Source organism: Brevundimonas sp. (assembly GCF_035561115.1).
Classification (GTDB): Bacteria; Pseudomonadota; Alphaproteobacteria; order Caulobacterales; family Caulobacteraceae; genus Brevundimonas.
This window is the reverse complement of the sequence record NZ_DATMYH010000010.1, coordinates 1-43,770: the sequence shown is the minus strand read 5'-3', so window position 1 is coordinate 43,770 and position 43,770 is coordinate 1. Positions and strand designations below refer to the sequence as shown.

The following is a 43,770-nucleotide window of genomic DNA, read 5'->3' as shown; positions in this document are numbered from 1 at the left end:
GAGCCACTCGGGATCGCCGTCGAGGCCGACGGGTATGCCCACGATCGGCGTACCCGGCGTGGCTTGCCCGAAGGCCGCGAGCAACAGGCCGATGGCGGCGATGGCGACAGGTCTGACGGTCATGGTCATCTCACGAGCCTGCTAATCCGCTTTCAGCACGTCGCCGCGCATCGGCGGTTCGCCGTCGATGACGCTGGCGATGGACAGTCGGGCGCGCACCGTCTCGACCCGGACCCGGCCGACGCGGGCCATCTCGACGTCCAGCACCTCGCCGGTGCCGGGATCGGTCAGGGTCCGGCCGGGCCGCCAGACGCTCAGCGTCAGGCCGGACTGGACGTTGCGGTCGGCCCCGGCGTTCAGATAGACGCCGTTGTCGGCGGCATCGACCACCAGGGCCGACCATTCCACCTGGCGCATTCCCCCGGCGATCTGATCCACCGCCTTCATGATGGCGTCCTGGCCGGCCTGGCCGATGGGGGTGGCGCGGAAGATCTCGCCGCCCAGGCGCCCGCCGCCCCAGCTTTCCACCAGTCCGGCCTCCGAGGTGCGCGACGAGGCGCGCCCCTGGGCGCTGGAGGTTGAGACGACCTGTCCCGTGGCGGCGTCGACCAGGCGCAGCGCGATCTCCATCACCGCGGTCTGGCTGCGGGTGCTGGCCCGGCCGCCCAGCAGGCCGCCCAGCGGACCGCCGCTGATGCTCAGCCCGCCGCCGCCCGCCGCCGCTTCATATTTGGTCACGGCTGCGCGCACGATGGCGCTGGGCGCGATCCCCCCGCCGACCCCCTCGACCACCAGAAAACGGCCGTCCTCGACCAGGGCCTGGGTCAGCATGGCGGTCATGCCCTCGGCGGTGACCGAACCGCCGACGGCGTCGGTAGCCTGAAACAGGTCCACCGCGATGGTCTTTCTCAGGCCGTCAAAGGCCGTGCGGGTCTGGGGTCGGGCCATGGCCGGGGCAGCGAGGCCCGCCACGGCGAGGGTGGCGCCGGACAACACCAGTCGACGGCTCAGGGTCAGGTCGGTCATGCTCATCGCACCGGGCGGATCGAGCCGTCGCCGATCGACAACGCCAGGCCCGCCAGACTGGCCAGCCCGATCAGACCCACTCGCGATGTCATGATGACAGTTCCAGTATCCGCTTGAATATCGGCGGTTTCTCAGGCTGGTCACGGTTGAGCCTGGCTGTCAATGCGGCTTGAATTAGTCAGGACCCGGAGCACGGCTTCAGCGACAGTCGTCGTCTGGAGACTCAGGCGGAACGCCAATCCCGGCTCGATGCGGAGCTCGTCAGGTTTGACCTGCATACCCTTCGGATCAGGGAACGCTCGCGATTGGATGACTGGCTGCATTGACAGCGAGGTCTCCCGGTGACCAGCGTTGTCCGACCGCAAACGGCGGCCGGCATGGCCTTGCGGGAAACCCGACATGACTTCGATATTCAGACTCATCGCCCTCATCGGCCTCGCCCTGGCGGTCTCGGGGGCGGCGATCAATCCGGGCGAGCCGATCCCCGGAGTCGATGTCAATCTGGGCAAGAATCCCGGTGGCTCGGTAATTGTGGTCGCGACCACGGACGGGGAAGGCCGCTTCTCGGCGCGCGTGAGGGTCGAGCGGGGCGAATACGTGGTCTCGACGGCCTGCTCACCCCGACAGACCTGCCCGCCAAACAGGCAGTTGACGCTCACTGTCGATGGGCGGTCTGTCAGGCCCGACGCCCGGGGCGCCTACCTGTTTCCGGTGGGCGGGAGCCTGGGCACGGTGATGCTCAGCGGACGAGTCGAGATCTTCGACCGATGGGGACGTCAGAACCAGACCCCCCGGTAACGCCGAATTCGCCGGGGTCAGCAACGGGTTGAGCCGGCCCCTCGCACAGGCCGCGAAGCAGACGTTCCGACGCCTCTTGAACCCTGAAGGTCGTGTTTCCGGCGAGGGGATGATGTCCGCTCATGGCGCTTCTCAGACTTTCGGCGCCGATAGCTGCTCCTGACTCAAAGCAGCGCTTCCAAACGTCCGGTGTCAGGGTGCTGTCAGCCTCGATGCAGCCAATTTGGTCAATAGCGCCCAACGGATGCTGCCCAAGTGACAACCGAAATGACCCTGGGTGTCATGCCGGTTCATCTATCTGCCGTCGCGAGGGTCTGATCGAATGGCGCTGATCGAGTCTGTGGGCGTCGCACGTCCGCCTGAGATGGGGCCGCGTCTCGTTGCGCCGGATGTGCGCGTTCTTACGTTCTGACCCACCTGAAGGAACATTCCGATGCTGCGACTATGAGTGCGCCTCCTGGCGCCTATCCCGCTGAAGACGGGGTGGCCGAAATGGGTGCGCGTTGGCTGGCGCACATTGACACCTTCGAAGGCATGATCGCCCGGGTGGGGCCCGTTCTCCTCGAAAAGGCCGATCTGCGACCCGGCGAGCGCGTGGTCGATATCGGCTGCGGTGGCGGGACGACGACGATCGCCGCCGGTCGGCTGGTCGGGCCCGATGGCGAGGCGCTCGGCCTGGACATCTCGGCGGCGCTGATCGCCCGCGCTATGGACCGGGCCTCCAGCGCCGGCGTCGTCAATGTCCGCTTCGAGTGTGCCGACGCCTCAGTCTATTCAGGCGACCACGTCAGGTTCGACCGCCTGATCTCCCGATTCGGCAGCATGTTCTTCCCTGACCCGTATGCGGCCTTCGCCAATCTGCACAGACTGATCCGGCCGGGCGGACGCATCGATCTCGCGGTCTGGGCGGAGCCGCGCGACAATCCCTGGATGTCGGCCATGATCGCCGTCGTTCGCCGCCATCTCGATCTTCCACGCCCGGAGCCGCACGCACCCGGCCCGTTTGCCTTCAAGAACCCCGCCTACCTCAGGGATATCCTCGAGAGCGCCGGTTTCGACAAGGTCGGCTTCGACGCCTGGAGCGGGGACCTGCCGTTCGCGGGGCCGGGAGCTTCATGCGCCGACGCGGTCACGTTTGCGCTGGAGGGCATGGCCTTCCGCGACAGGGCTGCGGCGCTCGATCCCCGGGCCCGGGACGCGCTCGCGCGTGACCTGGTAGATCTCTATAAAGGCCACGCGACCGCACAAGGCGTGATGATGCCCGCGCGGGTCTGGCTCGCGCAGGCGACAGCCTGATCAAGCCGGACGACAAAATCGTCGCCTGGTCTGGCTGAGTTGCTCGGGTTCGATCAGGCTGCGCCGGCCATCTGGGTGGCGGTCGATTGAACCGTTCGGTCCCGCTCAGGCTGCGGGTCCATCGCCGCGAATCTCCTCATGCGTCTGCCCATCCCGGATGTGATAGAGGCGTTTGAACGTGGGAATGATCTTCTCGTCATGGGTGACGATGATGATCGCGGTCCGGAAGCGGGCCGCCATGTCGTTCAGGATCTTGATCACCGCCAGCGCGCGCTCGCCGTCGAGCGGGGCGGTCGGCTCGTCGGCGAGGATGACCGGCGGCTCGCTCACCAGCGCGCGGGCGATGGCGACGCGTTGTTGTTCTCCGCCCGAAAGTTGCGATGGCATGGCCTTGGCGCGGTGGACGACATCGAGGGCCGTGAGCAGCTTCCTGGCGCGGGCGCGGGCCTCGGCGTTGGCGACGCCCGCCAGCATCGGCAGCAGGGCGACATTGTCGGTGACGTCAAGGAAGGGGATCAGATAGGGGGCCTGGAAAACGAAGCCGATCCGGTCCCGCCGCAGGGCGCGCAGGTCCGGAATTTTCCAGCCGTCGTCGTAGATGGTCTCCTCGCCGATCGTCATCCGGCCTGATGTCGGCTCGATCACCGCGCCCAGGCATTTGAGCAGGGTGCTCTTGCCTGATCCCGAAGGGCCGATCAGGCCGACGACCTCTCCGGGGGCCACGTACATGTCCACGCCCCGGAGCGCATGGACCGCCGTCTCGCCTTCACCATAGGTCTTGACGAGATTTTCGATGCGGATGCCGTCAACCACCGATCGCCTCCGCAGGATCGATCCGGAGCGCGGCGCGGATGGCGAGCAGGCTGGCGACCGCACAGATCACCATCACCGCCACGAGGCCCCGCACCGAGTCGCTCGACAGCAACAGCACATATTTGGGGAAGATCGGCGCCCAGACCGTCGCGGCGATCTTGCCGACGACAAATCCGATCAGACCCAGTCCGAGCGCCTGCTGCAGGATCATGAAGGAGATGGTCCGATTGCGCGTGCCGATCAGCTTCAGCACCGCGATCTCCCGGATCTTTCCCATGGTCAGCGTGTAGATGATGAAGGCGACGATCGCCGCGCTGACGATGGCCAGGATGACCAGGAACATGCCGATCTGGCGCGCTGAGGTGGCGATCAGTTTCTCGACCAGGATCAGTTCCATCTCGGCCCGGGTATAGACGGTCAGTCGTTGCCAGCGCCGGATGGCTTCGGCCGCCTGGTCCGGGCTGTAGCCCGGCTCGACCTGCACCAGGACCGCGTTCACATAGGGGTTGTTAGCCTGTGAAGCGGTCACGGCCTCGATCACGCCGGGATTGCCGGGCGGATTGAGCGCCGGGTTCTGGGCCGTGCGCGCGCGCTGGCTGACGATCGCGTCGCTGTCCTTCTGGAACTGGGCCTGCTGGGCGTCCTTCAGGGGGATGAACAGCATGGGATCGCCGCCTGACGACACCATGCGACTGGTCAGCCCCACAATCGTGTAGCGATTGCGCCGCACCTGCACGACGTCGCCGAGATCAAATCCGGTCTTCACATCAGCGACCGCCTCATAGTGACTGCGAACGATCTGCCGACCGGCGACCAGATGCGGCGGCTGGCCGGGCTCGCCGGGCGAAGCGGTGTCGATGCCGACCACCATGACCCGGACATCGCTCCCGGCATGGTCGATCTGCATGGTCAGGTAGGTGACGTTGGCCGCCCGCTCGACTCCGCGCATGGTGCGGATCGATCGGTCGACATCGTCAGGAATGCTTGACGGTTCAGCATAGGGACCGAGCGTGTCCTTCTGCACCACCCAGAGGTCCGCGCCGCTGTTGTCAAGCATCGCCTGTGCGTCATCAACCATCCCGCGATAGACCCCGGCCATGGTCAGGGTGACGCCGATGAGCAGCCCCAGACCGATACCTGTGAAGACGAATTTCCCCCAGTCATGAAGGATGTCACGCCCCGCCAGGCTGATCATCGCCGTCCCCCAGCGAGATGATCGACGACGCGGATGCGGGTGCGAGCGGTCAGGCCGCGCTGGCTGTAGGCCACCACCTGCTCGCCCGGTTCCAGGCCGCTCAACACCTGGACCGTACCCTCAAGATCGGTGGCGCCGGTCGTGACGGGCCGAAACCGCAGTCTGCCGTCGGCGACGACCCAGACGCCGGTCTCGCCTTCGACGCGATGAATGGCGGCGTTGGGTACGGTCGGCCTTTTCCCGGCGGGAGGCAGGGTCACGGTCACCTCCGCCAATTCTCCAACGGGCGGCAGCTCACCGGTTTCAAAGCCGATCTTGGCCAGCAATTCCTCGGTGACCGCGTCGGCCATGGGCTCGGTGCGAATGACCCGGCCTTCGAACGGGGCTCCGCTCCGCGATCGGAGCACCACCCGGGCCCGCAAACCCGGCGCGAGGCCGGTCGATTGGGTCTGGTCGAAGCGCGTGTTGATCCACAGGTTCGCGGGGTCGATAATTTCGACGACGGCCTGCCCGGCGACAACCGTGGTCCCCGGTTCTGCTACGCGGCGGACGACGAGACCATCGGCGGGGGCGACAAGGCGCAGATTGGACCTTTGGCGAACAAGCGCCGCGCTTTCTGCGCCGGCGCGCCCGCGGTCCTGCGAAGCGGCGGCGAGATTGGCTCGGGCTGCCGCGGCCCCGGCTTCCGCCACCTGCAATTCCTGGCGCCGCGTATCGACCGCCGCCTCGGAGATCCAGCCACCATCGAGCAGTTGTTCGGCTCGCCCCGCCTGAGTTCGAGCCAGCCGCGCCCGCGCATCGGCGTCGGCGAGTTGCGCCTGCGCCGTACGCTCCATCGCCGCCGCACGACCTTCTGCACCCTGTTGCGCCGTGATGCGCTCATCCAGGTCGATCGGATCGATTTCGGCCAGGGCCTGCCCCGCGACGACAGAGTCCCCCACATCCACCAGAAGACTGCGGACACGCCCCGCCGTGGTGGGGCCAACGCGATGCGTGTAGCGCGCCTCGACGGCGCCGATGCCGAACAGGGAGGGGGAGATCGCCCTTTCCTCGACCGTCACCAGTGTGACCGATACCGGCGCAAGCGGGCCGGAGCGCAGCGCCACATAGGCGAACGCCACGCCCAGCGACGCCAGGACGGCGATCAATATCCACGTCCGGCGATTGCCCGGCAGGGAAAATTTCATGTCCGCGCCCCGATGCCCCTGAGGTAGATGCCGAAAACCCGGCCGGCCATGGTCCGCATGTCTGCGAAATCTCCCGCTATCATGGCCTGCATCACGAGGCCCTGGATCGTGCCGACGAACAGCATCGCCGCGGCCTCGGTATCCAGATCGGCGGGCAGTGAGCCTTCGGTCTTGCCGCGCTCGACAAGCCCCATGACGCGGACCCGATAGCCGTCCATCAAAGCTCTCGCGCCCCGCTTCGCGGCCGTATCGCCCGTGCGCTGCAGCTCGCCGAACAGGATCCGGGGCACGCCCGGTCGGGCGGCGACGAACCCGACATGGGCCATGAACATCGCCTCAAGGGCGGAGAGGGGCGATTCCTCCTTCGCCAGGGCCCTGTCCAGGCGCTGGGTGAGTTGGTCAGCGGTCCAGACCATGACCGCACCCCAGACGGCGTCCTTGGTGGGAAAGTGTCGGAAGAGCGCGCCTTGGGACAGGCCCATATGCTCGGCGATCTGCCCGGTCGTGATCTCGGCCGGATTGTTCGTGGCGGCGAGGTCAACGACCGTCTCCACGGTCATATCGCGGCGCTGGGCGGCAGGGAGATTCTGGCGGGTCATAAAAAGAACGATACCTGAAAGTAAGTGAGCAGTCACTAACATATTGGCGGCCAGCGATCCGGCGCACCGCGCATGGGAAGACGCTGGGAGGTTCGATTGCGGATGAACGTCTGGTTGGCGCTTTGCAGGAGTCCGGGTGACGTGAACGCCGGAGGGGCACGTCCGATCGTTCGCGGTGGGTCTCGACCACGGCTCTCTCCAGACAGGTCCGGTAGACGGAGGCTTCAGCCGCTTCGCGCCCGATCCGAATGTCGTGTTTCGGACGCGGCGCCAATGTCCGGATATGGTGCAGAGCAGAACCCATAGGCGCTCTCGACACCTTGAGCGGGGCCGAACCTTGATACGGAACCGCGGATCTTGCGGCCTGGCGTCCGAGGTTCTGATTACATTCTCCGCGACCGCAATATGTACGGGTACGCGTGGGCGGATCCTAGAACCTCATGGCTTGGCTGAGCCGGGCCGCCGTCTTGTTCGCCACGAGCTTCAGGGGGTCATCGCTGAGATGAGCGTAAATCTCGGTCGTCCGCGCCTGCTTGTGACCGAGGACCTTCCCGACCAGGAATAGCGGCGCGCCGTCCGCAATGGCGAAGCTCGCGAAACTGTGCCTGAGATCATGCAGACGGACACTCGCCAGCGAACGAACCTCCCGCAGATCGCCCCCAAGATCGCTGACCCGTCGGTGCAGGATGATGTCGGCCTTGGCCTTCACCTTCGTCCAGAGATGGGGAAGGCCAACGAAATGACCGTCGCCCTTGAGCGCGGGCAGGACCCAAGGCGATCCCGCGCCCATCGCCGGCGTCACATCGCCGGAGTTGTGACCGCGCGAAGCCTCCGGCTTCCGGGTCTCGTCCCAGCGTCTCTTGAGCACCGCGATTGCGTCGTCGGCCAGCGGCACGACCTTGGCTCCTGTCTTGGACTCGGGAAGCCGCAGGCATCCCTTGGTCCAGTCGACGAAGTCCCACTGGAGCGTCAGGATCTCGGACTTTCGGCACCCCGTCAGCATCAGCAGGCGCACCGAGTCGGCCATGACACCATAACGCTCATCTTCGCGCTCGAACTCCGCCAAGGCTTCGGCCAGCGCTGCGATCTCGCGCTCGGAAAGGTATCGCTCCTTCCGGACCGTCTTGAACCGTTCTACGCCCCTGGTCGGATTCTTCTGGAGGTATTCCGCCTTGATCGCGAACTCGTACACTGCCCCCAAGGTGATTACGGCCATTGCGGCGACCCGCTTTCCGCCCCTCACCTTCGACCGGCGGCGATGACCCAGCATGACGTTCCTGGCCGTTTTGCCCTGTGAGATGTCGAGCTGCATGCGCGACACATCCATCGCGGTGATGTCGCGGGCCAGTTGTCGGCCAAGCAAAGGCTTGATGTGACAGTCGAACATGATGCGGTTCGTCTCCCAGCTGCTCTCCTTCTTGTTAGGCTTCAGCGCCGGCCCCTCCTCAAGATAGAGGTCTGTCAGGTCAGCGACGGTCAGCGCGTTTCGGTCCGCGACCTTCTGGGCCTGGGGGTCGATCCCATCCCGAACATCCTGAAGTTTCTCGATCGCTCGTTCACGGGCCTCGTCCAGCCCGTACCCGCCATCGGCCTTGCCAAGCGTGAGCTTCCGGAACCGCCCCCCCAGCCGATAGAAGAGAACATAGCTTCGTCCGCCGCCGGGCCTGACCCGAACGCCGAAGCCCGTGACCTGGGTATCCCAGACGCAGAACTCGGCCTCGGCAGGCTCCAGGTTTTCAATCAGTTTCTTGGTCAGTTTGGGCATCAAAAACGCTCAAAAAAGGTAGCGCATGGGTAGCAGAAAGCGCGATTTGCTACCCTTTTCCGTGGATTTCACATAGTATCGAATAATCACATTTTGACAATGTTTTCTGATAGTTGAAACCAGATGAGACCGCCTGAAACGTGATGAAATAGGAACATTACCCTAATGGCATGCAAGAGGTCAGCGGTTCGACTCCGCTAAGCTCCACCATCGAAGGCCCCGCGGGAAACCGCGGGGCCTTCGTCCCATCCGGGCCCTGTTGAAGTCCGGCCGATCCTGCCCCATCTGCATGACAAGGCCGACGCCTCGCCGATGACGGGGGGCGCAGACGGCTTCAGGCCTGCTTCGGGGGCATAGGACGATGACGACGCGAACCATCCTGTTCGACAGCCCCTTCCTGCTGGGCTTCGACCACACCCGGGCGATGATCGACCGGGCCGCTCGCGCCGCCGCGGACAGCTATCCCCCCTACAATGTCGAGCAGCGCGGCGAGCACGCCGTGCGGATCACCCTGGCCGTCGCGGGCTTCGGTCCCGACGACCTGGCCGTCACGCTCGAAGGCCGGCAGCTGATCATCGCGGGCAAGCGCGAACCGTCCGACAAGGCCGACCAGGCCTTCCTGCATCGCGGCATCGCCGGCCGCGGCTTCGTCCGCAGCTTCGTGCTGGCGGATGGGCTGGAGGTGGAGGACGCCCGGCTGGAGCACGGCCTGCTGCATGTCGACATGCGCCGGCCCGAAGACCTGCCGACAGTGCGGCGCATTCCCATTACGACGGGCTGAGCCCGCGTTTTTCCGGCCGCCGCTTTCGGAGCCGGACCCTTAAGCCCTCGACGGGCGTTAGTTCAGTACAAGGAGGCGGTCTCGATGACGCCGATGATGATGACCAAGGAAGATTTCAAAGGCCTGGGCGCGCCCGACCTGGTTTATGTGCGCGAGATCCGCGCTTCCGACGTACTGGCTGATGTGGTTCCGGAGCAGTCGAAGGGACTGAAGATCGATCCCGAGGCGACCCTGTTCGCCGTCCACGCCGCCGACGGAGAGCGGCTGGCCGTGATGATGGACCGCGAGACCGCCTTCGCCGCGGCTGTCGCCCACGAGCTGGAGCCCGTCTCGGTCCACTAGCGAAACGGCGAACGCCTAGGCGGCCGTGGCCGGGGCCTGATCCTTGACGAACAGGGCGCGGATCGCATCCGTGGTGCGGGCCTGCCGCAGTTGCTCGCGCATTTCCGGCGACCGAAGGGCGCGCGACACCGCCGCCAGCGCGCGCAGATGTTCGGCGCCGTCCCGGGGCGGGGCGAACAGGGCGAACAGCAGATCGACCGGACGATCGTCGACCGCGCCATAGGCCACGGGCGTATCCAGGCGCACGAACACCGCCGTCACCCGCTCGACGCCTTCGAGCCGCGCGTGCGGCACCGCGACGCCCGAACCGAGACCGGTCGAGCCCAGGGCCTCGCGCTCCAGCAGGGCCTCCATCACGCGGTTTTCGGGCATGCCCAGCGCCTGGGCGGCGGCCTCGGCCACCGTATGCAGGGCCTGACGTTTCGACGACGCACCGCTGCGCAGGACGACGCCGCCGTCCGCCAGCAAATCACCGATGTCCATGAGGAGTTCCCGACTCTGCCCATACATCCCGAACGGGCGGGGGCCGTTTAGACCACCCGCCTCCATAGGGGAAGACTATACGCCGCTACCGTTTACCGAACCGTGTCCATTGATCGATTTCGCCGTCCGCTCCGGATCAATCCAGCCCACATTGCCGTCGGGCCGGCGATAGACCACCGAGATGCCGCCGTGCGCCGCATTGCGGAACAGCACGACCGGATAGCCGGTCATATCCAGCTCCAGCACAGCCCGACCGACCGTGATGGTCCTGATTTCCGCTTCGGTCTCGGCGATGACCATGCCGACGGGGGGCGGTTCGCCCGGCGCGCCGGCGTCGCCGAAGTCTTCATCCTCGACCTCGTCCGGACTGCGCAGGACAATGCTGCGCGCCACGTCTCGGGCCGCATTCTCCGACTTCTCGGGCGAGAGGCCGCGGGGACCGGCATGGTGATTCTTCAGGCGCCGCTTGTAGCGACGGACCCGTTTTTCGAGCTTTTCAAGCGAATCCGAGAACGCCCCGTGGGCGTCGCCGCCCAGTCCGGTGGTGACAATGGCCTCTCCGGACGCCAGACGCACCCAGCAGTCCACCTTGAAGCCGTAGCCGTCCTTCGACACCACGACCTCGGCATCCTGGGCGCCGCGTTCGAAATATTTGCCGATCCCGTCTTCGAGTTCCTGGGAGATGCGCGAGCCTAACGCGTCGCCGACATCCACTTGCTTGCCGCTGACTTGGATTTGCATGTCGATAGAACGCGACCGAACCGGAATGGTGTCAACGCCGATCACCGAAATGTGGTGAAGCCCGGAAAATCACCGGGCGAATTGGACGATGGAGACGTGAGAAATTAGCGATTTGAGCCCCGAAGAATTCGACGACGGATTTCGACGACTAAAGAGGGATTTCGAAGACGGGCGGGTGATACTGGAGATACGACCGGCCGGCTCAGCCGGTCCGGAGCATCCGCTTGCGCTCGACCGATGATGGAATGCGCAGGGCCTCGCGGTATTTGGCCACAGTGCGGCGGGCGATGTCGATGCCCGCCTCCTTGAGAATCTCCACGATCCGGTCGTCGCTGAGAACGTCGCCGTCGCGGCCCTCGCCGTCGATCATGGCCTTGATTCGGTGGCGCACGGCCTCGGCCGAATGGGTGGCGCCGCCGTCCGAGGACTGGATCGCCGCCGTGAAGAAGAATTTCAGCTCGAACACCCCGCGCGGGGTCGAGACGTATTTGTTCGAGGTGACCCGGCTGACGGTCGATTCGTGCATGCCGATGGCGTCGGCGACGGTCTTCAGGTTCAGCGGCCGCAGGAATTCCACGCCGAAGGCGAGGAAGGCGTCCTGCTGGCGCACGATCTCGGACGAGACCTTGAGGATGGTCTTCGCCCGCTGGTCCAGCGACTTGACCAGCCAGCTGGCCTGGGCGGCGCATTCGGCGACGAAGGTCTTCTCCACGTCCGAGCGCGAGCCCGCCGCCACGACGCCGTGATAGCGCTTGTCCATGATCAGACGCGGCAGGGTGTCGGCGTTCAGCTCGATCTTCCATCCCCCCGCCGGATCGGCCCGCACGTGGACGTCCGGAATCACCGTCTGGGCCGGTTCGCCGCCGAAGCCCGCGCCGGGGCGGGGCGTCAGGGCCTTCAGCTCGGCGATCATCTCGGCCATGTCCTCGGCGTCGACGTCGCAGGCCTTCTTCAGCGCCGACAGGTCGCGCTTGGCCAGCAGGTCGAGATTGTCCAGCAGACAGGCCATGGCCGGATCGAAGCGGTTGCGCTCGATCAGCTGCAGCTTCAGGCATTCGGGCACCGAGCGCGCCATGACGCCGGTCGGCTCGAACCCTTGGCAGACGGCCAGCACGGCCTCGACGCGGTCCAGCGGGATCCCCAGCCGGTCCGCGACCTCGTTCAGGTCGCCGCGCAGATAGCCGCCCTCGTCCACGCCGTCGATCAGGGTCAGGGCGATGGCGTGATCCGACGCCGAGAATCCCGCCTGCGAGGCCTGGCCCTGCAGATGCTCCCACAGGGTGGCGTCGCGGGTGTCGGGTTGCTCGCGGCCCTCGCCGTCGGGCAGGCCGCCCCCCGAGCCGGCGCGCGACCAGTCGTTCAGCCCGACCTGGGCCTCGCCCGTCCCGACGTCCTCCATCCGGTCCGAAGTGCGCTCCCCCGGGCTGGCGTCGCCGTAGACATCGTCGGAGCGGGCGTCGAGCGTCCGGTCCGCGTCCGAAACCCGGCCTTCGTCGAAACTCATCTCGGCGGAGTCGTGGCTTTCGGCCGCGGCCGGGGCCTCGATCTCGCCGGCCGGCTCGGCGTCCTCGCGCTGCAGCAACGGATTGCGCTCCAGCTCGGCCTCGACGAAGGCGTCCAGCTCGAGGTTCGACAGTTGCAGCAGCTTGATCGCCTGCTGCAGCTGGGGCGTGATGACCAGCCCCTGCCCCTGCCTGATCTCCAGCCTTTGTCCGAGCACTTTTCCCCGCCTTGTCGCCGTCGGCCGGGCCGAGTGGCCCGAAACTTGCTGCGGCCACAGTGTGGCCGAACCGGTTAACGGCGTTCTAAACGCCAGCGGACCGGCGCGACCTTTACTCTGCGCCATGGATCGGCAAACGCTGGGCGCCTGCCCAGCGAGAGAGATCCCATGCGCCTGCTCCTTGCCGTCCTGTTCCTGTTCGCCCTGCCCCCGGCCGTCCACGCCGGGCCCAGCCGCGCCGAGCGAACCATGATGCAGACCGTCACCCGGGAGCACGACCGCCACATCGCCCTGCTGGAGCGGATGGTGAACCAGAACAGCGGCACGCTGAATCTCGCCGGCGTGCGGGCCGTCGGCGACATGGTCCGGGCCGAGCTGGAGCCGCTGGGCTTCGAGGTTCGCTGGGTCGACATGGGCGAGACCGGCCGCGCCGGCCATCTGGTCGCAACCCATTCGGGCCGGGGCCGCAACGTCCTGCTGATCGGCCATCTGGACACGGTGTTCGAGGCGGACAATCCGTTCCAGCGCTTCGAGCGGGCGGGGGCTCGCGCCACGGGGCCGGGTATCGGCGACGACAAGGGCGGGGTGGTGGTCATCATCGCGGCCCTGCGCGCCATGCAGGCCGCCGGGACCTTGGGCGACGCCAACGTCACCGTCGTCCTGACCGGCGACGAGGAGCGGATCGGGGCGCCGACGTCCCTCGCCCGCCGGGATTTGATCGAGGCCGGGAAGGCCGCCGCCTTCGCCCTGGAATTCGAGAATCTGGCCGTCGAGAACGAGCGGGATTTCGGCACCATCGCCCGCCGGAGCTCGGCCAACTGGACCCTCACGACGACGGGCCGCACCGGCCATTCCAGCGGCGTGTTCAACGATACCCTGGGCTATGGCGCCATCTATGAGCTGGCCCGCATTCTCGACGGCTTCCGCCGCGAACTGCCCGAGCCGAACCTGACCTACAATGTCGGGGTCGTCGCCGGGGGGACGCCCGCCGCCATCGATGCGGAGGGCTTCAGCGTCACCGCCTCGGGCAAGACCAATATCGTCGCCTCGACGGCCATCGCCCGCGGTGACCTGCGCACCCTGACGGCCGAACAGGACGCCCGCATACGGGCCGGGATGCAGACCATCGTCGACGCCCACCTGCCCCGGACCGGGGCCGAGCTGGTCTTCGGCGAGGGCGGCTATCCGCCGATGGCCCCCAGCGAGGGCAACCGCGCCCTGCTGGCGCAATTGAACGCGGTCAACCGCGACCTCGGCCTGCCCGAGATGGCGGAATACGACCCCGCCCGCCGCGGCGCGGCCGACAGCGGCTTCGTGGCCGCCGACGTCGACACCCTGGGCGGCCTCGGCGTGGCCGGGGGCAACGCCCATGCGGACGGGGAGTGGGTCGATCTGGACAGTCTGGTGCGCCAGTCGCAGCGGGCGGCGGTCCTGATCAGCCGGTTGAGCCTCGGCGAGTGAGGGGTGGCGCGGGGGCAGCACATCCCCCGGCCAAGGACGTCTATGCGGGCCAGGCGGCCGGTCGGGCGATCATGAGCCAGAAGATGGCCAGAACAGCCGCAAATGCCGGAAAGCCGCACACGAACCATATGCGCCAGAGACGATGGTAGGCTGGCGGCAGCGGAGCAGCCGCATCAGCCGCCTGACGGGCCAGCATCCTTAGTCTGAGCTGGATCCAGACAACCGGGAGCCAGAATAGCCCCGTCACCCCATACAGTCCGATGCTGCAGAGGATCCAGAACTCCGTCAGTCCGTAGCCCGAGAGGCTGGCCAGCCAGAGGCCCGTAAGGGGCTGAAGGACGACGGCCGTGGCCGTGAACAGGGTGTCGGCCAGTACGACCACCCCGGCGGTATGGGCGATCAGGCGCGCATCCCCGGTCCGGTTCGCCATCACCATGAAGAAGGCGATGCCGGCGCCCGTTCCCAGCAGAACCGCGGCTCCGATCACATGAGCCAGCTTGACCACCAGCAGCAGCGTCATTTCTCCTCCTGCAGGGCCAGGGCGCACAGGGCCAGCAGGGCGGCGGGCAGTGTCTTGACCAACGGACCCATCGGGTCGAGCCAGAGGTCGGGCCGCCAGAGGGTCGCGCCCGCCAGATAGGCCAGCGTGACCAGTATCATTCCCGCCAGCGCCCAGCGGGATGTCCGCCGCACAAGCACCAGCACGGCCAAGGCAAGGTCGACCCCGACCCCCGCCAGAACAAATCCGCGCGACAGCTCCGGCGACAGTCCCGCCACGGTCAGCACCGCCGTCGCCTGCGCCTGCGACGCCAGGCCGACCAGGCCGGAAATCAGCCAGAACAGGGACAGCCCCGCCAGAACGACCGGGGACAGGAAATAGGTGCGCGCGTGACGGCGGTCCTGCACGGACGAGGGCCGCACGGCCAGGATTTGCTCGAGCGAACGCAGGTCGAGGCCGAGGACGGCGGCGTCGCCGGCCCGGCCGTCCACGCCGCCCGCCAGCTGCCCCAGGGCCGTGCTGCGCATCGGGCTTCGCCAGCCCAGCCAGGCGGCCGCATCGGCGATGTGCGCTGAGAGTCGCGCCACGGGAGGCGGCAGGTCGACCAGCGGGACCGGGCCAAACCCGAGCCATGCGCGGAGGCGAACCAGCAACATCCCCAGACTCACCGCCTCCGCCGAGACCAGATCCAGCGTCTGCCCGGAGGGCGCCCCGGGGGAGAGACCGCGCACCACCGCCTCGGCGAGGTCTTCCGCCGACACCACCCGGATGGCAGAGTCGGCATGGACCGCCGGAAGGAGGCCCGGAAACCCGGCGAGTCCCCTCAGCAGGGCGCTACCGCCATGGACAGAGGGAGCGAGCACCAGCCCGGGCCTCAGGATCAACCAATCCAGCCCGGTCTGCCCGAGGACGGCGTCCCCTGCCCGTTTGGTCGCGCTGAAGGCGTCGGTTCCGAGGTCTATGGTCGAGGCCGAGATCTGGATGAAGCGCCGGACTCCAGCGATCTGACAGGCTTCGGTAAGGCGGGCGAGCCCTCGGACGTGGACGCCCGCCAGGTCGTCGCCCGGATTGTCCTGCAGAGCGCCGGCGCAGTTCACCACGGCCGCCACCCCTTCGAGGGCGATCAGCCATGCCCCGACGTCCGACGAGGCCATATCCAGTGACCGCCAGGCGACGTCCGGGACACGGCGACGCGCCGACGTCACGTCCCGTCCGACGCCGGTGATCCGGAAACCTTCGGCGAGCAGGCGCGCAACGACGTGGCCGCCGATTAGTCCATTGGCGCCGACGACCAGAACCCGCATGCCTCGATCCCGCCGTCCCTAGCCGTACATGTCGCCCAGATAGACCCGCCGCACCTCCGGATCGCGGATCACGTCCTCGGCCTTGCCCTCGAACAGGACCGCGCCGCCCGAGATGATCGAGGCGTGGTCGATGATCTCCAGCGTCTCGCGGACATTGTGGTCGGTGATCAGAACGCCGATGCCCTCGCCCGCCAGATAGCGGATCACCTGACGGATGTCGGCGATCGCCAGCGGGTCGATGCCGGCGAAGGGTTCGTCCAGCAGCATGAAGCTGGGCTTGCCGGCCAGGGCGCGGGCGATCTCGCAGCGGCGGCGCTCGCCGCCGGACAGGCCCGACGCGGGGGCGTGGCGCAGATGGTCGATGCGCAGCTCTTCCAGCAGGCGGGAGGTTTCGTCGGCGATGGCCTGACGGCCGGTGTGGTGCAGCTCGACCACCGCCATGACGTTGTGCTCGACCGTCATGCCGCGGAAGATCGAGGCCTCCTGCGCCAGATAGCCGAGCCCCATGCGGGCGCGCTGGTACATCGGCTGGGCCGTGATGTCCTCGCCGTCCAGCCAGATGGAGCCGGTGTCGGGCGGGATCAGGCCGGTGATCATGTAGAAGCAGGTCGTCTTGCCGGCGCCGTTGGGGCCCAGCAGGCCGGCGACCTCGCCCCGCTGGACGTGCAGGGAGACGTCGCGCACCACCTGCCGCTGGCCGAACGATTTGGCGATGTGCTCGACCCTCAGGCCCGTGGCGCGCGCGGGCGCGGGCGCCGGCTCGACCGGGGCCTCGTTGACATTGAGGGCTGAGAGTTCCTTGCGCGCCAAAGGTCAGGTCCGAGCCGGAGGCTCAGTTCCCGCTGCGTTCGGGATAGAAGACGCCCTGGACGCGGCCGCCGCTGGCGCCGTCCATCTGCGCCGCCTCGGTGCGGGTGTTATAGGTCAATCGTCCGCCGGTCATGACATTCTGGCCCTGGGTCAGAATGACGTCGCCGGTCAGGATGATGGTGTCGTTGGCCGGCGTGTAGGTGGCGCGGTCGCCGCGGATCGTCTGTTCCGGCGTGACGAAATAGACATTGCCGCTCGCTTCGACGCGGGTGAGATCGCCGTTGCTGATCGTCCCCTCGACGCGGTCGGCCCGGATGCGGTTGTCGCCCTGGGTCAGTTCTGCCCGGCCGCGCAGCGACAGGGTCGTGGGCGTGCGCGACACCTCGTCGGCGCCCCACATGATGGGCTGGCCGCCCTGGAAGCTCTGCGCGTCGCCGATCGTCGGCAGGGCTGCAAGACCGAGCGCGATCACCGCCGTCATGAGGGTTCTGGTCATGCTCATCTGTCCGAACTCGCGGGGTTGATGGTCCCGCGCACCTTGTTATCGCCCGCGCCCCTGAACACGACCCGTTCGCCCTGTTCATAGATCACATAGGACGAAGCGCTGACGGTTCCAAGCGGACCGGAGCCCTGGACGCCCTTCGATCCCGTCACCACGCCGGTGGCGGTGTCCACCACGGCCTCGGGCGTTACGAGGGTGAACCCCGATCCACCGTCCGAAATCCGGACATTGGGGCCGATCGTGACCGACTTCGCGGTCTCGTTATAGACCCCGCCGTCCGCGGTCAGGGTCGTGACCTTGCGGCCTCCGAGATTCAGCCTCAGCGCCGGCCCGATCAACCGGAACTGACCGGTCTGCGGATCGCGCACGGCGCTTTTCGCCCCGATCATGAAGCTGCGGCCCTCGGCGTCCTGGCCGTGAAACATGGCGCTGTCCAGCCGGACCTCGCGGCTGGTCCCGGCCTTGCGCTCGACATCCGACATCACGCTGCGCAGCACGATCCAGCTGACGGTGCCGCCGGCCAGGACGATGATCGCAACCGGCAGGATCCGGCGCAGCAGGTGGACCCGCCGCGACCGGGCGCGGAACGCCTTGGCCGTGGCGGCGACGCGCGCCTCGTCGGCCTGGTCCCGGATGTCGGCGGGGTCTGTCATCAGGTGTGCGCGAAGATGTCCGTCTCGTCCCAGCCCGCGAGATCGAGGGCCGAACGGCTGGGCAGGAAGTCGAAACATTTGCGCGCCAGTTCGGCGCGGCCCTCGCGCTCGAGCATCTCGTCCAGCCGCGCCTTGGCGGCGTGCAGATAGAGGACGTCGGAGGCGGCGTATTCCAGCTGGGCCGGCGACAGCTCGGCCGCGCCCCAGTCGCTGGACTGCTGGGCCTTGGACAGGTCGACGCCGACCAGTTCGCGGACGACGTCCTTCAGCCCGTGGCGGTCGGTGTAGGTGCGGGCCAGTTTGGAAGCGATCTTGGTGCAGTAGACCGGCCGCGTCTCGACCCCGAGGTGCAGCTGGAACATGCCGATGTCGAACCGGCCGAAGTGGAACAGCTTCAGCACCGCCGGATCGGTCAGCAGCCGCTTCAGGTTCGGGCAGTCATAGCCGGGCCGGTTCATGCGCACGACGTGGGCGTCTCCGTCGCCGGACGACAGCTGGACCACGCACAGCGGATCGCGGCGGAAGCGCAGGCCCATGGTCTCGGAATCGATCGCGACCTCCGGCCCCAGATCCAGGCCGTTCGGCAGGTCGCCTTCGTGGAAGTGGATTGTCATGGACCGTCTTGTGTCAGTGAAGAGTGCTGGTGAGCAAGACGTGAGCGTTGCCGTTCCGAAAGGCGCGGCTGGCGCTCACCCCTTGCTCACTAGCACTTTTCACCCCGCAAGCACTGCAAACAGAAACGGCGCCGTGTCCTGCGACACGGCGCCGTTCAGAAGATGGTGCCCAGGAGAGGACTCGAACCTCCACGACATTTCTATCACTGGCACCTGAAGCCAGCGCGTCTACCAATTCCGCCACCTGGGCCCAGACGTTCATGCTGACGCATGTCCGTCCGGAAGGCGCGGACCCTTAAGGCAGCCCCCCCAGCGGGTCAACAGGCTTTTGTCGCCTTTGCGTTGCGAGGCCGGCGGCCATCGTCTAATCCCCGCCCCAGCACGGGGTTTGCCCCGCGCGCGCCGCCGCCTGTTGGAGTCCCTGTGATGAGCGAAGTCGCCCCCGGCCTGGTCACCATTTTTGGCGGCTCGGGCTTCGTCGGCAGCCAGCTGGTGCGCCACCTCGCCCGGCGCGGCTGGCGCATCCGCGTCGCCTGCCGCCGTCCCGATCGCGCCTGGAAACTGCAGACGTCCGGTTCGGTGGGCCAGATCCAGGCCGTCCGCTGCGACGCGACCAACCCCGATGACGTCGCCAGCGCGCTGCAAGGCGCGGACGCCGCCATCAACCTGATCGGCATCCTGTACGAAGCGGGCCGCCGAACCTTCCACACCCTGCACGTCGAGGCGTCGCGCAACATCGCCGAGGCCTCCGCAGCGGCCAACATCCGCCGGCTGGTCCAGGTTTCGGCCATCGGCGCCGATCCCGAGAGCGAGTCCGACTACGCCCTGTCCAAGGCCGCCGCCGAGATGGCGGTGCGCGAGGTCAAGCCGGACGCGGTGGTGATCCGGCCCTCGATCATCTTCGGCGCCGACGACGGATTCCTGAACCGGTTCGCCCGCATGGCCCAATTCTCCCCGGTCCTGCCGCTGATCGGCGGCGGCGAGACGAAATTCCAGCCCGTCTATGTGGGCGACGTCGCCGAGGCCATCGCGCGCGCGACGGTTCTGCCCGAGGCGGCCGGCCGCACCTTCGAACTGGGCGGTCCGGCGGTCATGACCTTCAAGGAGGTGCTGAAGCTGATCCTGCGCGAGACCTACCGCTCGAACGGCCTGGTTCCCCTGCCCTTCTTCGCCGCCCGCGCCATCGGCTCCATGGCCCAGCTGACCGCCATGGTCGGCATCCCGCCAGCACTGACACGCGATCAGGTCGTGCTTCTGGAGAAGGACAACGTCGTCGCCGACGGGGCCGAGGGCCTGGCCGAGCTGGGCATCCAGCCGACCGGCGTCGAGGCCATCGCTCCGTCTTATCTGTGGCGCTATCGCCGCGGCGGCCAGTTCGCCGAGCCGAAGGCGGCCTGAGTCAGGCCAGGCCCGCCCACACCAGCCCCAGACCGATCACGCCGACGACGATCCGCCACCAGGCGAAGGGGGCGAAGCCGTGCCGGGCGACGAAGTCGACCATGGCCTTGACCACGATCCAGCCGCTGACAAACGACACCACAAAGCCGATGGCGATGATGCCGCCGAAGCTCCAGTCGATCGTCGCGCCGCTCTGGATGATGTCCCAGCCCGAGGCTGCGACCATGGTCGGAATGGCCAGGAAGAACGAGAATTCCGCGGCGGCCCGCTTGCTGAGACCCAGACCCAGACCGCCGGCGATGGTCGCGCCTGAACGCGACACGCCGGGAATTACCGACAGACACTGGAACAGGCCCACGCCCAGGGACCGCTTCCACGACAGGGTCATGGCGTCGTCGGCCGTCGGTTGCGGCGCGAACCGCTCCAGCGCCAGCAGTCCGAACCCGCCCACGATCAGCGACACGCAGATCACCGTCACCGCCGTATCGCCCTCGACGTTGAACAGCACCGCCTTGATGAAATCATAGAGGAACACCCCCACAAGGACCGAGGGAAGGAAGGCGATCAGGATGCTGATGGCGAAATGGCGGGCCTTCGGATCGGTCGGCAGGTTGACAAGCACCTTCCACAGCCGGGCGAAATACAGGGTCACGACCGCCAGGATGGCGCCCAGCTGGATCAGGACAACGAAGGAGCTCCAGCGCGGGTCGGTCAGGCCCAGCAGCTTCTGCGTCAGCAACAGATGGCCGGTCGACGAAACCGGAATGAACTCGGTCAGTCCTTCGACCAGACCCAGGATGATCGCCGCCAGCCAGTCCGCCATCTACGCCCCGTAAAAACAGATCGGGTCGTCAGTGCGCGCCCGGTTCGGGACCCACATAGCGCAGGCGCGCGCGGATAGGCGAGCCGTTCGTCGCCTGGTCCAGCGCATGACCCAGCAGGCCGGCCAGCCGGCCCATAAGGAAAAGGTCGGCGGCGCCGTCGCGCGGGAGCTCCAGCCGCCGGGCGATCACCGCCAGCGCCAGGGGGAAGTTCGCCTTCCGACCCGTCGCAGCCTCGCCTTCCTGCACGGCGCGCGCCAGATCGGCCGGAAGGTCGGCGGCAGCCAGTAGCGCGGCGGCGCGCGGATCGCCCATCGGATAGTCCTCCTGGGCGTCGAAACCGACCAGACGGCCCATCTCGTGGGCCCGGCGCGCTGCGTCCGCGGCCTGTCGCCGCACGGCGACGATCCAGTCCGAAGCCCGGGTCAATTCGGCCATCGTCGGCGATCCGGCCAGCGTCAGGAGCCCCGCGAAAGCAGCCGCCGCGGGGGCCGCGCCGCCGCCGGCGGCGGCGCGCGTGGCCAGAACCGCGGGATTGATCTCATGATCGGCCGACAGCGCCAGGGCGCGGCGGATCAGATGGGCGTCGCGTTCCGGCGTCTTCCAGCTGCGGGCCAGCCGCTGATGCAGGAACAGACGCGGGCCAGAGCCGACCGCGGCGTCGACCGCCTCGTCCAGCACGCGGGCGCATTCCAGGCGAAAATCCTCCACGGAGCGCACCTTGGGATCGGCGTCCTCCTCGGCGCGGCGGGCCAGGGCCGCGAACAGGCGCGCCCGGACCGATCCGCCCGGAACGGCTCCGATCCGCGGTCTCACAGCAGCGAAGGGATTGACCGCCCGCGCATCCCACAACCGCCGGGCGACATCTTCCAGGGTCGCAGTCTCGGCCAACTGGACCGCATCCAGTCCGCGATAGAACAGCCGGCCGCCGGCGATGACCGTCAGGGAGGAACAGACATCAGCCTCGCCCCGCGAGGCCCCCCCGGGCGTGCGACGATAGACGGCGGAGTCCTCGGCCTCGACGGCTTCGCCGCTCATGCGGGCGATATCCTGCGCGGCGTACAGGCTGCGGCGGGAATCATCGGGATCCGGCCGGGCCGCGATCCGGCCCCGGCTGACATAGGCATAGAGGGTCTGCGACTTGACCCCCAGCCGGGCCAGCGCCTCGCCACGCCCGATCCAGCGAGCTGTGTCCGTCATCTGCACGCCAGCCTCCGAATACCCTCGGCCTCGCCGACCCATCGGACGACAAGGATGCGGTTCTTTCGTGACGATGACGCTAACGCCCGGCGGCGCGTGGTCTTGGCAGGGCCGCGCCTTTCCGCGACAAGACGGCGATGACGATCCCCGCCCCCGCCAGCGCTCTCGACGACGCCCATTCCACAACCCGCGCCGTCACCCGGTTGTCAGTGGGCGTGGCCGTGCTCCTGATCGCGCTCAAGGCCTTCGCTCTCGGCGCATCGGGCTCGGTGTCGATTCTCGCGTCGCTGGCGGACTCGGCGCTCGATCTGGTGGCCTCGCTCGGCGTCTTTTTCGCCGTTCGCTGGGCGGCCGCCCCGCCCGACGAGGATCACCGCCACGGCCACGGCAAGGGCGAGGCCCTCGCCGCCATGGTGCAGGCGGGGCTGGTGTTCGCCTCGGCCCTGTTCATCGGCTGGGAGGCGATCCAGCGCATCTTCGACCCCCGCCCGGTGACAGCGGGGTATTGGGGCGTGCTGGTCATCCTGATCTCGATCGCCCTGACCGGCTGGCTGGTCTGGATGCAGGGGCGCGCCATCAAGGCCAGCGGATCGATGGCGGTCGAGGCCGACCGCGCCCACTACACGGCCGACCTGGCCGCCAACGTCGTGGTCCTGATCGGCGTGATTTCCGGGGCCTTTCTGTCCGCGCCCGGCCTGGACGCTGCGGCCGGGCTGGTCGTCGCGGTCTGGCTGTTCTGGGGCGCCTACGGGATGCTGAAAACAGCGGCCGACCATCTGGTCGACAAGGCGCTGCCCGAAAGCGACCGCATCGCCATGACCACCGCCGTCCTCGCCGATCCCAGAATTTCCGGCGTTCATCAGCTGCGCACCCGCATGGCGGGGTCCGTGGTCATGATCCAGATGCACGTCGATCTCGATCCGAACCTGACGCTCGAGGCCGCCCACGCCATCGTCGTCGAGGCCGAGAATCGGTTGCTCGCGGCCTGGCCCCGGGCCGACATCCTGATCCACCCCGACCCGCGCGGCCGCGCCGAACCCCATGGCGGCGCCTTCGCCGGGACGCCGGGCGAGGCCGGCAGCCCCTCGCCGAAGCCGAAAAAAGGCCCGTGGGCTTGAGGTTGTGGCTAACGCGGGCTTAACGCCCTCGCGTGCATGAACAGCCCATGTCGGCCTGCGTCCTGTATCATTTCGCCTTCGATCCGGGCTCCCGGGCCGTGCGTCTCGCGCTGGGCGAGGCCAGGAAGGCGTTCACCGAGACGCTCGTCCGCCCGTGGGAGGACGATTGCCCGGTCGCCGGGTTGAACCCGTCGGGCATGCCCCCCGTGCTTCAGGTCACGGAAGACAGCCGGTCCCTGACGCTGTGCGAACCCGCCGCCATCTTCGGCTGGCTCGAAGACGTCTCCCGCGAGCCCTTTCTGATGCCGACCGATCCCGCCGAGCGCGCCGAGACGCGCCGTCTGGTCGCCTGGTTCGACCGCCGCTTCACCGACGAGGTCAACGCCGTCCTGCTGCACGAGCGGATGGAAAAGCCCCTCCTGCGCCTCGGTCCGCCCGAAGCCCGCGCCCTGCGCGCCGGACGAGACGCGCTGAAATCCCATCTCGCCATGCTTGAGGACCTGCTGGCGGGACGCGACGCCCTGTCCGGACGCCGCATCGGCCAGGCTGACTTCATCGCCGCCGCCCATCTGTCGGTGCTCGACTATTTCGGCGAAGTCTCCTGGGCGAACTGGCCGGGTCTGAAGACCTGGTACATGAAGCTGAAGTCCCGCCCCTGCTTCCGGCCCCTGCTGGCCGACCGTTTCCCGGGCGTGGCTGCATCCACCTGGTACGCCGACCTCGACTTCTGACCGCTCCCCGGGTGCGGGGTGCGGGTGAAGGGTGCTAGTGAGCGAGAGGTGAGCGCGCCTTGCGCCGCCAGCCCATATATCGGCTCACCTCTCGCTCACTGGCACTCTTCACCACAAACTGGATCGAGCTCGTTGAGCGATCGCCTCAAGATATTCATCCGCGAGCGCGCCGCCGTCCTGGGCTTCGACGCCTGCCGTTTCGCCTCGGCCTCGGCGCCGTGGACCGCGGGGGAACGACTGGCGCATTTCGTCCAGGCGGGCCGTCACGGCGACATGGGCTGGATGGAGACGACGCTGGCGCGACGCGCCCATCCGACCGCCATGTGGGAGGGGGCCCGGACGGCGATCGTGCTGGGCCTCAACTACGGTCCAGAGACCGACCCCCTGCCCGAGATGGCCGACCGGTCGGCTGGCTATATTTCGGTCTATGCGCGCGGCGACGACTATCACGAGGTCATCAAGGGCCGGCTGAAGACCCTCGCCGGCCAGATCGCCGCCCGGACCGGCGAGGAGGTTAAGGTCTTCGTCGACACCGCGCCCCTGATGGAGAAACCGCTCGCCCAGCGGGCCGGACTGGGCTGGCAGGGGAAACACACGAACCTGCTCAGCCGCGCTCACGGCAACTGGCTGTTCCTCGGCGTCATCCTGACCGCTGCGGAGCTTGAGCCCGACCCTCCTGAAGGCGAGCATTGCGGAACCTGCACGGCCTGCCTCGATGCCTGCCCTACCAACGCCTTCCCGGCGCCCTTCCAGCTCGACGCACGGCGCTGCCTGTCCTACCTGACCATCGAGTTCGTGGGGCCTTGGCCGGACGAATTCCGCGTGGCGACAGGCAGCCGAATCTACGGCTGCGACGACTGTCTGGCCGTCTGTCCGTGGAACAAGTTCGCCGCGGCCTCGAACGAAGCCCGGGTCCAGGCGCGCGAGGCCCTGGTCTCGCCCCGGCTCGCCGATCTGGCCGCGCTGGACGACGAGGGCTTCCGGACCCTGTTTTCGAAAAGCCCGGTCAAGCGGATCGGACGCGACCGCTTCGTCCGCAACGTCCTGTACGCCATCGGCAACAGCGCCGACCCGGAGCTGATCCCGTCGGCGGAACGGCTGCTGGACGACCCGGACCCCGTGGTGCGCGACGCCGCCGAATGGGCGCTGTCACGGTTGATGGCGGCGGACGCGGCGCTTCTCCCTCCCCCTTGTGGGGAGGGTGGCTGAGGCGAAGCCGAAGCCGGGTGGGGGCGGCTCGGCAAAACATCCAGGGCTCGCGTCGCCAGCCCTCCCCACCCGGTCGCTGCGCGACCACCCTCCCCGCAAGAGGGAGGGAGAATCACATCTAGCCCTGGGCGACCGCGCCGCCGCGTTCGCCGCCCGGGGCCCGGGCGATGTCCAGCAGCTTGATCCGGAACACCATCACCGCATTGGCCGGAATGCCCGGCCGGCCCTGCTCGCCATAACCCTGCGCCGGCGGCACATAGACCAGCCATTCGTCGCCGACCCGCATGTGCTGCAACGCCTCGGTCCAGCCCGGCACGACGTCGCCGACCGTGAACACCGCGGGCTGGCCCGACTGGAACGAGCTGTCGAACACCGTGCCGTCCGTCAGCGTGCCCTCGTAGTCGACCCGGACCAGATCGTTGCGGTCCGGCGTCTCGCCGCCGGGCGGGCCGGACCGGATCACCTTGTACTGCACGCCCGATGGCAGGGATTTGACGCCCTCGGCCCTGGCGTTCGACGACAGGAAGAACTCGGCGGCGCGCAGATTCTGCGCCGCGCTTTCGTCCGGCGTGGCCGGTTCGCGATTGCAGGCGGCCAGAGGCCCGGCCAGCAGCGCCGCCATCGACAGCGCCGCGACGCCCCTAGCCCATCCGTAATGCATAGCCCGCCTCTTCCAGTCCAAGTCTGATCTCGTTGGCGTGGGTTTCGCCGCGCGTCTCGACCATGATGTCGAACTCCGCGCCCTTGGCCGGCACGTCGAGCGCCAGCCGGTTGTGCACCACATCGATGATATTGCCGCCCGCGCCCCCGATGACGGCGCTCATCTTCGACAGCATGCCGGGCCGGTCGTCGCCCAGGATGCGGTAGACCACCATCTTCTTCTCACGCACCAGTTCGCGGTTCAGGACAACGGCCAGCATGCGCGAATCGATGTTTCCACCGGTCAGCTCGATGCCCACCTTCAGGCCCCTGAACTTGTCGGGCCAGGCCAGCAGAGCCGCCAGCCCGCCGGCGCCGGCGCCCTCGGCCACCGTCTTTTCCATCATGGCCAGAAAGGCGACGCCCTTCTCGAAATCGGCCTCGTCGACGACCAGCACGTCCTCGATCAGCGGATCGGCCAGGGCGAAGGGGATCTCGCCCACGGCCTTGATGGCGATCCCCTCGGCGATGGTCTGGCCGCCGCATACGGACGGGCGGCCCTCGCGCCGCGCCGTATAGGACGGATACATGGCGGCCTCGACGCCGAAGATGCGGATCGAGGGCTTCATCGCCTTGGCCGCGATGGCTGTGCCGGCGATCAATCCGCCGCCGCCGATCGGAATGATCAGCGCGTCGAGATCGGGCGCGTCCTCCATGAATTCCAGGCCGCAGACGCCCTGGCCGGCGATGATGCCCTCGTCGTCGAAGGCCGAGACGAAGACCATGCCCTCTGCGTCGCGCAGGCGGTGCGCCTCTTCGGTCGAACCGGTGAAGTCCAGGCCCTTGATCACCACGGTCGCGCCGTGGGCCCGGGTGCCGTCCGCCTTCACGAAGGGGGTGCCCTCGGGCATGACGATGGTCACCGGCACGCCCAGCCGGGCCCCGTGATACGCCAGCGCCTGGGCGTGGTTGCCCGCCGAGGCCGCCACCACGCCGCGTTTGCGCTCATCCGGCGTCAGCTGCAGCAGCCGGTTCAGGGCCCCCCGCTCCTTGAAGCTGCCGGTGAAATGCAGATTGTCGAACTTGATCCAGATTTCGGCCCCGGTCAGCTGCGACAGCCGGCGGGAATAGCGCGTGGGCGTCCGGTCCACCTGGCCGGCGATGCGGTCGCGCGCCGCCAGAATATCGTCAAACGTGACTGTCATGAGCGATCCCTATACCCGGTCTGCGCCGGGTTGATGCGCGCTTTTGGCCCACAGCCGAACGCCTCGCAACCTTGACCTTATGCCGGCGTTGAGCGTCTGATCGCGACGTTCGACCCGCGCGTCCACGGAGAGAGCCATGTCTGCCCGTCACCTGATCGTCATCGCCGCCGTGGCCGCCTCCCTGGCGGCGTGTGAAACCGTGTCGCCGGGCGGCCCGGGCCCGGGCCCGGGCCCTTCGTCCAGCGCCTTCCGCGCCGATGACTTCGCATGGTCCGCCCGGCCGGGCCGCGCCTCGATCGACGGCCGCGTCGATTACCGCCGCGAGGGCCGGGCCTTCACCTGCACCTCCGTGGCGCTCACGCCAGACACCCCCTATACGCGCGCCCGGTTCCAGACCCTGTACGGATCGACGACCCGCGCCGCGATTCCCGAGGCCGTCGTACGCGCCCGCACCGTGGCCGACCCCAACGCCGACTACCGCTCCTTCGTTCGTCAGACCTCGTGCGAGGACAACCGCTTCCAGTTCGACAACTTGCCGGACGGCAACTGGTTTGTAATCACCCCCGTCAGCGCCGGCGGCGACCGCATCGTTCTCATGCGCCATGTCTCGACGCGCGGCGGACGGGTCGCCGTCGTCCTCTAGGTCCCGCAGTCTCCAGTGCCTGTCGTCTTTGGGGCCGCGTAACTGGCCGCTTCGGAGAGTTAACCATGCGCCGTTTCGCCCTTCTTGTGACCGCCGGTCTGATGGTCGCCGCCGCCCCGGCCGCCGCCCAGACCTGGGGCGGGACCTACGACAGCCGCTACAGCTACAGCGGCTACGGAGAGCATGACGGCTATGGCTACAGCCGGCGCAGCGACTGGAACGCCACGCCTTCCAGCTTCGACTGGCGCAGCCAGCTGGACCGGCCCGGCGACTATCGCTGCGACGCCTTCTGGGATGCGAACCGCACCGACTGCGGGGCCGGATGGCGCGACCAGCGCCGCCGTGTCAGCCCGCAGGCCCGCAGCGACTATCGGCAGCTGGCCGGCTACGGACGCGACGGCTATGGCTATGGCTATGGCTATGGCTATGGCGAGGGATACGGCGGCCACGGCCATTCCACCCGCTATCGCGGTTACGGTTCAGCCCGCGGCTACAGCCAGGGCGGCGCCGCCTGGTACGGCGCCTATGGCCGGCCGGATCTGGTCTATCCCGCGGGCGGACGCAGCTATGGCTCCCATGGCTCGTACGGCAGCCGGGCCGACTGGTGCCGGGCCAATCATCGCTCGTACAATCCGCACACAGGCTACTATCGCGCTTACAGCGGTCGCCTGATCTGGTGCGGATAAGGCGTTCGGTGAAAGCCGTTCATCCGATCACGGATCAGTGGATGACCGCCGTTCGCCATCGTTTCGCCTTTTCAGGACCGCTTCGGTCTCCCTGACCCGCACGGGGCGGTGGATCAGGGAGCGCGTTCATGTCCCAGCACAATATTTCCGGCTCGGAAGTCTTCGGACCCAAGCCCGGCGTCATGCTGCGATCAGTCAAGACCTCGGGGCTGCGGCGCAAACGCGCCGCCCGCACCTGGGCGGCCTTCATCGCCGGCGCCGTCGTGGCCGTCGCCGGTGGAGCCATCGCCATGGCGGCCGTCTTCGGCCCCACGCTTTTCGGCTGATTTCTGATTCCGCTCATCCCGGCGAAAGCCGGGACCCAGTTCTGTCCAGCTTGACGCCGGTGTTTCAGGACTTGGCGAGCGCGGATCGTCGGCGCCGCTGCATCACCCAAAGCACTGGGTCCCGGCTTTCGCCGGGATGAGCGGATATGTGAGTCCGATCAAGGCAGCCAGACCATTCTCCGCGTTTCGGCCTCGGCGTTGCGCGCGCGGCTGAAGCCCTTGCGGACCTCGCCCGTGTAGAGGAAGCCGGCCTTCTCCAGCACCCGGCCCGACGCCGGATTGTCGGTGAAATGCCCGGCCATCAGCGCGCGACGCCTCCACGCCTTCGACGCCCAGACCGTGGCCGCCTGCAGCGCTTCGGTGGCGTAGCCCCGGCCCCAGAACGGCCGTGCGATCCAGTATCCGACCTCGGGCGCCGGATCCTTGTCCTCGAACAGGCCGATGACTCCGACGGCGCCGTGGTCCTCATGCTCGATCAGGAAGGTGCGCGCGCGGGCGGGATCCTGCACCGCGACCTGCAGCACGAAGGCCTCCGCATCGGCGAGGCCGAAGGGGTGCGGCATGCGCAGGGTCATGCGCGCCACGTCCGGATCGTTGGCGAGGGTCGCCAGACGGCTGATGTCCTGGGCCCCCGGGGACCGCAGGGCCAGGCGCCGCGTCTCGACGACGGGAGAGGGTTCAATCACGCACACGACTCGGCCTCGTTCGATCTGCCGCCTCCTTGGAGGGCTCGGGCGGCGTCGAGGCGGGGAAACGAAAACGGGGAGCCTGGTGATCCAGACTCCCCGCGGAAATATTTCCCTGGTCCGGATCGCGGCTCTCGAGCCTTGCGCGATCCGGGTGTCAGTCGGTCTGCGCTACTCGGCGGCCATCGGCATGTCGGCGTTGGCCGGAAGAATCGACACGTAACAACGGCCGTTCGCCTTCTTGGTGAATTTGACGGCGCCGTGGGCGGTCGCGAACAGGGTGTGGTCGCGGCCCAGGCCGACGTTGTCGCCCGGGTGGAAGGTGGTGCCGCGCTGGCGCACGAGGATGTTGCCGGCCAGAACGTTCTCGCCGCCGAACTTCTTCACGCCGAGGCGCTTGGAGTGAGAGTCGCGACCGTTACGCGACGAACCACCGGATTTCTTGTGAGCCATAGGTCTGCTCCCGTTCTCGTACTGATATTACGCTTCGTCGCCGGCCTTGTCCGCCTTCTTGGCGGGGGCCTTCTTGGCGGGAGCAGCTTTGGTTTCGGTGGCGGCGGCTTTCGGAGCCGCAGCCTTCTTGGCCGGAGCCGCCTTGGCTTCCGTCTTCGGAGCGGCGGCGGCCTTGGCCTTCACCGGCTTGGCTTCGGTTTCCTCGACGCGCGGGGCGAGGCCGCGAGCGCGCAGGTTCATCTCGGCCTTGGTCATCAGCGAGGTTTCGCCGTCCCACTTGGCCTTTTCGCCGGCGCCGTCGATGCCGGTGATGCGCAGCACGGTTTCCATCTGGCGATGGCCGTTGGTGCGGCGATAGCCCTGACGGCGGGTCTTCTTGAAGATCTTGATCTTCTCGCCCTTGCGGGTCTCGACCAGGGTCGCGGCGACCGCGGCGCCCGCGATCAGGGGAGCGCCCAAGGTCACGCCCTTGTCGCCGCCCAGCATCAGCACGTCGCCGAACGAGACGTTCGAACCGACATCGCCGTCGAGCTTCTCGACCACGATGACGTCGCCCGGCTGAACCCGGTACTGTTTGCCGCCGGTCTTGATCACCGCGTACATGTTGAAGCCTCAGCGAAACGCAAAAAGAATAAGCCCGACGGGGGACCCCCTCGGGCGAAGAGCGGCGACATAGACGCAGAGGGGTGTCCGAGTCAACGCGGACGGGCGAAAAAACGAGGATCGGCCGTGCGGCGCAGCCAAATGAGACCCGGCTCTCGACTGTTATAAGATAACACTCTATGACGGCGAAGATGACGCCGGCCGATCTCCAGCAACCTGTCCTCCTGTCCCTGCTCGGGGCGGGCTTCGCCACATCCTTCCTGCATGCGGCCTTGCCGACCCACTGGTTGCCTTTCGTCCTCGTCGGACGAGGTCAGCGCTGGATCCTGCCCCAGGTCCTCGGCGTGGTGGTTGCGGCAGGCCTGGCCCATATCGCCGCCACCGCGGCCGTCGGCGGTCTGATCGTCGCCGCCGGCCTGGCCATGGATCAGTGGATTTCGGGGGTGCTGCCGGGCCTGTCGGCCGGCCTGCTGTTCCTGTTCGGCGCCTTCTACCTTGGCCGCGCCCTTCTGCGCCCGGCGATCATGGCCGGCGGCCCGGCGCTGGCCCTGTCGGAGCCCACCGTCTCGCACGCCGCCGCCTTCTGGGGCCTGGTGGCGATGATGGCCGTGTCCCCGGGCGAGGTGTTGCTGCCCATCTATCTGTCACAGGCGACCGAGGGGCCGCTGGTCCTTGCGGCCCTGACCCTGGCCTTCGCGGCCGGGACGGTGTCGGGCATGGCCCTGTTCACCGTTCTGGCACGCGCCGGATGGTCCGTGCTGAAGCTGGAGCGCTGGGCCCGTTACGAGGGCGTGATCCTCGGTCTGGCCCTGATCCTGATCGGTCTTCTCGTCGTCCTGCGTCAGCACTAAGGATAGCCGCATGGCGCACGCCCACGGCACCCACGACGATCATCACGACCATGGCCATGGACACAGCCATGGTTCCGGCGGCCATCACGGGCCGGTGGACACAGGCGACTGGCGCTACGCCGTCGGTCTGGTCGTCAATCTGGCCTTTGTCGGCGTCGAGTTCGGGGCCGGTCTGTTCAGCGGCTCCACCGCCCTGATGGCCGACGCGGGCCATAACCTGTCCGACGTGCTGGGCCTGGCCATGGCCGGCGGCGCGGCCTGGCTGGCGCGGCGGGCCAGCGGCTCGCAAAACACCTATGGCTACGGCAAGGCGACGGTGCTGGCCGCCCTCGCCAACGGCCTGCTGCTGATCTTCGCCTGCGGAGCCATCGCCTTCGAGGCCGTGCGCCGTCTGGCCGAGCCGGCCCCGGTCATGTCCGGCCTGATCATGGCTGTCGCCGCGATCGGCTTCGTCATCAATCTGGGCACGGCCCTGATGTTCATGCGCGACCAGCACAGCGATCTGAACGCCAAGGGGGCCTATCTGCACATGATGGCCGACGCCGCCGTCTCGATCGGTGTGGTGATCGCGGGCGCGGTGATCATGCTCACCGGATGGTCCATCATCGATCCCCTGGTCAGTCTGGGCATCGTCGCCGTCATCCTGATCGGGACCTGGGGCCTGCTGAAGGATTCCGTCAATCTGGCGCTCGACGCGGCCCCGCGCGGCGTGGACGTCGAGGCGATCCGCGCCGCCTTCCTCGACCTGCCCGGGGTCACCGCCGTGCACGACCTGCACGTCTGGGGCCTGTCGACGACCGAGACAGCCCTGACGGCCCACCTGTGCCACGAGCGCGGCGACGCCGGGAACCTGCTCACAGAGGCCCACGCCATGGTCCGCACCCGCTTCGGCATCGGCCACGCCACCCTGCAGCTGGAGGCGGAACCGCTGGCGGACTGCCCCGCCTGCTGACCGCCTCAGTCAGCGGGTGGCAGAATCAGCCGATGGCCGGGATAGTCGATCACCACCGTCCCCCGCGACCAGAACAGGGCGTTGCCGACAAAGCCCACCGCCTCGGGACGCGCGAAATAGCCCTGCTGCGGCTGGACGATAAGGCGCGGCGCGTCCCAGGCCAGCGGGCCGATCTCAAGCCGCTCGCCGAGATGGACCGGCAGGCTGAGAGACCCGCCCGTTCCGCTGCCGCCCAGGGTGGCGATCGGGGCCGTCTCCGGCCGCTCGCCGCGCACCTGCGCCCACTGGCCCTGGCTCAGGTTGATCCAGACGTGAGGATCCTCGAACAGCCCCGCTCCGGAATCATAGCGCAGCGGCAAGGCGTGGCCGTCGATAACTGCGTCCAGCCGCAATATGCCGTTGTCGTCGTGCGTGGCCACGACGCGCCCGCAGCCGGCCGCCCGCAGGGCCGCCTCCGACGGCGCCGCCACGGCGATCCGGCCGCCGGCGAAATCGAGGGTGACCACCAGTCCGGACAGGGCGTCCGAGCCCAGGATTCCCACGGCCGGTTCGCCGCCCGGGCCTTGCAGTCCGCTGAGGTCCGAGGTCGTCGGTTCTATGACCGGCAATGTCAGCCCGCCCAGCCTGAGGTTCTCCACCCGCGTGCCGCCCGCCTCGATCACCCCGGCCGAGCCCTCGACCTGGCTCCGGTCCAGCACCGGCAGGCCGGCCCGGGCGGCGAACGCCGCATCCAGCGCCGAACGGTTCGCCCCGGTGTCCAGCAGCAGCCACACCGGCTCGCCCGTCTCCCCGATACGCGCCCGGACGAAGCCGACGTGGGCGGCGTAGCCCGACTCGACCGCATTGGCGTTCCTGAGCGTGTCGAAGGCGGCGTCGCAGCCGGGGTCGGCAGCGAGCAGGGACAGGGCGAGGCTGATCAGCATGGCGGCTCCTTTCGAAAGCCGGGACTCCAGCCACGCTTCCGTCCTTCTGCAAGTTAAGTCTCTTTCATCTCGCGCCCGGGCTGACTATCTCAGCCGCCGAAAGGCCTTCCATGACAGACAAGATTCCCGTCACCGTGCTCACCGGCTATCTCGGCGCCGGCAAGACCACCCTGCTGAACCGCATCCTCACCGAGGACCACGGCAAGCGCTACGCCGTCATCGTCAACGAGTTCGGCGAGATCGGCATCGACAACGACCTGGTCGTCGGCGCCGACGAGGACGTGTTCGAGATGAACAACGGCTGCGTCTGCTGCACCGTGCGCGGCGACCTGATCCGCGTCGTCGCCGGCCTGATGAAGCGCCAGCGCCCGGGCAAGCCGGCGTTCGACGCCATCATCGTCGAGACCACGGGCCTCGCCGACCCCGGACCGGTGGCCCAGACCTTCTTCGTCGACGAGGACGTCAAGGCCAAGACCCAGCTGGACAGCGTCACCGCCCTGGTCGACGCCAAACACGTCATGGCCCGGCTGGACGATTCGAAGGAGGCGCGCGAGCAGGTCGCCTTCGCCGACCGCATCATCCTCAACAAGACGGACCTGGTCACCGAGGCCGAGCTGGTCGAGGTCGAGGCGCGGCTGCGCCGGCTCAATCCGCTGGCCCCCATCACCCGCGCCGAGCGCGCCAATGTGCCGCTGGACCAGGTGCTGGGCCTCGGCGGCTTCGACCTGGGCCGGATACTCGACATCAATCCCGAGTTCGCCAACCCCGGCCACGGAGAGGCGGGCCACGTTCACGACGAACACTGCGGTCACGACCACCACGACCACGATCACGCGCATCACGGCCACGACCATGCCCACGGCGCCCAATCTTCGGGAGCGAGGGGCCACGCGCACGAGGACGACATCAAGGGGATTTCCCTGTCGCTGGAACGGCCGATGGACGGGACGAAATTCACCGCCTGGCTCGACCGGCTGCTGGGCGAGCAGGGGCAGAACATCCTGCGCGCCAAGGGCATCATCGACGTCAACGGCGAGGACCGCCGTCTGGTCTTCCAGGCCGTGCACATGATCCTGGAGGGCGACCTGCAAAAGCCGTGGGGCGCCAACGAGCGCCGCTGGTCCCGCGCCGTCTTCATCGGCCGCGATCTGGACGAGGCTGCGCTGAAGGCCGGATTCGAGGCCTGCGCGGCCTGAAATCCGTGCATCCCCGCGAAGGCGGGGACCCAGCGCTTTCGTGAGGCAGGGTGCGCGGGATCGATTTCAATACGGACTCGGTGATACCGGTCGCCCACAGAACTGGGTCCCCGCCTTCGCGGGGATGAGCGGAATATAGAGTTGATGCCCACCTTCACCTTCGACGCCCAGATCACCGCCGCCGTCTTCGACAACACCGGGGCCATCTTCGCCCTCGGCGACGGCTCCGTCCGGTTCGAGGGCGGCGAGTTCAGCGCCGCCCATGACGGCGCCATCCTGTGCGCCGTGGCCCACCCGTCCGGCGACGGCGTGCTCACGGGCGGCGACGACGGCCGCCTGATCTGGCACCGCCGCGGCGAGGCCGGCGTCCTGGCCACGGCCAAGGGCCAGTGGATCGACGCCGTCGACGCCTCGGCGGAAAGCGGCCTGATCGCCTTTTCGGCCGGCAGGACCCTGACGGTCATCGACGCGAAGGACGCCGCCTTCCGCCGCGACTTCCAGCATGAACGCACCGTCTCGGGCGTCGCCTTCGAGCCGAAAGGCCGACGTATCGCTGCGTCGACCTATGGCGGCGCGGCCCTGTGGTTCGCCCGCATCGCCCAGCAGAAGCCGACCTTTCTCAAATGGGCCGGCTCGCATACGGCCGTGACCTTCTCGCCCGACGGCGCCTTCGTGGTCACCGCCATGCAGGACGCCCAGTTGCACGGCTGGCGGCTGAAGGATCAGAAAAACCTGCGCATGGGCGGCTATCCGTCCAAGGTCCGGGCCATGAGCTTCCTGTCCAACGGCCAGCTGCTGGCCACCTCGGGCGCCCAGGGCGCGGTGCTGTGGCCCTTCGTCGGCGCCAACGGCCCGATGGGCCGCGAAGCCACCGAGATCGGCTTCGACGAAGGCAGTCTGGTCGCGCTGGTCGCGTCACAGCCGAAGCACGGCCTGCTGGCCGCGGGCCTGAACGACGGCCGGGTCTGGCTGGCCGATCCGGCCGGTCAGGGCCTGAACTTCCTCAAGGCCGAGCGGGGCGCGCCGATCACCGCCCTGGCCATGAGCGCCGACGCCACGCGGGTGGCCTGGGCCGACGAGGACGGACAGGCGGGGGTCTCGACTCTCTGATCGCGCTTGCCCGCCATCGCCTCCCGCGCCACCATCCGTCCATGTCGGGGCTGGCCAAGACCGTGAAGAAGGGCCGGCCTCTGCTGACCCTGTTCCTGCTGTTGCTCCTGCTAGGCTCCAGCGGCCTGGTGCTGCAGCGGTTCATTCCCATCCCCGCCACCTTCCTGATGACCACCCGTCTGATCGAGGGCGAGGGCCGGGATTATCGCTGGCGATCGCTGGACGACATCTCTCCCCGGCTGGTGCAGGCCGTGATCGCGTCCGAGGACGCCACCTTCTGCGCGCACCGCGGCTTCGACATGAAGGCGATCGAAAGGGCGCTGAAGGCCAACGCCCGGTCGGAGAAGCGGGGCGGCGCCCGCATCCGCGGCGGCTCGACCATCAGCCAGCAGACCGCCAAGAACGCCTTCCTGTGGCCGGGCCGCGACTGGATCCGCAAGGGGCTGGAGGCCGGCTACACGGTCGCCATCGAGACCGTCTGGGGCAAGCGCCGGATCATGGAGGTCTATCTGAACGTCGCCGAATGGGCCCCCGGCGTCTACGGCGCCGAGGCGGCGGCGCAGCACTGGTTCGGCAAGTCGGCGGACGATCTCACCGCCCGCGAGGCCGCGCGCCTGGCCGCCATCCTGCCGAGTCCCCGTCGCTACAGCGCGGCCAGCCCCGGCCCCTACGTGCGCCGCCGCACTTCGCGCATCCAGGCGGCCATGGGCACGGTCCGCAATGACGGTCTGGCGTCCTGCGTCCTGGGCTGACGGCGAGGCTTGACGCCACGGCTCCGCTCCCTTCACCTGCCGCCCGAACGACGCGGACGAAACCGCGCCCGGAGGAAGCTCATGAAACGCACCCTGATGACCGCCGCCGCCGTCTGCGCCCTTGCGATCGGGAGCGCCGGTTGCGTCACGGTTCTGGACGGCGAGTGGAGCTCGGGAGACGAGGCGCGGCTCGACGCGATGGAAGAGGCCGCGGCTGCTATGCCTGCCGCTGATGACGAACAGCAGCCCGCCACAGCCGAAGGCGCGACCGCCTTCGTCGCCGACGCCGAGACCCGCCTCGCCGCCCTCAGCGAAGAGGCCGCCCGCATCCAGTGGACGCGCGCCACCAACATCACCCACGACACCATGTGGCTCGAGAGCAAGATCAACGCCGAATACACCGAGCTTCAGGTCGAACTGGCCAACGGCGCGGCCCGCTTCAACGACGTCCAGGTCCCTGAAGACGTCCGCCGCAAGCTGAACCTGCTGCGTCTGGGCATCGTCCTGCCGGCCCCGAACCGCCCCGGCGCCGCCGGCGAACTGGCCGACATCACCACCCGCCTGGACTCGACCTATTCGGTCGGCAAGTTCGAGTTCAAGGGCCGCCAGATCACCCTCGACGAGGCCGAGGTCCTGCTGGCCGAAAGCCGTGACCCGGCCGAGACCAGGGCCCTGTACGAAGGCTGGCGCACCATTTCGCCGGTCATGGCCCCCGACTACGCCCGCATGGTGGAGATCGCCAACGAGGGCGCGCGCGAGCTGGGCTTCGCCGACACCGGGGCCATGTGGCGCGCCGGATACGACATGGAGCCGGACGCCTTCGCCGCCGAGACCGATCGGCTGTGGACCCAGGTCAAGCCATTCTACGAGAACCTGCACTGCTATGTGCGCGGCCAGCTGAACGCGAAATACGGCGACGCGGTCCAGCCAGACAGCGGGCCTATCCGCGCCGATCTGCTGGGCAATATGTGGTCGCAGCAATGGGGCAATATCTATGACGTGGTCGCCCCGGCCCAGGGCGGCGCGTCCAGCTACGACCTGACCGAGCGGCTGGTCGCCTCGAACTATGACGCGAAAAAAATGGTCGAGACCGGCGAGGGATTCTACGTCTCCATGGGTCTGCCCGAGCTGCCGGAGACCTTCTGGGAGCGGTCGATGATCACCCGGCCGCGCGACCGCGAGGTGGTCTGCCACGCCTCGGCCTGGGACCTGGACAACGCCGACGACATCCGCATCAAGATGTGCACCCAGGTGAACGGCGACGACTTCTACACGGTCCATCACGAGCTGGGGCACAACTACTACCAGCGCGCCTACAAGGATCAGCCCTTCCTGTTCAAGAACGGCGCGAACGACGGCTTCCACGAGGCGATCGGCGACTTCGTCGGCCTCTCGGCCCTGACTCCCACCTATCTGAACCAGATCGGCCTGCTGCAGACCGTGCCCGGCGAGGAGGAGGACATCCCCTTCCTGCTCAAGATGGCGCTCGACAAGATCGCCTTCCTGCCCTTCGGCCTCATGGTCGACCGCTGGCGCTGGGGCGTTTTCAACGGCGAGACCGGGCCGGCGGAATACAACGACGCATGGTCGGCCAACATGTTGAAATATCAGGGCCTGGTTCCGCCCGGACCACGTCCCGCCAACGCCTTCGACCCCGGCGCGAAATATCATATCCCCGGCAACACGCCGTACACCCGCTACTTCCTGGCCCACATCTACCAGTTCCAGTTCCACCGGGCCGCCTGCAAGCAGGCCGGATGGACCGGACCGCTGCATCGCTGCTCGATCTACGGCAATGCGGCGGTCGGCGAGCGTTTCAACGCCATGATGGAGATGGGACAGTCGCGCCCCTGGCCCGAGGCCATGCAGGCCTTCACGGGCGAAACGGGCAATGACGCCTCGGCCGTGGCGGACTATTTCGCCCCGTTGAACGCGTGGCTGACCGCCCGGAACCGCGGCAAGGACTGCGGTTGGGAGGCCTGACCGGTTCGCTGACCCGCGGTTTCGTTAACCGTCGGCGTTGGACCTTCTCTTAACCGGCCTGGTTCATCTTTCGCCGGATGAGCGTGGGCGACTTTCGCCCGCGGCCAGCGGCGGATGCGGCGATGGGGCTGAAAACCTGGATGAACGGCGCGGGCCGCAGCCTGCGCGCCTTCGCCCGCCGCCTGGGCGACGACGCGCGCGGCAACGTCGCCATGCTGTTCGGCCTCAGCCTGCCGGTGCTGATCCTGATGACGGTCGGCGGGGTGGACATCCACCGCGCCTCGACCGTGCGGGTGAACCTGCAGGACGCCCTCGACGCCGCGGCCCTCGCCGCCGCCCGCTCGCCCTATACGGCCAATACTGACCTTCAACGGGTCGGCCTTGCTTCCCTGCGGGCCAACCTCAAGGCCTATCCGAACATCACCCTGCGTGAGGCGGACACCAGCTTCGTGCTGACCGACGACGTCGTGATCGCCAATTCCAAGGTCGATGTGAAGACCCTCGTCGCCAACATCTTCCTGCCGCCGTACGGCAAGTTCATGGACGATTATCTGCCGGTGGGCGCCCATTCCGAGGTCAACCGGTCGTCCCGAAACATCGAGGTGGCCCTGGTTCTGGACGTCACCGGCTCCATGGCGGGGCAGCGCATTATCGACCTCAGGACCGCAGCCAAGGAACTGGTCGATGTCGTCGTCCAGCCGATCCAGACCCCCTACTACTCCAGGCTGGCGCTGGTGCCCTATTCGATGGGCGTCAACCTCGGATCCCGCGCCGACACGGTGCGCGGCGCGCCGATCGGCTCGACCGCGATCTCCGGCGCGGTCATCAATCTGACCGGAACGGAGATGTCGATCACCGGCGCGACCAACGGCTCGCCGATCGTGATCACCTCGACCGGCCACGGCTTCGTCAACGACGACATCGTCTGGATCACCGGCGCGACGGGCATGACCCAGCTCAACAACAAGGCCTTCCGGGTCAGGAACAAGACCAACGACACGTTCCAGCTCTACACCGTCGGCGGGTCCCAGGTGAACGGCTGGTGGTACGGGGGCTATACCGGCAACGCCAAGGTGCGGAAGTGCCAGAACAACGACTGCTCGATCACCATCACCTCAAACGGTCATGGGATGGTCAATAACGACTACGTCCACATCACCGGCGTCGGCGGGATGACCCAGATCAACAACGGGACCTTCCTCGTCGGCAACGTCACCACCAACACCTTCACCATCGATCCGAACGCCACCGCCCTGACCCCCTACACCTCGGGCGGTTCGGCCTGGTGCGCCCAGCAGGGCTGCACCTGGTACGCCTTCGAGAACATGTATGGCGATCTCCAGACCCACCGGATCAGCGACTGTGTGACGGAGCGCACCGGAGCGCAGGCCTATACCGACGCCGCCCCCTCCGGCGGGGCCCGGGTCGGACGCAACTACCCCGGCGCGTCCAATCCCTGCCTCAATGCCCCCATCCAGCCCCTGTCCAGCAACAAGTCCGCGCTGAAGACCAGCATCGACAGCTATGCCGTCGAAGGATCGACCGCCGGCCAGATCGGCATCGGCTGGGGCTGGTACATGCTGTCCCCCAACTTCAACTCCCTGTGGCCCTCGAACGGCGCGGCGGCCTACAACACCGCCCAAACCCTGAAGGCCGTGATCATCATGACCGACGGGGAGTTCAACACTCCGTACTGCTCGGGCGTGATCTCGCGCGACGCAGGCTCGGGCTCGGGGAGCAACTCCGAGAAGATCGATTGCGCGGCCGACAACGGCGATCCGTTCGCCCAGGGCATTGCGATGTGCACGGCGATGAAGAACCAGGGGGTGCTGGTCTACACCGTCGGCTTCCAGATCACCGCGGGCGGCAACGCCGCCAACATGCTGCAGAGCTGCGCCTCGACGCCGGCGAACTTCTATCTGCCGGCCAGCGGCGGCGCCCTGTCGGAGGCCTTCGCCGCCATCGGCCGGGACATCACCCAGCTACGAATCTCGAAGTAGCACAGGCGGTGCGGCGTCATCGACGCCGCACCCGCGCTTCGCTCAGATCAGCCGGATTTCCCTCAACCGTTCGGTCAGGAAATCCTCGGCCATGATCGCCTTGCCGGCGTAGCGGTCGGGATTCTCCGGACTGACCATGCCGGGCAAGGTCTCGATCACGAAGTCCGGGTTGAAATGCAGGAAGAAGGGCGTGGAATAGCGGGCGAAGCTGGCCCGCTCCGGCGCTGGATTGATCACCCGGTGGCTGGTCGACGGCAGGACATGGTTGGTCAGCCGCTGCAGCATGTCGCCGATATTGACCACCAGCGCCCCCGGCGGCGGCGCGATGTCCAGCCATTCGCCGTCGGCGTCCTTCAGTTGCAGGCCGGCCTCCTCGGCCCCCAGCAACAGGGTGATGACATTGATGTCCTCATGCGCCCCGGCCCGCACGCCCGACGCCCCGGCCGGCACAGGCGGATAGTGCAGCATCCGCAGGATGCTGTTGCCCATATCGACCTTGTCCTCAAAGAAGTCGTCGCCCAGCTTCAGGTAGCGGGCGATAGCGCGCAGGATTTTCGCCCCCAGGGCGTCCATTGCCGTGAACATGCCGTACAGATGCGACCGGAAACCCTCGACCTCGGTCGGCCAGACGTTGTCGCGCATGTATTTACGATACGGATGGCCCTCCGGCAGCTCGCGCCCGACGTGCCAGAATTCCTTCAGATCGACCGTCGCCGCGCCCTTGGCCGCCTCGACGCCGAACGGGGTCAGGCCGCGCGCCCCGCCCGTGCCCGGCTGGTGGTATTTGCGCTTGGTTTCCTCGGGCAGGGCGAAAAAGGCCTTGGTGTCGGCGACGGCCGCCTCGATAACCCCTTCGTCCAGGCCATGGTCGGCGATGACGGCGAAGCCATAGCGTTTGAACGACGTCCCCAGCCTGTCCGCAAACGCCTGGAAGTCGGCGTCGTACAGCTTCATCGACACCGGCTCGATGGCGCGCCTGGCGGTCGGGGCGGTTTCGGGGGTCAGGGTCGCGCTCACGGCAGGGCCTCACTGGATCGGTGTGTCGGTTCCTTACGCCCTAACCCGCGGCCTTGGCAAAGCCGGGGCGTGCGACGTTCATCCGCCGTACAGGTCGGAACCTTCACCGTAAGCCGACGTTTCGGCGGCAGACCGATTTCACGACAAAGGACACTTCCCATGCGCAGCAAGCTTCTCCTCACCGGCGCCAGCATCGCCATCCTGCTGGGCGGCGCCGCCTGCACCACCACCGATCCCTACAGCTCGGCTCCCCGGCGCAACAACACCGCCACTGGCGCGATCGCCGGCGCCCTGGGAGGCGCGGTGCTGGGTTATCTGACCAACACCTCCAACTCCGAGCAAGGCCGCAAGAACGCCCTGATCGGCGCCGGCATCGGCGCTCTCGGCGGCGCCGCGGTCGGCGCCTATATGGACCGCCAGCAGCGCGAGCTTGAGGCCGAACTGTCCGGCTCGGGCGTCGGCGTCGCGCGTCAGGGCGACAATCTGGTCCTGCGCATGCCGTCGGATGTCACCTTCGCCTCCAACCAGTCGAGCATCACCCCGCGCTTCAACGCCACGCTGGATGACGTCGCGGCGGTGCTGAACCGTTACGACCAGTCGATCATCGATATCGTCGGCCATGCCGACTCCGACGGCGCCGACGACTACAACCTGAACCTCTCGCGCCAGCGCGCCTCGTCGGTGGCCCAGGCCCTCGTCAGCCGCAACGTCCTGGCCGACCGGCTGTACGTCGACGGCCGCGGGGAAAGCGCTCCGATCGCCTCGAACGCCACGGCCGAAGGCAAGGCGCAGAACCGCCGGGTCGAGATTCTGATCCGCCCGTTCCGCGGCTAGCGATAGCGCATCCCGGAACCAGGGGACGGGGCCCCGGCGCCGTCCCTTTTTTCGGGGCACACCGTTCCGTGACTTGCGGAGGGGCACGCGAGATGCTCGATACGATCCGCACTCGCTGCGGGGGAATCGCTTGCGCCCGAACCATCAGGAATTCGCCGACGGCGTGAAGCTGGCCGCCATCGCCGCGGTCTCGGCGGTGCTGACGGCGACCGTGGTCATCGGCGCCGGCCGCACCCTGGCGCCCCGGACCGAGGCTGCGGCGGCGGAACCACCCGTCCTCACCCGTGTCGGCTTTCGCCAGGATTAGGCCCGCCCGATCGAGGCGTAGCGGAACCCGCGGGCGCGCATATCCTCGGGCCGGTAGATGTTCCTCAGATCGACCATCACCGGTTCGCGCAACAGCAGCCTGACCCGGTCCAGATCCAGGGCGCGGAACTGGTCCCACTCGGTCAGGATGACGACCGCGTGCGCGCCCTCCACGGCCTCGTAGGGGCCCTCCTTGAACACCACGCCGTCCAGCAGTCTGGCGGCCTCGTGCATGCCTTCGGGGTCGAAAGCCTGGACCGTCGCGCCCATGGCGATCAGGGCGGGGGCGACGTCCAGGGACGGCGCGTCGCGCATGTCGTCGGTGTTCGGCTTGAAGGTCAGGCCCAGCAAGGCCACCGTCTTGCCCTTCAGGTCGCCGCCCATCGCGGCCGCCACCCTGCCGGCCATGGCCTTCTTGCGCGCGTCATTGATCTGGACCGTCGTCTCGATCAGCCGGACCGGGGCGCCGGCGTCGATCGCCGTCCGCACCAGGGCCAGGGTGTCCTTGGGAAAGCAGGATCCGCCGTAGCCGGGCCCTGCGTGGAGGAATTTGGCGCCGATCCGCTTGTCCAGGCCGATGCCGCGCGCGACCTGCTGCACGTCGGCCCCCACCGCCTCGCACAGATCCGCCATCTCGTTGATGAAGGTGATCTTCATCGCCAGGAAGGCGTTCGCCGCATATTTGATCAGTTCGGACGTGCGCCGCCCGGTGAACAGGATCGGCGTCTCGTTGAGGTTCAGCGGGCGGTACAGTTCGCGCATCACCGCCTGGGCGCGCTCGTCGTCCGTTCCGACCACGACCCGGTCCGGCCGTTTGAAGTCCTCGATGGCGGCGCCTTCGCGCAGGAACTCCGGATTCGACACGACCGCAAAGTCAGCGTCGGGCCGACGCTCGCGAATGATGCGTTCGATCTCGTCGCCCGTCCCCACCGGCACGGTGGATTTGGTCACCACCACGGTGAAGCCTTCGATCAGGCCGGCGATCTCCTCGGCGGCGGCGTAGACATAGGAAAGATCCGCGTGACCGTCGCCGCGTCGCGACGGCGTTCCCACCGCGATGAAGACCGCGTCCGCCGCGCAGATCGCCGCCGCGCCGTCCAGCGCGAACGACAGCCGCCCGCCGCGCACATTGGCCTCGACCAGATCGTCCAGGCCCGGTTCGAAGATGGGGATCTCGCCGCGTTCCAGCCGTCCGATCTTGGACGGGTCCTTGTCGACGCAGACGACCTCATGGCCGAAGTCTGCGAAACAGGCTCCTGAGACCAGCCCCACATAGCCGGTACCGATCATCGCCACGCGCATCGAAGCTCATCCCGTTGAAACAGTCGTCGGGATAGCGAGCAGCCGGCGTTTTGGCCACCCTCAGCCCCCAAGCAAAAACCGCCGGCCCTCTTTCGAGGACCGGCGGCTTTGTTGTCTGGCCGATCGGCCTTCCGTGTTTAGCGGAAGTTGATGCCGATGGTGGCGCGACGGTTGAGGGGCTCGCGCACGCCGTCGGCGGTCGGGCGGGCCAGGGCGGTTTCACCCTTGCCGTCCAGC

47 protein-coding genes and 1 tRNA gene are annotated in these 43,770 nt (G+C 67.9%); 21 read left to right on the top strand and 27 right to left on the bottom strand.

What is annotated here, in order from left to right; all coding sequences use genetic code 11:
- Positions 1–141: 141 nt before the first annotated feature.
- Entirely contained in the window at positions 142–1,026 is an 885-nt protein-coding gene (locus tag VN378_RS01190) for a CsgG/HfaB family protein (RefSeq protein ID WP_322256262.1), read from the bottom strand.
- A gap of 399 nt (positions 1,027–1,425) precedes the next feature.
- Here VN378_RS01190 and VN378_RS01185 point away from each other — a divergent pair, with 399 nt between their 5' ends.
- Together VN378_RS01185 and VN378_RS01180 are read left to right on the top strand one after the other, a co-directional pair.
- Positions 1,426–1,824 (top strand): hypothetical protein, encoded by a 399-nt coding sequence (locus VN378_RS01185; RefSeq protein ID WP_322256261.1) that lies wholly within the window; start codon positions 1,426–1,428, stop codon positions 1,822–1,824.
- Positions 1,825–2,316: 492 nt separating this feature from the next.
- Positions 2,317–3,120, top strand: a complete 804-nt coding sequence (locus VN378_RS01180; RefSeq protein ID WP_325740181.1) for a class I SAM-dependent methyltransferase — start codon at positions 2,317–2,319, stop codon at positions 3,118–3,120.
- 105 nt (positions 3,121–3,225) lie between these two features.
- Here VN378_RS01180 and VN378_RS01175 read toward each other — a convergent pair whose 3' ends face one another.
- The 5 genes from VN378_RS01175 to VN378_RS01155 all read right to left on the bottom strand — a co-directional run bounded on the left by VN378_RS01175 (position 3,226) and on the right by VN378_RS01155 (position 8,679).
- The gene (locus VN378_RS01175) at positions 3,226–3,933 is read right to left on the bottom strand and encodes an ABC transporter ATP-binding protein (protein WP_325740169.1); all 708 of its coding nucleotides are present in this window, start codon (positions 3,931–3,933) and stop codon (positions 3,226–3,228) included.
- The gene (locus VN378_RS01170; protein ID WP_325740167.1) at positions 3,926–5,128 is read right to left on the bottom strand and encodes an ABC transporter permease; all 1,203 of its coding nucleotides are present in this window, start codon (positions 5,126–5,128) and stop codon (positions 3,926–3,928) included. The genes VN378_RS01175 and VN378_RS01170 overlap by 8 nt, the downstream gene beginning before the upstream one ends.
- A complete protein-coding gene (locus VN378_RS01165; RefSeq protein WP_325740165.1) occupies positions 5,125–6,315 on the bottom strand; it encodes an efflux RND transporter periplasmic adaptor subunit in 1,191 nt (396 codons plus the stop codon). The genes VN378_RS01170 and VN378_RS01165 overlap by 4 nt, the downstream gene beginning before the upstream one ends.
- Positions 6,312–6,875 carry a TetR/AcrR family transcriptional regulator gene (locus VN378_RS01160; protein WP_304877359.1) on the bottom strand — a complete coding sequence of 188 codons (564 nt, stop codon included), beginning with the start codon at positions 6,873–6,875 and terminating at the stop codon, positions 6,312–6,314. Before VN378_RS01160 ends, VN378_RS01165 begins: the two co-directional genes overlap by 4 nt.
- A gap of 469 nt (positions 6,876–7,344) precedes the next feature.
- Positions 7,345–8,679: a tyrosine-type recombinase/integrase gene (locus VN378_RS01155; RefSeq protein ID WP_304877361.1), complete on the bottom strand. Its 1,335-nt coding sequence runs from the start codon at positions 8,677–8,679 to the stop codon at positions 7,345–7,347.
- A 361-nt stretch (positions 8,680–9,040) separates the two neighbouring features.
- On the opposite strand from VN378_RS01155, the gene VN378_RS01150 reads away from it, so the two are divergent.
- Complete coding sequence (locus tag VN378_RS01150; protein WP_325740161.1) at positions 9,041–9,460, top strand: Hsp20 family protein; 420 nt, start codon at positions 9,041–9,043, stop codon at positions 9,458–9,460.
- An 84-nt stretch (positions 9,461–9,544) separates the two neighbouring features.
- Positions 9,545–9,802, top strand: coding sequence for a DUF1150 family protein (locus VN378_RS01145; RefSeq protein WP_325740159.1), 258 nt, complete (start codon positions 9,545–9,547; stop codon positions 9,800–9,802).
- A 15-nt stretch (positions 9,803–9,817) separates the two neighbouring features.
- On the opposite strand, the gene ptsN is transcribed toward VN378_RS01145, so the two are convergent.
- The 3 genes from ptsN to rpoN all read right to left on the bottom strand — a co-directional run bounded on the left by ptsN (position 9,818) and on the right by rpoN (position 12,746).
- Entirely contained in the window at positions 9,818–10,285 is a 468-nt protein-coding gene (gene ptsN / locus VN378_RS01140; protein WP_325740157.1) for a PTS IIA-like nitrogen regulatory protein PtsN, read from the bottom strand.
- Between the two features lie 75 nt (positions 10,286–10,360).
- Positions 10,361–11,026, bottom strand: a complete 666-nt coding sequence (hpf, locus tag VN378_RS01135) for a ribosome hibernation-promoting factor, HPF/YfiA family (RefSeq protein WP_325740179.1) — start codon at positions 11,024–11,026, stop codon at positions 10,361–10,363.
- 202 nt (positions 11,027–11,228) lie between these two features.
- A complete protein-coding gene (rpoN, locus tag VN378_RS01130) occupies positions 11,229–12,746 on the bottom strand; it encodes an RNA polymerase factor sigma-54 (RefSeq protein ID WP_325740155.1) in 1,518 nt (505 codons plus the stop codon).
- A gap of 168 nt (positions 12,747–12,914) precedes the next feature.
- Here rpoN and VN378_RS01125 point away from each other — a divergent pair, with 168 nt between their 5' ends.
- On the top strand, positions 12,915–14,207 hold the full coding sequence (locus VN378_RS01125) for a M20/M25/M40 family metallo-hydrolase (protein ID WP_325740153.1): 1,293 nt from the start codon (positions 12,915–12,917) through the stop codon (positions 14,205–14,207).
- Between the two features lie 40 nt (positions 14,208–14,247).
- Here VN378_RS01125 and VN378_RS01120 read toward each other — a convergent pair whose 3' ends face one another.
- The 7 genes from VN378_RS01120 to VN378_RS01090 form a co-directional block, all read right to left on the bottom strand.
- Positions 14,248–14,727, bottom strand: a complete 480-nt coding sequence (locus VN378_RS01120; RefSeq protein ID WP_325740151.1) for a DUF2269 domain-containing protein — start codon at positions 14,725–14,727, stop codon at positions 14,248–14,250.
- The gene (locus tag VN378_RS01115; protein ID WP_325740149.1) at positions 14,724–16,010 is read right to left on the bottom strand and encodes an SDR family oxidoreductase; all 1,287 of its coding nucleotides are present in this window, start codon (positions 16,008–16,010) and stop codon (positions 14,724–14,726) included. The genes VN378_RS01120 and VN378_RS01115 overlap by 4 nt, the downstream gene beginning before the upstream one ends.
- An 18-nt stretch (positions 16,011–16,028) precedes the next feature.
- On the bottom strand, positions 16,029–16,820 hold the full coding sequence (gene lptB, locus VN378_RS01110; RefSeq protein WP_325740147.1) for an LPS export ABC transporter ATP-binding protein: 792 nt from the start codon (positions 16,818–16,820) through the stop codon (positions 16,029–16,031).
- A 22-nt stretch (positions 16,821–16,842) separates the two neighbouring features.
- Positions 16,843–17,316 carry an LptA/OstA family protein gene (locus VN378_RS01105; RefSeq protein ID WP_325740145.1) on the bottom strand — a complete coding sequence of 158 codons (474 nt, stop codon included), beginning with the start codon at positions 17,314–17,316 and terminating at the stop codon, positions 16,843–16,845.
- A 2-nt stretch (positions 17,317–17,318) separates the two neighbouring features.
- A complete protein-coding gene (gene lptC, locus VN378_RS01100; protein WP_325740143.1) occupies positions 17,319–17,975 on the bottom strand; it encodes an LPS export ABC transporter periplasmic protein LptC in 657 nt (218 codons plus the stop codon).
- A complete protein-coding gene (locus VN378_RS01095; protein WP_325740141.1) occupies positions 17,975–18,589 on the bottom strand; it encodes a ribonuclease D in 615 nt (204 codons plus the stop codon). Before VN378_RS01095 ends, lptC begins: the two co-directional genes overlap by 1 nt.
- A 163-nt stretch (positions 18,590–18,752) precedes the next feature.
- Positions 18,753–18,839: transfer RNA gene (locus VN378_RS01090), tRNA-Leu, on the bottom strand.
- Positions 18,840–19,015: 176 nt separating this feature from the next.
- On the opposite strand from VN378_RS01090, the gene VN378_RS01085 reads away from it, so the two are divergent.
- Positions 19,016–19,987: a complex I NDUFA9 subunit family protein gene (locus VN378_RS01085; protein WP_325740139.1), complete on the top strand. Its 972-nt coding sequence runs from the start codon at positions 19,016–19,018 to the stop codon at positions 19,985–19,987.
- Position 19,988: 1 nt separating this feature from the next.
- On the opposite strand, the gene VN378_RS01080 is transcribed toward VN378_RS01085, so the two are convergent.
- A complete protein-coding gene (locus VN378_RS01080; protein ID WP_325740137.1) occupies positions 19,989–20,810 on the bottom strand; it encodes an undecaprenyl-diphosphate phosphatase in 822 nt (273 codons plus the stop codon).
- Between the two features lie 28 nt (positions 20,811–20,838).
- On the bottom strand, positions 20,839–22,008 hold the full coding sequence (locus tag VN378_RS01075; protein WP_325740136.1) for a citrate/2-methylcitrate synthase: 1,170 nt from the start codon (positions 22,006–22,008) through the stop codon (positions 20,839–20,841).
- Positions 22,009–22,145: 137 nt separating this feature from the next.
- Between VN378_RS01075 and VN378_RS01070 the strand changes: the two genes are divergently transcribed.
- The 3 genes from VN378_RS01070 to queG all read left to right on the top strand — a co-directional run bounded on the left by VN378_RS01070 (position 22,146) and on the right by queG (position 25,066).
- On the top strand, positions 22,146–23,126 hold the full coding sequence (locus VN378_RS01070) for a cation diffusion facilitator family transporter (protein ID WP_325740134.1): 981 nt from the start codon (positions 22,146–22,148) through the stop codon (positions 23,124–23,126).
- 47 nt (positions 23,127–23,173) lie between these two features.
- On the top strand, positions 23,174–23,857 hold the full coding sequence (locus tag VN378_RS01065; protein ID WP_325740133.1) for a glutathione S-transferase family protein: 684 nt from the start codon (positions 23,174–23,176) through the stop codon (positions 23,855–23,857).
- Positions 23,858–23,989: 132 nt separating this feature from the next.
- The gene (gene queG / locus VN378_RS01060; protein ID WP_325740131.1) at positions 23,990–25,066 is read left to right on the top strand and encodes a tRNA epoxyqueuosine(34) reductase QueG; all 1,077 of its coding nucleotides are present in this window, start codon (positions 23,990–23,992) and stop codon (positions 25,064–25,066) included.
- A 118-nt stretch (positions 25,067–25,184) separates the two neighbouring features.
- Here the strand turns inward: queG and VN378_RS01055 are convergent, their stop codons facing one another.
- A complete protein-coding gene (locus VN378_RS01055; protein ID WP_325740129.1) occupies positions 25,185–25,727 on the bottom strand; it encodes an FKBP-type peptidyl-prolyl cis-trans isomerase in 543 nt (180 codons plus the stop codon).
- Positions 25,708–26,910, bottom strand: coding sequence for a threonine ammonia-lyase (locus tag VN378_RS01050; RefSeq protein ID WP_325740127.1), 1,203 nt, complete (start codon positions 26,908–26,910; stop codon positions 25,708–25,710). Before VN378_RS01050 ends, VN378_RS01055 begins: the two co-directional genes overlap by 20 nt.
- Positions 26,911–27,046: 136 nt before the next feature.
- Here VN378_RS01050 and VN378_RS01045 point away from each other — a divergent pair, with 136 nt between their 5' ends.
- The 3 genes from VN378_RS01045 (at position 27,047) to VN378_RS01035 (ending at position 28,565) form a co-directional block, all read left to right on the top strand.
- A complete protein-coding gene (locus VN378_RS01045) occupies positions 27,047–27,553 on the top strand; it encodes a hypothetical protein (RefSeq protein WP_325740126.1) in 507 nt (168 codons plus the stop codon).
- Between the two features lie 65 nt (positions 27,554–27,618).
- Positions 27,619–28,239, top strand: coding sequence for a hypothetical protein (locus tag VN378_RS01040; protein ID WP_325740125.1), 621 nt, complete (start codon positions 27,619–27,621; stop codon positions 28,237–28,239).
- Positions 28,240–28,367: 128 nt separating this feature from the next.
- Positions 28,368–28,565, top strand: a complete 198-nt coding sequence (locus VN378_RS01035) for a hypothetical protein (protein WP_055831216.1) — start codon at positions 28,368–28,370, stop codon at positions 28,563–28,565.
- A 158-nt stretch (positions 28,566–28,723) separates the two neighbouring features.
- Here VN378_RS01035 and VN378_RS01030 read toward each other — a convergent pair whose 3' ends face one another.
- From VN378_RS01030 to rplU, 3 genes are all read right to left on the bottom strand, one after another.
- Positions 28,724–29,257: a GNAT family N-acetyltransferase gene (locus VN378_RS01030; protein WP_414642198.1), complete on the bottom strand. Its 534-nt coding sequence runs from the start codon at positions 29,255–29,257 to the stop codon at positions 28,724–28,726.
- A 165-nt stretch (positions 29,258–29,422) separates the two neighbouring features.
- Positions 29,423–29,704 carry a 50S ribosomal protein L27 gene (gene rpmA, locus VN378_RS01025; protein ID WP_325740118.1) on the bottom strand — a complete coding sequence of 94 codons (282 nt, stop codon included), beginning with the start codon at positions 29,702–29,704 and terminating at the stop codon, positions 29,423–29,425.
- A 27-nt stretch (positions 29,705–29,731) separates the two neighbouring features.
- Positions 29,732–30,307, bottom strand: a complete 576-nt coding sequence (rplU, locus tag VN378_RS01020) for a 50S ribosomal protein L21 (RefSeq protein WP_325740116.1) — start codon at positions 30,305–30,307, stop codon at positions 29,732–29,734.
- A gap of 179 nt (positions 30,308–30,486) precedes the next feature.
- On the opposite strand from rplU, the gene VN378_RS01015 reads away from it, so the two are divergent.
- Together VN378_RS01015 and VN378_RS01010 are read left to right on the top strand one after the other, a co-directional pair.
- Positions 30,487–31,158: a hypothetical protein gene (locus VN378_RS01015; protein WP_325740114.1), complete on the top strand. Its 672-nt coding sequence runs from the start codon at positions 30,487–30,489 to the stop codon at positions 31,156–31,158.
- Positions 31,159–31,168: 10 nt separating this feature from the next.
- On the top strand, positions 31,169–32,110 hold the full coding sequence (locus VN378_RS01010; RefSeq protein ID WP_325740112.1) for a cation diffusion facilitator family transporter: 942 nt from the start codon (positions 31,169–31,171) through the stop codon (positions 32,108–32,110).
- Positions 32,111–32,115: 5 nt separating this feature from the next.
- On the opposite strand, the gene VN378_RS01005 is transcribed toward VN378_RS01010, so the two are convergent.
- Positions 32,116–33,033, bottom strand: coding sequence for a retropepsin-like aspartic protease (locus VN378_RS01005; protein ID WP_325740110.1), 918 nt, complete (start codon positions 33,031–33,033; stop codon positions 32,116–32,118).
- Between the two features lie 110 nt (positions 33,034–33,143).
- Here VN378_RS01005 and VN378_RS01000 point away from each other — a divergent pair, with 110 nt between their 5' ends.
- The 5 genes from VN378_RS01000 (at position 33,144) to VN378_RS00980 (ending at position 40,074) form a co-directional block, all read left to right on the top strand.
- The gene (locus tag VN378_RS01000) at positions 33,144–34,229 is read left to right on the top strand and encodes a GTP-binding protein (protein ID WP_325740108.1); all 1,086 of its coding nucleotides are present in this window, start codon (positions 33,144–33,146) and stop codon (positions 34,227–34,229) included.
- A gap of 144 nt (positions 34,230–34,373) precedes the next feature.
- Positions 34,374–35,339 carry a WD40 repeat domain-containing protein gene (locus VN378_RS00995; RefSeq protein ID WP_325740106.1) on the top strand — a complete coding sequence of 322 codons (966 nt, stop codon included), beginning with the start codon at positions 34,374–34,376 and terminating at the stop codon, positions 35,337–35,339.
- A gap of 41 nt (positions 35,340–35,380) precedes the next feature.
- Complete coding sequence (gene mtgA, locus VN378_RS00990; RefSeq protein ID WP_325740104.1) at positions 35,381–36,091, top strand: monofunctional biosynthetic peptidoglycan transglycosylase; 711 nt, start codon at positions 35,381–35,383, stop codon at positions 36,089–36,091.
- An 81-nt stretch (positions 36,092–36,172) separates the two neighbouring features.
- Positions 36,173–38,074 carry a M2 family metallopeptidase gene (locus VN378_RS00985; RefSeq protein WP_325740102.1) on the top strand — a complete coding sequence of 634 codons (1,902 nt, stop codon included), beginning with the start codon at positions 36,173–36,175 and terminating at the stop codon, positions 38,072–38,074.
- A 122-nt stretch (positions 38,075–38,196) separates the two neighbouring features.
- Positions 38,197–40,074, top strand: coding sequence for a ubiquitin-activating E1 FCCH domain-containing protein (locus tag VN378_RS00980; RefSeq protein WP_325740100.1), 1,878 nt, complete (start codon positions 38,197–38,199; stop codon positions 40,072–40,074).
- Positions 40,075–40,116: 42 nt separating this feature from the next.
- On the opposite strand, the gene VN378_RS00975 is transcribed toward VN378_RS00980, so the two are convergent.
- A complete protein-coding gene (locus VN378_RS00975) occupies positions 40,117–41,028 on the bottom strand; it encodes an isopenicillin N synthase family dioxygenase (protein ID WP_325740177.1) in 912 nt (303 codons plus the stop codon).
- Positions 41,029–41,250: 222 nt separating this feature from the next.
- Between VN378_RS00975 and VN378_RS00970 the strand changes: the two genes are divergently transcribed.
- Together VN378_RS00970 and VN378_RS00965 are read left to right on the top strand one after the other, a co-directional pair.
- Positions 41,251–41,925: an OmpA family protein gene (locus VN378_RS00970; protein ID WP_325740098.1), complete on the top strand. Its 675-nt coding sequence runs from the start codon at positions 41,251–41,253 to the stop codon at positions 41,923–41,925.
- Positions 41,926–42,055: 130 nt separating this feature from the next.
- The gene (locus VN378_RS00965; protein WP_325740096.1) at positions 42,056–42,232 is read left to right on the top strand and encodes a hypothetical protein; all 177 of its coding nucleotides are present in this window, start codon (positions 42,056–42,058) and stop codon (positions 42,230–42,232) included.
- Here VN378_RS00965 and VN378_RS00960 read toward each other — a convergent pair.
- Positions 42,229–43,533 (bottom strand): UDP-glucose/GDP-mannose dehydrogenase family protein, encoded by a 1,305-nt coding sequence (locus VN378_RS00960; RefSeq protein WP_325740094.1) that lies wholly within the window; start codon positions 43,531–43,533, stop codon positions 42,229–42,231. The two genes, VN378_RS00965 and VN378_RS00960, sit on opposite strands and share 4 nt — an antisense overlap.
- Positions 43,534–43,670: 137 nt before the next feature.
- The coding region (locus tag VN378_RS00955; protein ID WP_325740175.1) for a hypothetical protein at positions 43,671–43,770 on the bottom strand (100 nt) is incomplete at its 5' end.

Excerpts from the sequence above, each read along its gene's own strand:
- VN378_RS01190 (WP_322256262.1), bottom strand. The coding sequence starts at position 1,026 with ATGACCGACCTGACCCTGAGCCGTCGACTGGTGTTGTCCGGCGCCACC.
- VN378_RS01185 (WP_322256261.1), top strand. The coding sequence starts at position 1,426 with ATGACTTCGATATTCAGACTCATCGCCCTCATCGGCCTCGCCCTGGCG.
- VN378_RS01180 (WP_325740181.1), top strand. The coding sequence starts at position 2,317 with ATGGGTGCGCGTTGGCTGGCGCACATTGACACCTTCGAAGGCATGATC.
- VN378_RS01170 (WP_325740167.1), bottom strand. The coding sequence starts at position 5,128 with ATGATCAGCCTGGCGGGGCGTGACATCCTTCATGACTGGGGGAAATTC.
- VN378_RS01165 (WP_325740165.1), bottom strand. The coding sequence starts at position 6,315 with ATGAAATTTTCCCTGCCGGGCAATCGCCGGACGTGGATATTGATCGCC.
- VN378_RS01160 (WP_304877359.1), bottom strand. The coding sequence starts at position 6,875 with ATGACCGTGGAGACGGTCGTTGACCTCGCCGCCACGAACAATCCGGCC.
- VN378_RS01155 (WP_304877361.1), bottom strand. The coding sequence starts at position 8,679 with ATGCCCAAACTGACCAAGAAACTGATTGAAAACCTGGAGCCTGCCGAG.
- VN378_RS01150 (WP_325740161.1), top strand. The coding sequence starts at position 9,041 with ATGACGACGCGAACCATCCTGTTCGACAGCCCCTTCCTGCTGGGCTTC.
- VN378_RS01145 (WP_325740159.1), top strand. The coding sequence starts at position 9,545 with ATGACGCCGATGATGATGACCAAGGAAGATTTCAAAGGCCTGGGCGCG.
- ptsN (WP_325740157.1), bottom strand. The coding sequence starts at position 10,285 with ATGGACATCGGTGATTTGCTGGCGGACGGCGGCGTCGTCCTGCGCAGC.
- hpf (WP_325740179.1), bottom strand. The coding sequence starts at position 11,026 with ATGCAAATCCAAGTCAGCGGCAAGCAAGTGGATGTCGGCGACGCGTTA.
- VN378_RS01125 (WP_325740153.1), top strand. The coding sequence starts at position 12,915 with ATGCGCCTGCTCCTTGCCGTCCTGTTCCTGTTCGCCCTGCCCCCGGCC.
- VN378_RS01120 (WP_325740151.1), bottom strand. The coding sequence starts at position 14,727 with ATGACGCTGCTGCTGGTGGTCAAGCTGGCTCATGTGATCGGAGCCGCG.
- VN378_RS01115 (WP_325740149.1), bottom strand. The coding sequence starts at position 16,010 with ATGCGGGTTCTGGTCGTCGGCGCCAATGGACTAATCGGCGGCCACGTC.
- VN378_RS01105 (WP_325740145.1), bottom strand. The coding sequence starts at position 17,316 with ATGACCAGAACCCTCATGACGGCGGTGATCGCGCTCGGTCTTGCAGCC.
- lptC (WP_325740143.1), bottom strand. The coding sequence starts at position 17,975 with ATGACAGACCCCGCCGACATCCGGGACCAGGCCGACGAGGCGCGCGTC.
- VN378_RS01095 (WP_325740141.1), bottom strand. The coding sequence starts at position 18,589 with ATGACAATCCACTTCCACGAAGGCGACCTGCCGAACGGCCTGGATCTG.
- VN378_RS01085 (WP_325740139.1), top strand. The coding sequence starts at position 19,016 with ATGAGCGAAGTCGCCCCCGGCCTGGTCACCATTTTTGGCGGCTCGGGC.
- VN378_RS01080 (WP_325740137.1), bottom strand. The coding sequence starts at position 20,810 with ATGGCGGACTGGCTGGCGGCGATCATCCTGGGTCTGGTCGAAGGACTG.
- VN378_RS01075 (WP_325740136.1), bottom strand. The coding sequence starts at position 22,008 with ATGACGGACACAGCTCGCTGGATCGGGCGTGGCGAGGCGCTGGCCCGG.
- VN378_RS01070 (WP_325740134.1), top strand. The coding sequence starts at position 22,146 with ATGACGATCCCCGCCCCCGCCAGCGCTCTCGACGACGCCCATTCCACA.
- VN378_RS01065 (WP_325740133.1), top strand. The coding sequence starts at position 23,174 with ATGTCGGCCTGCGTCCTGTATCATTTCGCCTTCGATCCGGGCTCCCGG.
- VN378_RS01055 (WP_325740129.1), bottom strand. The coding sequence starts at position 25,727 with ATGCATTACGGATGGGCTAGGGGCGTCGCGGCGCTGTCGATGGCGGCG.
- VN378_RS01050 (WP_325740127.1), bottom strand. The coding sequence starts at position 26,910 with ATGACAGTCACGTTTGACGATATTCTGGCGGCGCGCGACCGCATCGCC.
- VN378_RS01045 (WP_325740126.1), top strand. The coding sequence starts at position 27,047 with ATGTCTGCCCGTCACCTGATCGTCATCGCCGCCGTGGCCGCCTCCCTG.
- VN378_RS01040 (WP_325740125.1), top strand. The coding sequence starts at position 27,619 with ATGCGCCGTTTCGCCCTTCTTGTGACCGCCGGTCTGATGGTCGCCGCC.
- VN378_RS01035 (WP_055831216.1), top strand. The coding sequence starts at position 28,368 with ATGTCCCAGCACAATATTTCCGGCTCGGAAGTCTTCGGACCCAAGCCC.
- rpmA (WP_325740118.1), bottom strand. The coding sequence starts at position 29,704 with ATGGCTCACAAGAAATCCGGTGGTTCGTCGCGTAACGGTCGCGACTCT.
- rplU (WP_325740116.1), bottom strand. The coding sequence starts at position 30,307 with ATGTACGCGGTGATCAAGACCGGCGGCAAACAGTACCGGGTTCAGCCG.
- VN378_RS01015 (WP_325740114.1), top strand. The coding sequence starts at position 30,487 with ATGACGGCGAAGATGACGCCGGCCGATCTCCAGCAACCTGTCCTCCTG.
- VN378_RS01010 (WP_325740112.1), top strand. The coding sequence starts at position 31,169 with ATGGCGCACGCCCACGGCACCCACGACGATCATCACGACCATGGCCAT.
- VN378_RS01005 (WP_325740110.1), bottom strand. The coding sequence starts at position 33,033 with ATGCTGATCAGCCTCGCCCTGTCCCTGCTCGCTGCCGACCCCGGCTGC.
- VN378_RS01000 (WP_325740108.1), top strand. The coding sequence starts at position 33,144 with ATGACAGACAAGATTCCCGTCACCGTGCTCACCGGCTATCTCGGCGCC.
- VN378_RS00995 (WP_325740106.1), top strand. The coding sequence starts at position 34,374 with ATGCCCACCTTCACCTTCGACGCCCAGATCACCGCCGCCGTCTTCGAC.
- mtgA (WP_325740104.1), top strand. The coding sequence starts at position 35,381 with ATGTCGGGGCTGGCCAAGACCGTGAAGAAGGGCCGGCCTCTGCTGACC.
- VN378_RS00985 (WP_325740102.1), top strand. The coding sequence starts at position 36,173 with ATGAAACGCACCCTGATGACCGCCGCCGCCGTCTGCGCCCTTGCGATC.
- VN378_RS00980 (WP_325740100.1), top strand. The coding sequence starts at position 38,197 with ATGGGGCTGAAAACCTGGATGAACGGCGCGGGCCGCAGCCTGCGCGCC.
- VN378_RS00975 (WP_325740177.1), bottom strand. The coding sequence starts at position 41,028 with ATGAAGCTGTACGACGCCGACTTCCAGGCGTTTGCGGACAGGCTGGGG.
- VN378_RS00970 (WP_325740098.1), top strand. The coding sequence starts at position 41,251 with ATGCGCAGCAAGCTTCTCCTCACCGGCGCCAGCATCGCCATCCTGCTG.
- VN378_RS00960 (WP_325740094.1), bottom strand. The coding sequence starts at position 43,533 with ATGCGCGTGGCGATGATCGGTACCGGCTATGTGGGGCTGGTCTCAGGA.